Genomic DNA, 56,022 nt, shown 5'->3' on the forward strand with positions numbered 1-56,022 from the left:
AATCGAGGTGCTGATCGCGCATCCGGGCGGGCCGTTCTGGACGCGCAAGGACGACGGCGCGTGGTCGATCCCCAAAGGCGAGCATCCCGACGGTGAAGACCCGTGGGACACCGCGCGACGGGAGTTCGCCGAGGAGATCGGCCTGGACCCGCCCGACGGCGAGCGACTCGATCTCGGTGTGGTGCGGCAGGCCGGCGGAAAGCTGGTCACGGTGTTCGCCGTGCACGGTGACCTCGACGTCAGCGGCGCGCGCAGCAACACCTTCGAGATGGAGTGGCCGCCCCGGTCGGGACAGCTGCGGGAGTTTCCCGAGGTCGACCGGGTCGGCTGGTTCACCGTTGCCCTAGCCCGCACCAAACTGCTGGCCGGTCAGCGTCCTGTCCTGGACCGGTTGGTGGCCGGTGTGGGGACCGGGCCTTAACCGCCGGCGCGAGGCGGTATTCCGCGCTGTTGCTGCTGCTTTTGACGCTGCACCAGACTGTTGGAGATCAGCCGGGCCAGCCCCCCGCCGTTCGGGGCCGGAGCAGCCGGCGGCGCCGGGGCGTGCCATTCGGCCAGCGCCTCCAGCTCGCCGTCGAGGAACTGCCGCCGGCATTCTGCGCGCCGGATCTTGCCACTCGAGGTGGTGGGCAACCGCATCGCGGGCACCAGCAGCACGTCGTGCGCATCGAGGCCGTGCTGCGCGCTGACCGCCGCCCGGATCGCGTCGATGACGCCGGGGAACTCTTCCGCGGCGACCTGCTGCTGGTGGTCCACCTCCTGCAGGACCACCAGGTGGTTGTCGGCGCCCTGGTTACCTTGCACCGCCACGACCGCACCGCGGTCGGCGAGCAACGCCGGGTGACAGTCCTGCACGGTCGGCTCGATATTGTTCGGGTAATAGTTGCCGTCCCGGATGGTGATCAGGTCGTTCCAGCGTCCGGTGACGAAAACCTCGCCCTTACACAGGAAGCCGAGGTCACCGGTGCGCAGGAACGGGCCTTCACCGGTGTCCGCCAGGAAGCCGGCGAACGTGTGCGCGTTCTCTTCCGGTCGGCCCCAGTAACCCTGCGCGACGCTGGGCCCCGACACCCAGATTTCGCCGACCTCGTCGGGACCGAGGGAACGGCGAGTCTCGGGGTCGACGATCAGCACCCGCTGGCCGTACACCGGCGGACCGCAGCTGACCACCGGGACGGCCGCGGTGTCGGGAGTGACGTCCACGGCCCGGTTCTCGCTCAGTGCGGCGGCGTCGACGTAACGGACGCCGGCGACGTCGCGGCTGGGGTCTGCGGCGACCAGCAGGGTGGCCTCAGCCAAGCCGTAGCACGGAAGAAACGCCTCTAGTCGGAAGCCGGCCGGGGCGAACGCGTCGGCGAACTCCTGCATGGTCGATGCGTGAATCTGCTCGGAACTGCTCGCGGCGGTGGTCCAGCGCGACAGATCCAGCGCCGCACGCTGGGCCGGCTTGCTGTGTTTGACGCACAACCGGTAGGCGCTGTTGGGTGCTGCGGTCGTGTTGGCGCGAAACCGGGACATGGCTTCCAGCCACGCCATCGGGCGCTGGAAGAAGACGATCGGCGACATCAACACGGTGGTGCAGCCGACGTAGATCATCTCCAGGACCCCACCGATCAGTCCCATGTCGTGCTGCTGCGGCAGGAAGTAGACGCTCGTCTCGTGCTCGTCGCCGTGGTAGGCCCGCCGAATGGCCTCCAGGTTGTGCATGAGGTTGCCGTGCGTCACCACCACGCCCTTGGGCGACCGGGTCGAACCGGAGGTGTATTGGATCAAGGCCGTGGTGTCCGGGCCGACGTCGGGTGTTTCCCAGTCGTCGGGGTCGGCGGTGTACTCGTCGATGGCGCACCACCGCAGCGCCGACAGGCCGGGAACATCGGCGGCCACCGCCTGCAGTTGGTCCCGGGTGCCCGACGTCGCTACCGCGAAGGCGGCTTGCGCGTCGGGGGCGAGCAGTTTCAGGCGCGGGAGCGGGGTGTCCACCGGCACCGGTACCGCGCCGGCGTACAAGCAGCCGAAAATGCTGGCGATGCTGTCCAGGCCGGGCCGGCAGATCACCAGGGCCCGCTCACCGGCGGCGCCTTCATGTTGCAAGCTGGTCGCGATTGCCCGCGCGTGGACGTCGAGCTCCCGATACGTCAGCCGGGCGGTGACTTGCTTCCCGTCGGGGGCGAAACTGAACGCGACCTTGTCCGCGTACCGCTCGGCCTGCAACCGCAACAACTCCACCAGGGTAGGCACGGTCGGCGGTGTCTGCTCTGGCATCCCGACACCATAGTCGCTGGGCTCAGCGCCGCCACCAGGAACGCTGCCCGGTCTGCTGTTCGCGATGGCCCTCGCACCACTGCTCGGGCGGCACCTGCGCGCGGACGTCGGCGATGTGGTCGCCGCAGCCGTCCCAGGTGGTCTTGCCGCAGACCCGGCACGGTACGGGGTAGCACATCAGCGGTTCCTCTCAGGCGGTGCGAAATGCACCAGCCAGAGTATCGATGACGGCGCGGATCCTCTCGGTCACCTCGTCGGCGATCGGCGCGAGGGCCGGATTGTCGACGACTTGGGCCATCAGCTGCGGGTTCATCGCTTCGACGAGGACCGTCTCGGGCTGTTGCGGGTCTTCGCGCACCACGACGTTGCACGGCAGCAGCACCCCGATGCGTTTCTCGGCGGTCACCGCGCGATGCGCCAACGGCGGGTTGCAAGCACCCAGGATGAGGTAACGCTCCATGTCCTCGCCGAGCTTGGCCTTGAGTGTCGCCTGCATGTCGATCTCGGTCAGTACGCCGAAACCCTTGTCCTTCAATATCTCCCGCGTCTTCGCGGCAACAGTGTCAAAATCGGCGCCGGTCACCGCGGTGCTCATCGCGACGGACATGAGACCTCCTTCGTGGGTGTGATCGCAGCCTACCACATACCCAGGGGGGTATATACCCTCGCGGTATCGTCAGCTCATGCAGACCCTGCGCACCCCCGATGACAGGTTCGTCGACCTCCCTGATTTCGGTTATCCGCCGCAGTTCTGCGACCTCGACGACTTGGACGATGCCGAGCCGGGCGGCACGCTGCGGGTGGCGTGGGTGCAAGACGGTCCGGACGACGGCGATCCGGTCCTGATGCTGCACGGCGAGCCGTCGTGGTCGTATCTGTACCGCAAGATGATGCCGATTCTGGCCGAGGCCGGGTATCGGGTCATCTGCCCGGACCTGGTCGGGTTCGGACGCTCGGACAAGCCGACACAGGCGGCAGACCACACCTACGCACGCCACGTCGAGTGGATGCGGGCGCTGGCGTTCGACCACCTCGACCTGCAGAACGTGACTTTGGTCGGCCAGGACTGGGGCGGGCTGATCGGGCTGCGGCTGCTCGCGGAGAACCCGGACCGGTTCAGCGGCGTCGTGGTGGCCAACACCGGCTTGCCCACCGGTGACATTCCGATGCCGGAGATCTGGTGGCGCTTCCGCGAGAGCATCCAGGCCGCGCCGCAGATCGACGTCGGCTGGTTCGTGCAGTCCGGGTGCCGTAAGCCGATGACCGACACCGCCCGGGCCGGCTACGACGCGCCGTTCCCCGACGACAGCTACTGCGTCGGGCCGCGGACGATGCCGTCACTGGTCCCGACCAGCCCCGATGACCCGGCCGCGACCGCCAACCGGTCGGCATGGGCGGCGCTGTGCGCCTCGGAGACCCCGATGCTGGTGGCGTTCAGCGACGGCGACCCGATCACCGGGGCGATGGGCCCGATCTTCCAGCGCGAGATGCGCGGCGCACGCGGTCGCGCGCACCCGGTGATCCACGACGCCGGCCACTTCCTGCAGGAGGACGCCGGCGAGGAGTTGGCCCGCCACATCGTGGAGTTTCTGCGCCGTTGACCGGGCCGTCGGGCGGCATGATGGACACCATGGATCTGCCCGTGGCGCCGCCGGTGGATCCGATGCTGGCCAAGGCCGCGGCCAAGGTTCCGGCCGACGCGGGGCAGTGGTCGTATGAACCCAAGTGGGACGGCTTTCGCGCCATCGTGTTCCGCGACGGCGACGAGGTGCTGCTGCAATCGCGCAACGGCAAACCGCTGAGCCGCTACTTCCCGGAACTGCTGGAGGCGCTGCGCGCCGAGGTGGCCCCGCGCTGCGTGCTCGACGGGGAGGTGGTGGTGCCCCGGCAGATCGACGGCCGGATCCGGCTGGACTGGGAGTCGCTGAGCCAGCGGATCCATCCCGCCCAGAGCCGGGTGCGGCTGCTGGCCGAGCAGACTCCGGCGCAGTTCATCGGCTTCGACGCGCTGGCCACCGGCTCGGCGTCGCTGCTCGACGAGCCGTTCCGGGTGCGACGGCAGGCGTTGGCAGACCTGGTCGGCGACGGCCCCAGCTGCCATGTCACCCGCGCCACCGACGACCCCGAGCAGGCCATGGTCTGGCTCACCACCTTCGAGGGCGCCGGGCTCGACGGGGTGGTCGCCAAGCGGGCCGACGGGCCGTATCTGCCCGGCAAGCGCGAGATGGTCAAGGTCAAACATCGCAGGGACGCCGACTGCGTGGTGATGGGCTACCGAATTCACAAGAGTGGCACCGGTATCGGATCGCTGCTGCTGGGCCTGTATCGCCCCGACGGCGAGCTGGCGATGGTCGGCGGCGCGGCATCGTTCACCGACGCCGACCGGCTGGCCCTGCTGGCCGAGCTGGAGCCGCTGCGCATCGGCGAGGTGCGCGAAGGCGAGCCCAGCCGCTGGAACACTGGCCCCAACAAGGCCGACAAACAGTGGGTCCCGATCCGGCCCGAGCGCGTCGCCGAGGTCGCCTACGACCAGATGGAGGGGGATCGCTTCCGGCACACCGTGAAACTGCTGCGGTGGCGCCCCGACCGCGACCCGGCCAGCTGCACCTTCGACCAGCTCGACGTCCCGCTGAACTACGACCTCACCGACGTGCTGGAGACCTGACATGCCCGCCGGGAACAGCGCCGAGGAATTGGACGTCGACGGCACCGCCGTCCGGTTCACCAGCGGGGACAAGGCGTACTTTCCGCGGCTGGGCGCCGGCGGCACCAAGCGGGCACTGGCCGACTACTACCTGGCGGTGGCCAATGGCCCGCTGCTGCAGGCGCTGGCCGACCGGCCCACCCACCTGCAGCGGTTCCCGGACGGCATCGACGGCGCCGAGGTGTACCAGAAGCGGTTGCCGCGCGGGCATCCCGACTATCTGGAGTCGTGCCGGGTGACGTTCCCGTCCGGCCGCACCGCCGACGCACTCAAGGTCACCCGGCCGGCGGACATCTTGTGGGCGGTGCAGATGAGCACCGTCACCTTCCACCCGTGGCCGGTGCGCTGTCCTGACACCGACCACCCCGACGAACTGCGCATCGACCTGGACCCGCAGCCCGGCACCGGCTTCGCCGAGGCACGCGCGGTCGCGCTGGAGGTGCTGCGCCCGCTGCTCGACGAGCTCGGCCTGGTCGGCCACCTCAAAACCTCCGGTGGTCGCGGGCTGCACGTCTTCCTGCGGATCAAGACCGACTGGGACTTCATCGAGGTCCGTCGGGCCGGAATCGCGCTGGCCCGCGAGCTCGAGCGGCGCGCACCGGAGGCGGTCACCTCGTCGTGGTGGAAAGAGGAGCGCGGCAAGCGGATCTTCGTCGACTTCAACCAGAACGCCCGCGACCGCACCATGGCGTCGGCCTACTCGGTGCGTGCCACCCCGATCGCCACCGTCTCCATGCCGTTGAGCTGGGACGAGTTGGCCGAGGGTGCCGACCCAGACGACTACACCATCGCCACCGTGCCCGAGCTGATCGCGCGGCGCGGTGACGCGTGGGCCACCATCGACGACCTCGAACAGTCCCTGCAGCCGCTGCTGGAGATGGTGGCCGCCGACGAAGCCCGCGGCCTGGGCGACCTGCCGTACCCGCCGAACTATCCGAAGATGCCGGGCGAGCCGCCACGGGTGCAGCCCAGCAAGCAGGTGGCCGAGCACTGGGACGAGAAGGGCAACCGCCGTTAGCGCCACGCTGGCCGAGGTAGCCCCAATTGCGGGGCTGGCGGGTTCACCGGTCTGGCGTTGCCTCCAGAACGATTCGGAACTGCCGCGTCAGAGGGTGCACAACCCCAGGGCCAAACCGGGAACAGCGGCGGTGACCGCCACTATGCCGACCATCGCGAGTGAGCGCGGGTCCCACCACGGTCCCTGCTCCGGCTCCATCAGCCGCCTCATGCGATCGACGACCGCAGTGCCGGCGGCCGCCAACGCCCCATCGGGAACGCGGTGTCCGCTACTCAGCGTGAGCAGGCTGGCCAACAAAGATTCGCGACCATGGTCGCGGGCAGCGGCGTCATCGGCGCACATCTCCAACAATGCGGGTACCGACTTCGCCGCCGAACGCATCAACGGCAGCCGTGGCAGCGCTGCTGCCAAGGCATTGAGAGTGGCGATGATGCGATGGTGCCGGCCGCGCAGGTGCGCGCGTTCATGGGCCAGCACCGCTGCCAAATCGGTCGAGCTCAGCAGCTCGAGCGCGGCGGTGGTCACGACGACAGTCTGGCGTCGACCGCCTGAAACGCAGTACGCCGTAGGCTGATCGGCGGCCATAGCGACCACACCGTGGTGGCTGGTGGGATAGCCGACGATGCGAACTGCTTCGGCGTGCTGCAGGTTTCTGCGCCGATAACCGCGCAATGAGATGACCACGCGACGCGCCGTGCGCAATGCCACCGACGCGGTCACCAGCAGTAGCAGGACCACCAGCGCAGTGGCGATGGCCGGCGGCAGTCTGTCGGCTCGTGCGATACCGAGGGTCTTCACGCAGAACGTCATGGCGGTGTTGGTGACCACGCTGTGGATCGCCCCGACGATCATGATGGCCAGCGCTGACAGCCACGCGATCAGCGTTGTTCCGACCGCTACCAGCCAGCCGGTCACGGCCAAGCGCGGAGGTATTCGGGCCACACCGGGCCAGGTGAGCAGCGCCGGCGCGACGCAGCTCAGTACAACGGCATAGCCGAGCAGGAGCGTGACCGCGTTCAACGGGCTTTTTCTTTCTTGAAGCGTTGCAGCGCTTTTCGAACAGTCTCGGAGTCTTCATCGCCGATTGTCTCGAGGAAGAAGTTCAGAATCAACTCACCATCGCCGCCGGATTCGAACACCGTCCGCATCAATTGTGCCGAGTGCTCCTCGCGTGTCATCGTGGGCCGGTAACGGTAGGCCAGCCCGACCTTGTCCCGGAGCAGCCAGCCTTTGCGGAACAGGTTGTCCATCGTCGACATCACCGTGGTGTAGGCGATCTGACGCTTGCCAACGAGTTCGTCGTGCACGTGGCGGACGGTGGCCGGTTCCGAACGTGACCACAGCAGGTCCATCACGACGGCCTCGAGTTCACCGAAGCCCTTGATTGTCATTCCGCCTACCGCCCGTTCGCCTGCCGTGTGGTCGCCGTACCTCGACTGTCGCCGGATGCACCGGACCTACGTAGCGCCATAGTAGCTTCTCCGCTCACGCCACGACGCCATAGCCGATGGACCCGCCATCCCAGCAGCGCAACGACAACGCCCAGCCATACGGCGACGTCGCTGGCGCCGGCAGCCACGCGGCTGAGCCAGAGTTGCAGCTCGTACTCGGAATCGACGGTCAACAGACCCCCCAAGTTGGCGGTTCCGTCCGTCGCAATGAACAGGACGCCGATCCCTGTCAGGACTACGCCGGTGATCAACGAGGTGGTGTGGGTCTGCAGCGGCCCGAGCTTTACCGGGCGGCCTCGAAGCCACGGACGCTTGCCGAGGTCGAAGCGCTCCCACAGCCACGCCAGCACAAACAATGGGGTGGCCATCCCCAGGGCATAGACGGCCATCAGCAACGCGCCGTAAAGGGGAGAGGCGCCCATCGCAGACATGGTCAGAACTGCTCCCAATAAGGGGCCGGCGCAGAACCCGGCCAGGCCGTAGACGATGCCGAGCGCCAGTACCGACAAGGTCGAGGCGATGTTGATCCGGTCGGCCATCTGCTGGATGCCCGGAATGGTGAAACCCTTTCCCAGCGCGGTGAGCATCCCGAAGCCGATCAGCAGCAGCCCGCCGCCGAGGGCCAGTTCGCTGCGGTGGTTGGTGACCACATTGCCCAACGCTCCCACTCCGGCGCCGATCGGCGTCAAAGCGGCACAAAGACCGATCCAGAAGGTGACGGTGCGGCGGATCAGCAGTTGGACCCGATCGAAGGCGTACGCGAAGAAGGACGGCAAAAGCAGGGCTGAGCAAGGGCTGAACAGTGCGGCCAGGCCCCCGAGGAAGGCACCGAGTACCCCGACGCCGGTCATCGGCTGTCCCGGGAGTGGGTGATGACCCGTACGAACTCGTCGAGAGATTGCGCGCCCAGAACCGGCGTGTCGTTGATCAGGAACGCCGGGGTGCTGGGAACTCCGATGCTGTTTCCCTGAGCCAGGTCAGACTCGATGGCCGCGTCGAAATAGTCGCTGCGCAGTTGCGTGGTGAATCGCTTGATATCGGCGACGCCCGCCGCCCGCGCGAATTCGATCAGCTTGGCTTCGGTGAGGTCCGCCTTTGCGCGTTCGGGTGCCGCGGCGTAGACGGCGCGGTTGAACTCCCAAAACCTGCCCTGTGCGGCGGCCGCCCGGCCGGCGCGGGCGGCCTGCGTCGACTGGTCGCCGAGGAGCGGGTAGTCGCGCCATTCGATCCGCAGGGCGCCGTTGTCGACGAAGCGCTCTACAAGTTCGGGCTCGATATCGCGACTGAACTTGGCGCAGAACGGGCATCGGTAATCGGAGAACATCACCATCGTCACCGGTGCCGTCGTGGCGCCGAGAGCGAACGGGTCGTCGGCTTGCCGGCGCTCGATGGATGCCGAACGGGCATCCCGGTCGGCACTCCCAACGGTTGCTGTCGTAGCTGAGGACGGCGGCGCGTCCCGGGCAGTTGACACGGGGTGCGACTGCGAGTTGGTGACCAGGTACAACACCAGGCCGGCAGCGATCACGACGAGGGCGACGATCAGGTAGATGTCCTTGCGCATGCCGTGGCGTGACGAACTTCCCACTTTCAGCCTCCTGCTATCGTCGTCTACTATCTACGTACATACGTAGTAGCTACGTACTTTCTAGCACAGCCAGCGTCGCGGCCCGATCGCCCAGGGGAGGCGTCATGAAAGTGGTCCCAACGGCCGCCGTGATGCTGTCGGTTCTCGTGGTTTTGGCGGTGGCGGGCCTCGTCGTCACTCGTTCGGGTGCTGACGACATCGCGGACGTTGGCGTGATCGCGCCCCCGTCGCCCATTCCCGCTGTCGTCACGGTGTCGCCGTCGCCAGGTGCCTCCGGCGTCGAGCCATGGCATGAAGTGCGCGTCGACGTCACCGGTGGAACCCTCAGCGATGTCGTATTGGCCGACGAAAGCAACGACGCAGTGTCCGGTGTGCTGAGTACCGACCAGCGCTCCTGGCAATCGGATGCGCCGCTCGACTACGGCCGGGCGTATACCCTGACTGCTTCAAGTCGCGACGCTACCGGAGCCACCAGCACTCAAACCTCGACCTTCACAACGCTTACGCCGCATGGGCAGACCAAGGTGGTGTTCGCCTCGACGTCAGGCGCCGATCTGGTGGACGGTGGCACCTACGGTGTCGGGACCGTGGTCGTGGCCAAGTTCGATCACCCAGTCGCTGACCGCAGCGCCGCCGAACGGCAGCTACGCGTCGAAACCACGCCGGCTGTCGCGGGCTCCTGGTACTGGATGGACAATCAGCGCGCCCATTGGCGACCACAGCACTACCACTCGCCGGGCACCCGCATCGTTGCCAGTGCCGAGCTCCACGGTGTACCCCTCGGTGACGGCCGCTACGGGGGAGGCGACAGCCGGGTCGAAATCGGCATCGGTGATTCCAGAATCGCCATCGCCGACGATGCGACCAAGCAGATCAGCGTCTATCTCAACGACGAGCTGGTCCGGACGATACCTACATCGATGGGTATGGGGGGATCGGAAACGGTTGGCGGCAAGACGATCTCGTTCTGGACCCAACCCGGTGTCTACACCGTCATGGGCAAGAGCAACCCCGTGGTGATGGACTCGTCCAGCTACGGATTGCCGGTCGATTCGGCACTCGGTTACAAGCAGACGGTCAACTACGCGGTACGCCTGACCAGCAGTGGGATCTACGTCCACCAACTCGATGCCACCATCTGGGCGCAGGGAACCACCAACGTGTCGCACGGGTGCCTCAACGTCAACGCTGACCACGCGCGGTGGTTCTACGATTTCGCCCAACCCGGTGATGTGTTCGAGGTCCGCAACACCGGGGGAGAGCCGCTGCCGGTCTGGCAGAACGGTGATTGGACGGTGACCTGGCAGGAGTGGCTTGCCGGCAGCGCTCTCTGACGGCAGGTATGGGCTCCGGTCTAGATCGGTCTAGATCCGTCCAGCAACCCCACACAGGTGGCGGTGAGCAGCCGGGTCAATGCGGTGGTGAAGTCCAGATCCCAGCCCGGCGACAGTTCCGGCTCGTCGGAGTAGGCGTTGGTCAGCGTCTCCGGCGGGTGTGCCCGCTGCCACAACACCGAGCCCAGTGAATAGGCGGCGAGCAGCAGATCCAGGGCTCCGCGCGGACCGAGCCGGGGCAGTGCCCGCTCGATCGCGCCGGCACTGGCCATCACCGCGGCGGCGCTGACCCGTCTCAGCTCGATGACCCGCTCGACGTCCACGTCGTGTTCCAAGTGCAGGTGCAGGTTGGACAGCAAGTCGCAGAACAGCGGGTCGGCGGCCAGGCCGGTGACCAGGATCTCGACCACCCGCTCGGGCGACATCGGCCCGGGCTGGTCCAATCCGGTGCAGACCGACGCCGACCAGCGTTGCCAGCTCTCGGCCGCCAGGTGCAGCAGGACCTCCTTGTAGGAGCTGAAGTAGCGGCGCACGGCCGAGTAGTGCATCCCGGCCCGGGCGGCCATCGCGGTCAGCGTCACCGATGCGACGCCGGCCTCCAGCGCCACCGAGCGCGCGGCTTCCACCAGGGCTTCTGCGCGCTGGCGCTTCTTCTCCGCGCTGCGAGCGCGTTGGAACGAGACCTGCCGCACGGCGCGAGGATAACGCACATGCTGTGCGTTGCGGCAGTTCTAGGCGGTGCTGTAGCGTGCGTTTACGCACGTGGACTTGGGTTAGGGTACCCAAAGGTGCGAGGTGAAGGGGACTCTGATTTTCAAGGTGCTGAGTCGGGTGTGGATACCCCTGGTGATTCTGGCCGTGGTCGGTGTCGCCGGGTTCACGGTGACGCGTATCCACGGCCTGTTCGGGTCCGAGAAGCGCCCGTCCTACGCCGACGGCCAGATCGACGAGACCAAGCCCTTCAATCCCAAACGCTTGACCTACGAGATCTTCGGTCCGCCCGGGACCGTGGCCGACATCAGCTATTTCGACGTCAACTCCGAGCCGCAACGCGTTCAGGACGTCGCACTGCCCTGGCAACTCGAGATCGTCACCACCCTCCCGGCGGTGGTGGGAAGCATTATGGCGCAAGGCAACAGCAACAGCATCGGTTGCCGGATCACCGTGGACGGGGAGGTGAAGGCCGAGCGCATCTCCAATGAGGTCAACGCCTACACCTTCTGCCTGCTGAAGGCGGCATGAGCCCGCCGATAACCGGTAGCGCGGGCGGGCATCCGGAGCGAACGTTCATCGCGCGCACCATTCGCCGGCTGTCAATTCCGATAATCCTTGCCTGGCTGGGCCTGATCGTGCTGCTCAGCGTCACCGTGCCGTCGCTGGAACAGATCGGTAAAGAGAACGCCGTCTCGGCGAGCCCGACCAGCGCACCGTCCATGCAGGCCATGACCGAGATGGGCCGGGTCTTTCAAGAATCGGATTCCGACAGCACCGCGATGATCGTGCTCGAGGCCGACCACGAACTCGGCGACGCCGAGCACGAGTACTACGCCGAGATGGTCGAGCGGCTCAAAGCCGACACCGCTCATGTGCAGCACGTCCAGGACTTCTGGGGCGATCCGCTGACCGCCGTCGGCGCCCAGAGTGCCGACGGCAGAGCGACTTACGTGCAACTGAACCTGGTCGGCAACATCGGCCAGGCCAAGGCCAATGAGTCCGTCGAGTCGGTCCGCACCATCGTGGACTCGATCGAGAAGCCACCCGGGCTGACGGTCTATGTCACCGGCACCGCGGCGCTGGCCAACGATATGAACCACGCCGGCGACAAGTCCATGCTGCGGATGATGGCCGTCACCATCGCGGTGATCCTGACCATGCTGCTGGCGGTCTATCGGTCGGTCACCACCGTGGTGCTGCTGCTGGCCACGGTCGGCATGGAGCTTTCCGCCGCCCGCGGCGTGGTGGCCTTCCTGGGCCACCACCACCTGGTCGGGTTGACGACGTTCTCCGTCAACCTGCTGGTCTCGCTGGCGATCGCCGCCGGCACCGACTACGCGATCTTCCTGATCGGCCGATACCACGAGGCCCGCCATGACGGCGAGGATCCCGAAACGGCCTACTACACGGCGTTCAACGGCGTCTCGCACGTCATCCTGGGCTCCGGCCTGACCATCGCCGGCGCGGTGTTCTGTCTGCACTTCACCCACATGCCCTACTTCGTCTCGCTCGGTATCCCGTGTGCGGTCGGCATGGTCATCTCGGTGCTGGCCGCGTTGACGCTGGGCCCGGCGATCATCACCGTCGGCAGCCGGTTCGGGCTGTTCGAACCCAAGCGCAAGATGAGCACCCGCGGCTGGCGGCAACTGGCGACGGCGATCGTGCGCTGGCCCGGGCCGATCCTGGTCGCCTCACTGGCCATTGCGGCCGTCGGCCTGCTGGCGCTGCCGGGCTACCAGCCGGCCTACGACGACCGCAAGTACATCCCCAGCGACATCCCGGCCAACGAGGGCTTCAACGCCGCCGACCGGCACTTCTCGCAGTCCCGGATGATGCCGGAGGTGCTGATGATCGAAGCCGATCACGACCTGCGCAACCCGGCGGACTTCCTGGTCATCGACAAGCTGGCCAAGGCGGTGTTCAAAGTCGTCGGGATCTCCCGGGTCCAGGCCATCACCCGGCCGCAGGGCACCCCGCTGGAACACACCTCGATCCCGTTCCAGATCAGCATGCAGAACGCCGGCCAGATGCAGACCATGCAGTTCCAGAAGAAGCGCATGGACGACATGCTCACCCAGGCCGACGCGATGGGCGAGACCATCGCCACCATGCGCCAGATGCTGGGCTACATGGCCCAATTGGCGGGCACCACCCACGAGATGGTGGTCGACATGGACGAGCTACAGGCCCAGATCTACGACATCCGGGACCACATCGCCGATTTCGAGGATTTCTGGCGGCCGATCCGGAACTACTTCTACTGGGAGCCGCACTGCTACGACATCCCGATCTGCTTCTCGCTGCGCTCGGCGTTCGACATGGTTGACAGTGTCGATCCGATGAGCGAGAGCATGGACAAGATGATCGCGCACATGGCCGACATGGATGCGCTCATGCCGCAGATGCTGACCACCTTCCCGCCCATGATCGACACCATGCAGACCATGCAGACCATGATGCTGACGATGCACAGCACCATGTCGGGGATCTTCGCCCAGATGGACGAGATGGGCGACAACGCCACCGCGATGGGCAAGGCGTTCGACGAGGCCAAGAACGACGACTCGTTCTATCTGCCGCCGGAGGTCTTCGAGAACCCGGACTTCAAGCGCGCGATGAACATGTTCGTGTCCCCCGACGGCAAGGCCGTGCGGATGATCATCTCGCACCGGGGCAATCCGGCCACGGCAGAAGGCATTGCGCGCATCGACCAGATCCGCACCGCCGCCGAGGAGGCGCTCAAGGGAACACCGCTGGAGGACGCCAAGATCTATCTGGGCGGGACAGCGGCGCTGTTCAAGGACATGCACGACGGTTCCTACTACGACCTGCTGATCGCCGGAATCGCGTCGCTGTGCCTGATTTTCGTGATCATGCTGCTGATCACCCGTGCGCTGATCGCCGCGTTGGTGATCGTCGGGACCGTCGCACTGTCGCTGGGGGCGTCGTTCGGGCTGTCGGTGCTGGTCTGGCAGTACCTGATAGGCATGCAACTGCACTGGCTGGTGATGGTGATGTCGGTGATCGTGCTGCTGGCGGTGGGATCGGACTACAACCTGATGCTGGTCTCCCGGTTCAAAGAGGAGATCCACGCCGGGTTGCATACCGGCATCATCCGAGCGATGGGCGGCACCGGGAAGGTGGTGACGGCGGCCGGGCTGGTGTTCGCCTTCACCATGGCGTCCATGGCCGTCAGCGACCTGCGCATCATCGGGCAGATCGGCACCACCATCGGCCTGGGCCTGCTGTTCGACACCTTGATCGTGCGGGCGTTCATGACGCCGTCGATCGCGGCGTTGCTGGGCCGCTGGTTCTGGTGGCCCATCAACGTGCTGCCGCACGTCGGCGGCAAGGCCGCCCGGCATCGGGAGGCGGCCGCCGCCGCGCGCGAAGCCGACGCCGACGCGACCGATGCGTTCGCCGACAAGCCCTGACTTGAGTGAGCCCATGCGATCAGCAACGACAACTAATTAGGTAGCAAGACTAAAGTTATGTAGCATCATTCTCCGGGTTCGCCATCGCCCGCCGCCGGCTTGTTGCGCAGCCGGCTCACCGGATCATCGGTCTGAACAGCGGGGATCGGCCTGAAGAACTGACATAGGGAAAGGACCGGGGAATGGCTACAGTGGATTCCATGCCCACGCACCGCCCGATTCGCCGCCGCGGCGCCGCGGTGGCCGCTGCCGCCGCCCTGGCCGCGCTGACCGCTGCACTGTTGCCGGTGACCGCCTCCGCCGACGCCACCGACGACTTTCCCATCCCGCGCCGGGTGATCCGCACCGACTGCAGCGCCGAGCAGATGTTGGCCGCCAGTCGCGACCTGTCGCCGATCTACTACGAGCGCTACATGATCGACATGCACAACAAGCCGGTCCAGGTGCAGCAGGCCGCCATCGATAAGATGCACTGGTTCTTCTCGCTCAACCCCGAGCAGCGCCGGGCCTACTCCGAGGAACTGGCGACCAACTTCGCCGACCCACTGACCGTGTCCTGGCCCAACCACGCCAAGATCTTCTTCAACAACAAGGGCGTCGTCGCCAAGTCGACCGAAGCCTGCAGCCAGTACCCGCGTGACGACATGTCGGTGTGGGACTGGTCGCCCAAGCCCTGACCGACCGGAGACACCGATGCCCGGTTTCGTCCGTCGAATCACGCAGGCTCTGGCCGTCGCCGGCATGACGGCCGGTGTCGTCGCGGTCGCGGGTTCACCCGCGCACGCACAGCCGGCCGGGTTCCCCGATCTGGACACCTTCAGCCCGGCCCCGGTCGACGACTACCTCACGACCGGCCCCAAGGGGCCCGGACGCTGGGTGAATTTCTCCACGCCGTACAACATCGCCTGCCAATTCGACGCGACCGAGCCGCCGGCCGGGTCCTCGCAGGCCATCATGTGCGACGGCGACATGCCCGGCATGGCGAACGCGCCGCTCAGTTCGGGTGCTCCGGTGGCCGAGGGCTGTGTGATCGGGACGGTGCGTTCCCAGGGTGCGGCGGGCCTGCGGTTGAACCGTGAATCGGCGAGCTGCGGCCGGCAGTTCTCCAACGGAGCGTTCCTGGGGGTCGGGCAGAAGCTGTCCTACGGCAACGTGACGTGCGCGGTGGGCACCGACCAATTGGTCGCCTGCCTCGACACCTCGCTGGGCCAGCACGGTTTCGTGCTGCGACCCTCCGGCAGCACGGCGTTCTGAGCCCCGAACCGGCCCCTGCGGGCTACGGGTTGATGTTGAACGTCGTCGTATAGGTCCGCGGGTGATACGGCGGCGGCGGGGCATCCGGCCCGACGGGCCAGCCCTCGGGGGTCGGCCAGGTACTGACCCGCATGGTGACCTGTTCCTGCCCGTTCGGCAGCGTCTCGACGTTGACGACGCTGGGGCCGTAGGGGACGGCCGGCTGATTGCCCGCGCTGGGAATGAAGCCCGGCCCGGTGAGCTCCTGCGCCGGCGCGGTGAGGAGTCCCTGCGGACTGCCCGCGGTCACGCCGACGATCTGGCTGCCGTTGCTGGCGCTGGTCAGCAGGTAGCCGCCCTGGGGCAGCGACACGATCTGGTTCTCCCGGTCACCGGCGCCCAGATTGTCGAAGGTGCCGACCTGATGCAGGCTGTCCATCCAGGTGTGGGGCGGGGCGCCGGCGGCGACCGGATCGGACTGCCACATCGCGCGCGGACCGTCCTGGCCGATGTTGCCGACGATGATCATCCTTCCCGACTCCGCGTCAAAGACCCCGCTGGCCTGCGAGATGCCGACCTTGGTGTCCGAGCCGATCGTGGTGCCCAGCAGCGGTCCCAGATCCGTTGCGGGATCAGCCAGGTTCTGGACCCGGGATTCCGGTGCGATGAAGTTGTCCGGAGACGTGCCGGGCCCGTAGGGGCGCACGCTGTAAAAGGCGTACTGCTGACCGTCGGGTCCGACCGCCGTCCCGGTCGGCAGCGCCCGGAATCCCTCGTCGACGGGAAACGGGTTGTCGATGTCGGGCTGTCCGGGGATGTGCAGTCGCGGATGACCGGCCTCGGGGTCTCCGGTGATGACGATGCCGGTGCCCGGGATGGTGGCGCCCAGGTCGTAGGGCGAACCCTCCTGGTTCTCCGGCACCGGTGGGCTGCCCGGACCGGCGATGGTGGGAGCGTGCGGCTCCGCGTCGTCGCCCTCCACAGCCGGTATCTCGTTGTCCACCAGCTGGATCCGGGGCTCGCCGTCCCCGGACTCGTAGCGACCGGCCAGGGTCCGCGCCAAGCCCGCCCGGTGCTCACTGTCGGCGCGAGCGTCGCGGACGATCTGGTGGATCTCGCGGGTCTTGCCGTTCAGGAACTGCTGGAACTGGCGGGCGCCGGTGGGGGTGTCCAGCCCCGGCCAGGTGGCTGCGGCCTGCCTGATCTCGGCCTCCATCGCAGCGAGGCGCTGACGCGATACCGAGTTGTTGCGGGCCGCGTCCCGCAGGATCGCCTGGAACTCCTGGTCGGCTGTCACCGACGCCGCCAGCCGGTTGGCCAGCTTGTTCTCCCGCGCCCGTGCCGCGTCGGCGAAAGCGCCGCGGTTCTCGGTCATGGGGCAAAGGTTAACCGGGCGGGGTGGGACCTACCTGCCCTTTTTCGCCCCGCGCTTGCCGGACGGGCGCAACTTGTCCTGGACTCCGGTCGATGCGGGCTCGGGGGCTTCTTCGCTCGCGGACTCGGTGGTCTCCGCGACCGTGTCGGCCTCGACGGTCTCGACAATCTCGTCGTGCTCGGCGTCGGTGTCGTCGGTGTCGTCGGTGTCGTCGTCGGGGACCTCGCCGTCGGGGTCCTCGCCGTCGTCGTCGGCGTCGTCGTCCTCAGCCTCAGCGGCGGCCGCGTCGGACTTCTTGGCGCGCCAGCGCCGCAGCGTCGACTGCTTCTCCGTCTTGGGCTTGATCGGTTTGGGCGGGGGCGGTGGCATTGCGGCGACAAACGACAGGTAGAACGCGCCGATGCCCAACAGTGCGATCGCCGCGGCCGCCCCGTAGATGCCGAACAGCCATATCCCGGCAGCGTCCAGCGACAGCCAGATCTCGCTGATCGCGGTGCCCGCGATCAGGGTTCCGGCCACCCCGTGGGCCACGATCGAACCGGTCAGCAGCGTCAGCGCCAGCTGCGGCGTCCCGTACTCCGGTTTGCGGGTGTGCTTGAGGATGGCCACCACCGGCAGCGCGGTCCCGGCGACCAGCAGCCCGAGGAAGATCCGCAGCACGATGCCCAGCGCATGCGGGGTGAAACCGGTCAGCTCCCACCAGCGGGGCAGAACGAACAGGAAGTACAAGATGGCGGCGAGGGTCGAGAGTGACGCGTGCCAGACCGTGGCTACGGTGCGACTCACGCCACCTCCCGTGTTTCGTCAGTAGTGATTCAGGTGCGACCGGACCACGGGATTGCGGTCCGGTCGCACCTGCAGTGCGGAGGATAGGGGATTTGAACCCCTGAGGGCTATTAACCCAACCCGCGTTCCAGGCGAGCGCCATAGGCCACTAGGCGAATCCTCCGTCGGCAATGGTAGCGGAGACTCCCGCGGGGGCCACGCGCTCCTCGTCCGGCCCGCCGCTAGACTTGGCACTCGGACCCCGCGCGGCGTCTATCCTGTGAACTCCCCCAGGGCCGGAAGGCAGCAAGGGTCAATGGGCTCTGGCGGGTGCGCGGGGTCCCCTTATGTGTCGGGCCTTCGATTGTGAAAGGCACACCGTGTCGTTGCAGAACCTCAGCCGTGCCGACCTGGGCGCTCAACACGAGAGCTACCAGCGCGCTTACGCCGAGCTACAGGACAAGAAGCTGGCGTTGGACCTCACCCGCGGCAAGCCCGCGCCCGAGCAGCTCGACCTGGCCAACGGCCTGCTCACCTTGCCGGGTGCCGACGACTACCGCGCCGACGACGGCACCGACACCCGCAACTACGGCGGGTTGCACGGTCTGCCCGAACTGCGGGCCGTCTTCGGCGAACTGCTGGGCATCGCGGTGCCCAACCTGATCGCCGGCAACAACGCCAGCCTGGAGTTCATGCACGACGTCGTCGCCTATTCGATGCTGCACGGTGGCGTCGACTCGCCGCGCCCCTGGGGACAGGAGCCGGACGGCGTCAAATTCCTGTGCCCGGTGCCCGGCTACGACCGGCACTTCGCGATCACCGAGACGCTGGGCATCGAGATGATCGGTGTCCCGATGCGCGAGGACGGCCCCGACGTCGACCTCATCGAGGAACTCGTCGCCGCCGACCCCGCCATCAAGGGCATGTGGACGGTGCCGGTGTTCGGCAACCCGACCGGCATCACCTACTCCTGGGAGACGGTGCGCCGGCTGGTGCAGATGGCCACCGCCGCACCCGACTTCCGGCTGTTCTGGGACAACGCCTACGCGGTGCACACCCTGACCACCGAGTTCCCCCACCAGGTCGACGTGCTCGGGCTGGCCGCCGCCGCCGGCAACCCGAACCGGCCCTACGTGTTCGCCTCCACCTCGAAGATCACCTTCGCCGGCGCCGGCGTCAGCTTCTTCGGCGGCTCGCTGGGCAACATCGCCTGGTACCTGCAGTACGCCGGCAAGCGCTCGATCGGCCCGGACAAGGTCAACCAGCTGCGCCACCTGCGGTTCTTCGGTGACGCCGACGGGGTGCGGCTGCACATGCGCCGCCACCAGGAGATCCTGGCGCCGAAGTTCGCGCTGACCGCCGAGATCCTGCAGAACCGGCTCGGCGAGTCCAAGATCGCGTCGTGGACCGACCCCAAGGGCGGCTACTTCGTCAGCCTCGACGTGCTGCCCGGCACCGCGCGGCGCACCGTGGCGCTGGCCAAGGACGCCGGGATCGCCGTCACCGAGGCCGGCGCGTCCTTCCCGTACCGCAAGGACCCCGAGGACAAGAACATCCGGATCGCCCCGTCGTTCCCGTCCACCGACGACCTGCGCAACGCCGTCGACGGCCTGGCCACCTGCGCGCTACTGGCCGCCGCCGAGCACCTGCTGGGCTGACATCGCGTGGAATTCGACGTACCTGCCGGCGTCGCCGCCTAACATTTCCCGAAGTTGCGTCGGGAGCCCGTCGAAATGCCGGTGGAGGCCGAGAAATGGCGAACAGGATCGGTGTCTTGGGCGGTGCGCTGGCGGTGCTGGGCGCTGTCGTGCTGGGCCAGGTTCCCGCGGCATATGCCCCGAGCCGGGCGGACCCGGTGATCGACCACTGGCCGGCTCAGGTGGGCGACGCCGGCCCCGGTGCGGCCGACGCGTTGCCGGCCAAGGTCACCCCCGCCCTCGACGTCTTCCGGGGCGCCGCCGCCGACGCCGCGCTCGGGCACCCGGTGATGTACGGCGACGGCCAGTGTTATCCGCTGATCCTGCAATACATCCGCGCGCTCGGGTACCCCTGGCGAAACCGCGACCCCAGCGGCAACGCCTTCGATCTCTACGAACATTTCCCCACCAACGGGCTGGGGGAATACTTCGACCAGGTTCCGTCGTCGCGACTCGGGGGCGGCGCGAACCTGCCGCAGGTCGGCGACGTCGTCGTCTACGGTCCGGGCGGGTACGTCAGCGAGCACGGGCACGCCGCGGTGGTCACCGCGGTGCGTGGAAGCGGCCCGCTGTTCGGCTACGAGACGGCCGACCAGAACTCCGGCGGCCGGCTGTTCGTGACGTTGAACTGGCGTGACCTCAGCCCGATGTGGAACACCTTGGGGTATCTGCGGCCCAGGGTGTAGCGCGGTGGTCTGCCGGGCGGCGCACCGTCGTCGGCCCGAGCAAGTAACCTGCTGGCGTGGCGCTCTACCGCAAGTACCGGCCGGCAACATTCGCCGAAGTGGTCGGGCAGGAGCACGTCACCGAACCGCTGTGCACCGCCTTGGCGGCGGGCCGGATCAACCACGCCTACCTGTTCTCCGGGCCTCGCGGCTGCGGCAAAACCTCGTCGGCGCGCATCCTGGCCCGGTCGCTGAACTGTGCGCAGGGGCCCACGCCCACGCCGTGCGGAACCTGCGATTCGTGCGTGGCACTGGCGCCCAACGGCCCGGGCAGCATCGACGTCGTCGAACTCGACGCGGCCAGCCACGGCGGGGTCGACGACACCCGGGATCTGCGTGACCGCGCGTTCTACGCCCCCGCCCAGTCGCGGTACCGGATCTTCATCATCGACGAAGCGCACATGGTGACCACCGCGGGCTTCAACGCGCTGCTCAAGATCGTCGAGGAACCACCCGACCACCTGATCTTCGTGTTCGCCACCACCGAACCGGAGAAGGTGCTGCCGACCATCCGCTCGCGCACCCACCACTATCCGTTCCGGCTGCTGGCGCCGCGGACCATGCGCGAGCTGATCGGGCGGATCTGCGAACAGGAACAGGTCGCCGTCGACGACGCGGTCTACCCGCTGGTGATCCGCGCCGGCGGCGGCTCGCCACGCGACACCCTCTCGGTGCTCGACCAGTTGCTGGCCGGCTCGGTGCCGATGGCCGGCAGCCCCGGAACCAGCCACGTCCACTACCAGCGGGCGCTGGGCCTGCTCGGCGCCACCGACGTCGCCCTGATCGACGAGACGGTCGACGCGCTCGCCGCCGGGGATGCGGCGTCGGTATTTGCGGCGGTCGAAGCCGTTGTCGATGCCGGTCATGACCCCCGCCGATTCGCCATCGACCTGCTGGAACGATTCCGCGACCTGATCGTGCTGCAGGCGGTGCCCGACGCGGTGGCCAAAGGTGTGGTCGACGCGCCCGAGGACATCCTGGAACGCATGCATGAGCAGGCCGCCCGGATCGGCCCGGCGACCCTGGCCCGCTACGCCGAGGTGGTGCACGCCGGTCTCGGCGAGATGCGCGGTGCGACCGCCCCGCGGCTGTTGCTGGAGGTGGTGTGCGCCCGGCTGCTGCTGCCGTCGGCGGCCGACACCGAGGCCGCGCTGCTGCAGCGGGTCGAGCGCATCGAGAGCCGGCTGGACATGTCGATCCCGGGTGCGGCCACCCCGTCGGCAGCCGGCGACGGCGCATCCGCGGCCAGGCAATTCACCCGGCGTTCCCAGGCTGCCGAGCCCGCCCCGCGACAGCCCGCCCCGGAACCCGCGCCTGCGCCGGAACCCGCGCCCGTGCCGGCGCCCGCCGCCGCACCGGCGTCCGCGCCCGCACCGAAGCCCGCTCCGCCACCCGAACCGGCACCCCCGGCAGCACCACCACCACCGCCGCCGGCCGCAGCACCACCACCACCGGCCGCGTCACCGCCGTCGCCCAGCTCGCCCGCGCCGGGAGAGCCCGATGCCGCCGCGGTGCGCGCGATGTGGACCACGGTGCGGGAGAAGGTGCGCCAGCGCAGCCGCACCACCGAGGTGATGCTGGCCGGTGCCACCGTGCGCACCGTCGACGGCAACACCCTGGTGCTGAGCCACGAGTCGGCTCCGCTGGCCAAGCGACTCTGCGAACAACGCAACGCCGACGTCATCGTCGAGGCACTCAAGGACGCCCTCGGAGTGAACTGGCGGGTCCGCTGCGACGCTGGGGCGCCGCCGGCCGAGCCCGCGTCGACGGCCCCGCCCGCGCCAGCCGCTGCGGACCTGGCCCAGCGAGCCGACGAAGAGGCCATGCTGGCCGAGGCAGCAGCCGAGCAATCCGACCCGGCGCCGCGCCGCGATCCCGAGGAGGCGGCCCTGGAACTGCTGCAGAGTGAGCTGGGCGCTCGCCCTATCGGTGGTGACTGATCGTCTAGGGGATCCACCAGGGCCGCAGCGGCAGGTCGTCTCGGCCTTGCTCGTCGACATTGCTGGCCAGTACGTGGTGTAACTGACATTGGTTGCGCTCGAAGCCGAGCACCGATGCCGCCATGTACAGGCCCCACACCTTGGCGCGGCCCAAACCGACCTCGTCGACGGCCTCGTCCCAGTGGTCGACCAGGTTCTGGCACCAGCCGCGCAGCGTCTTGGCGTAGTGGAGCCGGAAGTCCTCCTCGTGCAGCATCTCGAAACCGGTCTGCTGGATCTCGGCGATGATGCTTCCCACGCCGGTGAGCTCGCCGTCGGGGAAGACGTACCGATCGGTGAAGGCGTCGCCTTTGTAGACCGAGTTGTCCGCGGTCGTGATGCAGTGGTTGAGCAGCAGGCCACCGGTGCGCAGCTTCGACTTCAGGAAGCCGAAGTACGACGGATAGTTCTTCACCCCGATGTGCTCGGTGAGTCCGATCGAGGAGACGGCGTCGAAGCCGGTCTCGGGCACGTCGCGGTAGTCGCAGTGCCGGACTTCGGCGAGATCGGACAGGCCCTCCTCGGCGATCGCCCGCTGCGCCCAGTCGACCTGCTCGGCCGAGAGCGTGGCCCCGACTGCACGGACCCCGCGACGGGCCGCGTAGCGCACCATGCCGCCCCAGCCACAGCCGACGTCGAGCAGGCGATCGCCCGGCTTCAGTCGCAGCTTGTCGAAGATCAGCCGGTACTTGTTCTCCTGGGCGTCCTCCAGCGTCGCGTCGGGGCTCGGGTAGATCGCGCAGGTGTAGGTCATCGACGGGCCCAGCACCCATTCGTAGAACCGGTTGGACACGTCGTAGTGGTGGTGGATGGCGGCGGCGTCGCGGGCCTTGGAATGTCGCAGGCCCGCCGCGGTGCGGCGCCACTTGGCCGGTGCTTCCTCCGGCGGCGGCGCGATCGGCTTCAGATGCTTCAAACCGATCGACCGGATGATGTTGACCAGCGTCTGCGGCGACGGCTGTTTGAACTCCAGGTCCGCCAGCGCCTTGAGCATCTCGTAGGGGTTTCCCGGGTGCACGCCGCGCAGTTCCAGGTCGCCTGCAATGTAGGACCGGGCGATCCCCAGTTGCCCCAGCGACGTGGCCAGGTAGGTGGTCGCGCGCGGATTGAGCAACTCCACGGCCAGCGAGGCGTCATCCGGCCCGACGCTGCTGCCGTCATAGGCGGTGACCTTGACCGGCGGTTGCCCGCCGCCGGAGAGCAGTACCAGAATCTCGGCCAATCCCAGCTTGCCGTTCGTGGTGTTCTGAGTGTCTTCGGCTTGCGTTTTCAACATGGTGGTCTGCCCCCTGGCATCGTCCGCTCCCTGGCCAGTTGCGGATTACCACGCGGCCGGCACCTCAAACACGCGTAATCTGGCACCGCAATGGGCGACACCACCGACACCACTTCCTGTGCGATCGTCGGCGGCGGACCCGCGGGCATGGTGCTGGCGCTGCTGCTGGCTCGCGCCGGTGTCGAGGTCACGCTGCTGGAGAAGCACGCCGACTTCCTGCGCGACTTCCGCGGCGACACAGTGCATCCCACCACACTGCGGTTACTCGACGAGCTCGGCTTGTGGGACCGCTTCACGGCGCTGTCGCGCAGCGAGATCCACCAGGTCGTCCTCGACGTGGCCGGCCACGGCGTCACGGTGGTGGACTTCGGCCGGCTGCGGGGCCAACCGCACCCCTACATCGCGATGGTGCCGCAGTGGGATCTGCTCAACCTGCTCGCCGAATCCGCGCAGACCGAGCCGACATTCACGCTGCGGATGCAGACCGAGGTCACCGGACTGCTGCACGAGAACGGCCGGGTCGCCGGCGTGCGCTACCAGGGCCCCGACGGGCCGGGCGAACTGCGTGCCGGGCTGACGGTGGCCTGCGACGGACGGTGGTCGATCGCACGGCACGAGGCCGGCCTGCGATCCCGGGAGTTTCCGGTGAACTTCGACGTGTGGTGGTTCCGGCTGCCCAACGACCGCGCCGCGGAACCGACCCTGCTGCCGCGACTCGGCCCGGGCCGTGCCGCGATCATGATTCCGCGCGAAGGCTACTTTCAGGTCGCCTACCTTGGGCTCAAGGGCGGTGATGCGGCGCTGCGAGAGCGTGGCATCGAGGCGTTCCGGCGCGAGGTGGTCGAACTGATCCCGGAGGCCGCCGACGCGGTGGGCGCATTGCGCAGCCTGGATGACGTCAAACACCTGGACGTGCGGGTGAACCGGCTGCGGCGGTGGAGCGTCGACGGATTGTTGTGCATCGGCGACGCCGCGCACGCCATGTCACCGGTCGGTGGTGTCGGCATCAACCTCGCGGTGCAGGACGCGGTGGCCGCGGCCAGGATTCTGGCCGAGCCGCTGCGACAGGGCCACGTCACCAACCGCGACCTGGCCGCGGTGCACCGGCGCCGGATCCTGCCCACCGTCGTCACCCAAACGGTTCAGCGGGTGCTGCACCGCGGCCTCACGCCGATCCTGCGCGGTAAGAACCTCACCCCGCCGGCGGCTTTCGGTGCCGTGATCGACAAACTGCCCTGGCTCGCCGCAATCCCGGCCTACCTGGTAGGCGTCGGGGTGCGTCCGGAGCGGGCGCCGGCGTTCGCCCGGCGCTAACCGATGGCGATGAGCCGCTAGGGCTGCCACCACTGCCGCAACGGCAGCCCGTCGTCGCCGCCGCGGTCATCGAGCCTGGCCGCCAGCACATGATGCAACTGAATGACGTTGTGTTCGAAGCCCAGCCGCGAACCGGCCATGTACAGCCCCCATACCTTCGCGGTGGCCAGGCCGACCTCGGCCACGGCCTCGTCCCAGTGCGCCACCAGATTGGCGCACCAGTCCCGCAGCGTCAGCTCGTAGTGGTGCCGAATGTTCTCGGCGTGGACCACCTCCAGACCGGCGTCCTGGATCTCGCTGATGATCCGCCCCGACCCGGCCAGCTCACCGTCCGGGAACACATAGCGGTCGATGAAGTCGCCCGCGGTGGCACCGGATCTGTTGTCCGCCCGGGTGATGCAGTGGTTGAGCAGTAGGCCGCCGCGGCGCAGCTTGGACTTGAGGAACCCGAAGTAGGCGGGGTAGTTCGCGACGCCGATGTGCTCGGTCATCCCGATCGAGGAGACCGCATCGAATTCGGTCTCGCGCACATCGCGGTAGTCGCAATGGCGGACCTCGGCGAGGCCGGCTAACCCCTCGGAGGCGATCGCGCGCTGCGCCCACCGGGCCTGCTCGGTCGAGAGCGTCGCACCGATAGCGCGCACGCCGTGCCGCGCGGCGTAGCGCACCATGCCGCCCCAGCCGCAGCCCACATCCAGCAGCAGGTCGCCGCGACGCAGCCGCAACTTGTCGAACACCAACCGGTACTTGTTCTCCTGGGCCTCGTCGAGTGTCGCGTCCCGGCTCGGGTAGACCGCGCAGGTGTAGGTCATCGACGGCCCCAGCACGGCTTCGTAGAAGGCGTTGGAGACGTCGTAATGATGCTGAATCGCGCTGGCGTCTCGATGCTTGCTGTGCCGCAGGCCGTCGGCGACGCGCAGCCAGCGGGGGCGGGCCTCCTGCGGTGGCGGCGCGATCGGCACCAGGTGCTCTATCCCGACGGAGCGCACGATGTTGGCCAGCACCCGCGGCGACGGCCGTTTGAAGTGCAGTTCGTCGGCGAGCGCCTTGAGCAGGCGGTACGGGTCACCGGGGTGCACGCCGTGCAGTTCCAGATCCCCGGCGACGTAGGCGCGGGCCATGCCCAGATCGCCCGGGGCGGTGGCCAGATAGGTGGTGCCGCGCGGAGTGAGCAGTTCCAGGCCCAGCGGGGCGTCGTCGGGCCCGGTGCTGCTGCCGTCGTAGGCGGTGAACCGCAACGGCAGGTGACCGTCGGTGGCCAGGGTCTCCAGCACCTCCGCCAGGGTCAGTCTGCCGGTGTGCGTCTGCTCCTTGTAGGTGGTCACTGTCGTCGCACCGCCTTGTCGTAGAGGTCCAGCAGCCGGGCGTCGGGGTCGTATGCCCGCTTGACCTTCCGATAGGTTTCCCCGCCGTAGAGCTCGTCGAACTCCGCGGCGGTGTAGTAGGCGTCGGAGTACAGCGACTTGTGGCCGTCGAGTTCGCTCACCTTCGCCTCGATCAGCCGATTGGTGGCGCCCTCGGTGGCGCCGGCCGGGACCGAGGACCAGAACCCGACGTTGACGTAGGTGCGGTTGGGCCGGATCGGGTACAGCGGCCAGTTCTCGTCGGTGCGCAGGCGCAGCGGGCACAGCCACACCGGCTCGATCGGCACGTGGTCGAAGAACCAGTCCAAGAACTCCCGGCAGCGCCCCAACGGCACCTCGACGTCCTGCACCACCCGCTCGCGCGAGGGGGCGGTCTTCGGGCGGTGGACACTGCGTTTCTCGATCCGGTCGGCGATGGCGAACCGCCGGTCGTAGCCGATCAGCTTCGCGTAGAAACTGCTGCGCCGATAGCGCCGCGGCCACCAGCGCCGCACCAGCGGGTGCTGCGCCCCGAACGCCCGCGAGCACCAGAACCAGTCGGTGTCCCAGCGCCACAGGTAGTCATGGATGGTCAGCCGGTCGTCTTTGATCCCGTGCGCGTGCTGAATCGAGCGGTAATAGACCCGCTGGCCGGTGTAGTCGCTGACGGCGCCGGGGGTGTCGGTCTCGATGCCCACACACAGGTAGCTCTCGGCGGGGGAGAACACCACCCCGTCGAGATAGTCCACCGCAACACCGTCGAACCCGCCGGTGTCGATGATCCGGTCCATCGTCGCGATCAGGTCGTCCAGCGCATCGAACCGGATGTGCCGTAGTGCCACGAACGGTTTGACCGCTTCCAGCTCGATCCGCAGCCGAGTCGAATAGCCCAGCGTGCCATAGGAATTCGGAAACGTCCGGAACAGGTCCGGGTGCCGGTCACGGGAAACGGTCAGCAGCTCACCGGCACCGGTGAGCACGTCCATCTCCAGTACCGACTCGTGCGGCAGGCCGTTGCGGAACGACGCCGACTCGATCCCCAGGCCCGACACCGCGCCGCCGACCGTGATCGTCTTCAACTGCGGGACCACCAGCGGCGCAAACCCGTACGGCAGGGTCGCGGCCACCAGGTCCTCGTAGGTGCACATGCCGCCGACGTCGGCGGTGCGGTTCGCCACGTCGATGCCGATGACGTTCACCAGCCCCGAGCTGTCCAGACCCGGCGCTGCGCGTTTGGCGCGTGCCCGGAACAGGTTCGAGGTGGGTTTCGCCAGCCGGACCGACGCGCTCGCCGGAATCGCCCGGTAGCTGTCCAGCAAGCGTTGCACCCCCCGCGTGTGGGATGTCGGTGCGTCGGCCGGCCGAACGGACATCACCTCCCACGCTAGCGGCGGATCGTCGGCTCTGCATCCGACGCGGCCGGGCTTACTGGGCTTGTTGTGGCATGCTCTGCGCGCTCAGGTAGCCGGCAATCCCGCGCGCGACGGCGTCGGCGTAGCGCTGCCGCCCCGACGGACTCTCCATCAGGGCCGCGTCCGCGGGGTTTTTCATATTGCCCAACTCGACCAGGATCGACGGATACTCGGCCAGGTTCAGCCCGGCCAGGTCGGCGCGTCCTTTCAGGCCGTCGTTGCCGATGTAGTTGGCCGGCGGGATACCGGCGGCCTGCAGCTGGCTGCGCATCACCTGCGCCAACCGGACCGCCGGGCCCTCCTGGGCCGGGTTGAGTGGCGGCGCGGAGTAGTTGACGTGGAACCCGCGGCCGGTGGCCGGTCCGCCGTCGGCGTGAATCGACACGATCGCGTTGGGGTGCAGCGAGTTGGCCATCGCGGCGCGTTCATCGACGCACGGTCCGGGCCCGTTGTCGTCGCCGCGGGACATCGCGGTGCGCACCCCCGCGGAGTTGAGCGCCTGCCGAATCCGCAGCGTGGTGTCCCAGGCGAAGCTGTGCTCGGGATAGCCGGAGTTGGAGGTGGTGCCGCTGGTCTGGCAGTTCTTGGTGCCGCCCCGGCCGTTGGTCACCTGGCGGCCGATGGCCGCGGGGTCGGCGGTGCCGCTGTGACCGGGGTCGAGGAACACGATCATGCCGGCGATGTTGCCGGGGGCGGCCCAGGACGACGGGGCGCTCGGGACCGCGGCGGCCGCCACCAGGCCGGTGATGATCGCGATGCCGACACGCGAGAGAACAGGTACGCGCACGCCGCCAACGTAGGCTCGCGCCGACTACGCTGGTGCTTCAACACGCGCCGGGTCTTGGAGCCGAAACCAAGCCGCAACCAAGTCGAGACCACGCACAACAACGCAAGGGGAGTGTCATGCAACCAGGAGGCCCGCCCGACATGTCGGCGCTGCTGGCCCAGGCCCAGCAGATGCAGCAGCGACTGTTGGCCGCGCAGCAGGAGCTGGCCGCCACCGAGGTGCAAGGCGAGGCCGGCGGCGGCCTGGTCAAGGTCACCTCCAACGGCAGCGGCGAAGTGCTGGCCGTGCAGATCGACCCGAAGGTCGTCGACCCCGACGACGTCGACACGCTGCAGGACCTGATCGTCGGCGCGCTCGCGGATGCCTCGAAGAAGGCGCACACCCTGGCCCAGGAGCGGCTCTCCCCGCTGGCCGGTGGCATGGGCAACGCGCTCGGCATGCCGGGCACCTAGGTGTGCCACCTTGTTTGAAGGCCCGGTTCAGGACCTGATCGACGAGCTGGGCAAGCTGCCGGGTATCGGCCCCAAGAGCGCCCAGCGGATCGCGTTCCACCTGTTGTCGGTGGAACCGTCGGAGATCGACCGGCTCACCGCGGTGCTCACCAAGGTGCGCGAAGGGGTGCAGTTCTGCGAGGTGTGCGGCAACGTCTCCGACGCGCAGCGCTGCCGGATCTGCGGGGATCCGCGCCGCGACTTCGCCCAGATCTGTGTGGTCGAGGAACCCAAGGACGTGGCCGCCATCGAGCGCACCCGGGAGTTCCGCGGCCGCTACCACGTGCTCGGCGGGGCCTTGGATCCGCTCTCCGGGATCGGCCCGGAGCAACTGCGGGTGCGTGAGCTGCTCAACCGGGTCGGGGAGCGCGTCGACGGGGTCGACGTCAGCGAGGTGATCATCGCCACCGACCCCAACACGGAAGGCGAGGCGACCGCCACCTACCTGGTTCGGATGCTGCGCGACATCCCCGGGTTGAGCGTGACGCGTCTGGCGTCCGGGCTGCCGATGGGCGGTGACCTGGAGTTCGCCGACGAGCTGACCCTGGGCCGGGCGTTCACCGGCCGCCGCGCCATGGCTTAGTCGCCGCGACCCTTTCCCCTTCCCCGGCGCCCGCGCCCCTTCCCTTCCCCCCTTTCCCGCGAGCCTGTACTTAGCGTGCTCGCTACTCGCACTTCTTCGCGCCAACAACAGGCTCGTGGAATGTGTCAGTCCCCGTCGGCAGCATCTGGGCATGGGTGAGGTCTTCATCGGCAGCGAGGCGCTGGCGCAGGGGCGCCTCACCGAGTACGAGCTGCGCCGTTGGCATCGTGCGATTTGCCGCGACGTCTACGTGCCGGCAGGCCATCAGCTCACCCTGCGCGACCGCATCGAAGGGGCGTGGCTCCGGTCGGGACGCAAGGGTGTGATCGCGGGGGTGGCCGCATCGGCCCTACACGGCGCCAGATGGGTCGACGTCGATATCCCGATCGAACTCATCTGGTCCAACACCCGCCCGCCTGCCGGCCTCATCGCCCGTGACGAAACCCTCGCCGACGACGAAATCACCAAGGTCGCCGGTATACCGGTCACCACACCCGCCCGCACCGCCTACGACCTGGGGCGGCACCTGCCCAGGGTCCAGGCGGTGGCGCGGATGGACGCCCTGGCGCGGGCCACCCCGTTCAGCACCGAGGACGTGTTGCTGCTGGCCAAGCATCACCGCCGCGCCCGCGGCTTACGACGGCTGCGGACAGCGCTTCCGCTGGTGGACGCCGGCGCCGCCTCACTCGAAGAGTCCTGGCTGCGGCTGCGGCTCATCGATGCCGGGCTGCCCACTCCCACCACCCAGATCCCGGTGATCGAGCGGGGGTATTGGCCGTTCGCCTGGCTGGATATGGGCTGGGAGCGATATCGAGTCTCCGCCGAGTACGACGGCGATCAGCACCGCAAGGACCGCGCGCAGTACGTCCGGGACCACCGGCGTCAACGCAGGCTGGAAGCCTTGGGCTGGATCAACATCCGGGTGATCAACGAGGACGCGCCCAGCGACGTCATCCGCCGCGTCACCGCCGCCATGCGGTCCCGCGGCTGGCACCCCTAGGCCGGCACCAGCACATCGGCGATCGCTGCGCCGGCGGCGATCTTGCCGCGAGCCGACCGGACCTTCTCCGGAACCCCGGCGCCCACCACGGCGACCAGCACACCGTCGCGCTCGTAATAGGCGACGAACCGGCGGCCGTCATCCTCGGCCAGGTGCACGGTGTCACCGGCCTGCGGGTGGCCCAGGCACTGGATCTTGACGTCGTACTGGTCGCTCCAGAAGTACGGCACCCCCGCGCGCGGCAGCGCCGAACCCAGCATCGCCGACACCATGGTCTTCGCCTGCTCGGCGACGTTGCTCCAATGCTCGACGCGGGCCTGCCCGCCGGCCGGGTCGCGCCACGACGCCACGTCGCCGATCGCCCAGACGTCCGGGGCGCTGGTACGGCCGGCCTCGTCGCAGACCACACCGTCTGCGACGGCGATACCGCTGCCGGCCAGCCAGTCGCAGGCGGGCCGCGACCCGATGCCCACCACCACCAGGTCAGCCGCCACCACTGAGCCGTCCGACAGCGTCACCGACTCGACACCATCCGCGCCGGAGACAGAGCGCACCCCCATGCCGGTGCGCACGTCGACGCCCTCGTCGCGGTGCAGCCGGGTGATCAGCGCGCCCACCTGCTCACCCAGCACCGCCGCCAGCGGGGTGGGCTGCGGCTCCACCAGCACCACCGGCACACCGGCGCCGCGCAGACTGGCCGAGACCTCACAGCCGATGAAGCCCGCCCCGATCACCACGGCGCGCCGGGCGCCCGCGGCCCGCTCCCGGAGTGCCACACAGTCGTCGTACGACCGCAGTACGAAGACGCCGTCCAGGTCGCCGGCCTCGATGCGGTTGGGCACCAGGCCGGTGGCGATCACCAGCTGGTCGTAGCCCAGCACCTCGCCGTCGGCCAGCGTCACGGTGTGGGCCGTCACGTCGACGGCCCAGGCGGCGCGGCCGAGCCGCAACCCGATGCCGTTGTCGTCGTAGAACCCGGCCGGCTTGAGCGCCACATCATCGACCTCGCCGCGCAGCAGCTGCTTGGACAACGGCGGGCGGTCATACGGTGGGTGGATCTCGGCGCCGACGATGGTGATCGGGTCGGTGTAGTCGTTGCGGCGGAGCTGCTCGGCGGTGCGGACCGCGGCCAGCCCGCCACCGATGATGAGCACCCCGCTCACCGCCGCACCACCTCCACCATCTCGAAGTCGGCCTTCGCCGCGCCGCAGTCCGGGCAGCTCCAGTCCTCGGGGATGTCGGCCCAGCGGGTGCCGGGGCCGATGCCGTCCTCCGGCCAGCCCAGCGCCTCGTCGTACTCGAAGCCGCACTGCAGGCACCGGAACAGTTTGTAGTCGTTCATGAGTTCTCTCCCATCGGTTCGAAATCGAGCTTTTCGCGGACCGCACAGTCGGGGCAGGTCCAGTCGTCGGGGATCTGCGCCCACGTCGTCCCGGCTGGGAAGCCTTCGCGCGGTGCGCCGACACCCTCGTCGTAGACGTAGCCGCAGCCCGGGCATCCGTAGCCGGCCATCAGGCGTTCACCGCCGCTGCCCCGTAGCGGGCCAGAATCTTCTCCCGGCGGCGCGGCGAGATGTTGGCCCGGGTGATGTCGCCGGCGTAGTGCGCCAGCACCCGGTGGTCCATCAGCTTGCGCCACACCGGCGGGAAGTAGGTCACCCCGATCAGCGCCCCGTAGCCGGCCGGCAGGTTCGGCGAGTCGTCGAAACTACGCAGCGTCTGGTAGCGCCGGGTCGGGTTGGCGTGGTGGTCGCTGTGGCGCTGCAGGTGGTACAGGAACAGGTTGGTGACCATGTGGTCGGAGTTCCAGCTGTGCTGCGGGGTGCAGCGCTCGTAGCGGCCGCCGGCCTTCTTCTGGCGCACCAGGCCGTAGTGCTCCAGGTAGTTCACCGACTCCAGCAGCGACGAGCCGTAAAAGGCGTTGATCAGCAGGTAGGGGATAAGCGCGACACCGAACACCGCGATCATCACGCCCCAGAACAGCAGCGACATCGCCAGCGCGTTGATCACGTCGTTGCCCGGCCAGGTCCGCGGGTTCCAGGGGTTCTTGCCGGTCCTGCGGACACGCGCCGCCTCCAGCTCCCACGCCGAACGGATGCCGCCCCACATGCTGCGCGGCAGGAACTCCCAGAACGTCTCGCCGAAGCGGGCCGACGCCGGGTCCTCGGGGGTGGCGACCCGCACGTGGTGGCCGCGGTTGTGCTCGACGTAGAAGTGTCCGTAGCAGACCTGCGCCAGGGTGATCTTGGCCAGCCAGCGCTCCAGCGACTCCCGCTTGTGACCGAGCTCGTGGGCGGTGTTGATGCCCACCCCGGCCACCGTCGCCGCCGACATCGCCACACCGATCTTGCCCAGCCAGCCCAGCGACCCGTCGAAGCCCAGCCAGCCCAGGTCCGACGCGGTGAACAGGTAGGCGCCCAGGATGGCGCTGGCGTACTGGAACGGGATGTAGGCATACGTCGCGTAGCGGTAGTACTTGTCGTTCTCCAGCGCGGCCATCACCTCATCGGGCGGGTTCTGCCCGTCGGCCCCGACGGCCAGGTCCAGCACCGGCAGGATCACATACAGCAGGATCGGCCCGATAAAGAGCGGCAGTTGCGACGCGGTCTGCAGGCCGGCGGCGTTCATCGCCCACACCAGCGGCAGCACCAGGAACATCATGGTGGGCACGAACAGGCCCAACAGCCACAGCTGTCGTTTCTTGTCGTGCCAGATCTTCGGCTTGTCACTCAGTTCGGTAGTCATGTCGCCGACGTTAGGTATCGACGCCCGCTAGCCGCTCGTCCCGCGAAACCGGAATTCGGCGGGTTATTCGTCTCCGGGAGACAAGGGGGACAACACCGTGGCGCCGTACCACTGACAGAGCAGCAGCGCGATCTCCACGTCGAGGCGGTCCTCGGCGATCGGGCGGCCGCGACGTTCGATCGCGCGCTGGACGCGGTACTTCATCGTGTTGACGTGGAAGTGCAGTTGCTCGCCGGCCGCCTTGAAGCTGGAACCGGTCCGCAGGAACACCCGCAGCGTGTCGCGGAGTCGCTCGTCGCCGTCGGTGGCGTGGGCCAGTGGCCCGAGCACCTCACCGACCCAGGCCCGTGCGGCGGCCACGTTGTCGCCGCCGAGCAGTGCCGCCGCCGACAGCCCCGGATCGGCTGCCGCGCTGACCCGGGAGACACCGGAGGCCACCGCCAGGGTGTGTACCGCCAGCGCCTGCTGGTGCGACCGGCGGAAACCCTCGACGCCGGGCAGCGGATCACCGATCGCCACCCAGGGCCCGCCGGGTGCGGTCTGCGCGCTGCAACGGATCTGTTCCACCGCATCGACTCCGGCGGCCGAGGCCAACGGGATCCAGGCCCACCCGGTGGTGCTGTCGGCCGGGATGAACAGCGGCGCCCCTTGACCCGCAAGCGATTCGGTGAGCTGTTTGACGAAACCTTCGGCGGCGGTGAGCTTGTCGCCGGCTGACTCCGGGTACCAGACGATCAGCGCGACGTGGGTTCGCCGCAGCGGATAGCGGATCGCGGTGGTCATGGCGTCGACGTCCAGACTCTCGTCGGCGAGGATCTCCCGGACCCGCAACGCGCGCACCGCGTTTCGGCTCTCCAGCCAGCGTTCGCGTTCGGCCTGGTAGACCGCGGACACCTGTTGCGACATCTCGTCGATGTAGCCGAACATCAGCGTCGACATCTCCGAGAGCACATCCAGGCGCAGGTCGGGATCCAGGTCGGCGGAACGGATCTCCTCCAGCACCACCCGCAGCGCCATCGAGTGGCCCAGCCGGTAGCCGCGCACCAGTGCGTTCACCGGCACCCCGCGCTGCGCCAGCCGGCGGGCATGCTCGAGCGCCACGGGCGGCGCGGCGATATCGGCCACCGGGATGTTGTGCCGGATCGCCGAGAAGTAGGTTTCGACGTTGGCGGCCACGGTTTCGTGCAGCAGCTGCAGCAGCGACGAATCCCCGGTCAGGTCCGGCGACTCCCTGGCGATCAGATCCTCGATCACCTGCGTGGTTTCGGCCAGGTGATCGTAGAGCCGCTGCGAGATTCCGATCGCGGCCTCGGCGACGGCGGTGTCGGCGGACGTGCTCGGCTCGGCCATAGCCAGACCGTAGTCCGCTACTGGGCCCGGCGGGGCGCGGCCAGCCGCTCGCGGCGCAGCATCTCCACCTCGGGCAACTCCAGCGGCGCCAGTTCGCCGACCACCTTCGACAGCAGCAGGTCGGCCAGTTCGGGGTTGCGGGCCAGACACGGCCCGTGCAGATAGGTGGCCACGACGCTGCCCTGCACCGCGCCGTCGAATCCGTCGCCGGCCCGGTTGCCGGCGCCCTTGGTCACCTTGCTCAAAGGCGATGCGGCCGGACCCAGCACGGTGCCGCCGCGGTGGTTCTCGAAGCCGGTCAGCGGCTGCGTCAGCTCGGCCGGCAGCGGGTCTGCGACCACTTCGCCGATGGTGCGCGTCTGCTGCGGTGAGGTGGTCACATCCAGCAGGCCGACGCCCTCGACGCGTTCTCCGGCCGAGGTCTCATACCAGGCCCCGAGCACTTGGACGGCCGCGCAGATCGCCAGGACCGGCGCCCCGCGTTCTGCGGCGCGCTGCAGGCCCGGGTAGCGGATCAGATGCCGGGTAGCCAGCCGCTGCGCGTAGTCCTCGGCGCCGCCGAGGGTGTAGAGGTCCAGCGACTCCGGCACCGGGTCGGCCAGGGTGATCTCGACGATCTCGGCGGCGATACCGCGCAGTGCCAGCCGCTGCCGCAGCACCACCGCGTTGCCGCCGTCGCCGTAGGTGCCCATCACGTCGGGCAGCACCAGCCCGATCCGCACCGGATCAGCCATCACCCCAACCTCCGCTGCAGCTGTAAGAACGCGGTGTAGTTGGCGACGACCTCGACCGGCCCGGGTGGGCAGGAGGCGATCGCGGCGAGGGTGTCGTGCACCAGGGTGTGCTGCACACCGGCGTAGCCGAGTCGCACCGCCAGATCGGTGCCGCGCTCGCCGGCGGCCACCACCGCCACCCCTTCGAAGTGCTCGAACCGCACATCCCACAGCCAGGACAGGTCTTCGCCGTCGGGCACCTGCCCGTTGACGGCGATCACCACCCCGGCGGCGTGGTGGTCGACCATCGACAGCGCCTCCTGCCAGCCTGCCGGGTTCTTGGCCAGCAGCATGCGCACGGTGTGCTCGCCGACCTGCACCGACTTGTAGCGCCCGGCCACCTCATCGACGGCGGAGACCGCGGCGACGGCCTTGACCGGGTCGGCGCCCAGGGCGACCGCAGCGGCGACGGCCTGGGCGGCGTTGCCGCGGTTGACGGTGCCAGGCAGGGCCAGCCGCATCGGCAGCACCAGCCCGTCGGGTCCGTACAGCGAGTCGTCGTCGAACCACCACTGCGGGGTGGGCCGGACGAAGTCGCATCCGGTGGAGGACCAGTGGCCGTCGCGCCGGTCGATCACCTCGCCGCTGCGCGGGCAGCTGACCGAGTCGCCCGCCCACCCGACGCCGGCGGCCACCCACACCACGTCGGGACAGTCGTAGGCGGCCGAGGTCATCAGGATGTCGTCACAGTTGGCGACCACGATCGTCTGCGGATGCCGGGCCAGGCCGGTGCGCAGTGCGCGTTCCACCGCGTTGATCTCCCCGACCCGGTCCAGCTGGTCCCGCGACAGGTTCAGCAGCACCACCACCGCCGGCGACACCGCGTCGGCCACGTGCGGCACATGCATCTCGTCGACCTCGAGCGCGGCCAGCCCAGCGGTGCGGTCGGCGGCCAGCGCCGCCACCAGCCCGGCGTCCATATTGGCGCCCTCGGCGTTGGTGGCGACCGGGCCCAGGTCGCGCAGCGCGGCCGCGATCATCCGGGTCGTGGTGGACTTGCCGTTGGTGCCGGTGACCACGACGCTGCGCCGCCCGGTGCCGAGCTGACGCAGGATCGAGCGGTCCAGCGTCATCGCGACCAGGCCGCCGATCATCGCGCCGGCGCCGCGGCCGGTGATGCGAGAGGCCCAGCGGGCGCTTGCTCCGGCGGCCAGCGCGAGGCGTCCACGGGCGGTGATCACCCGACGAGTTTAGGGGCGACCACAAGCGCGGTGTTCGCGCCGGGCGCACCGGGTCGCCCCGCGACCGATTGAGTCGCCGACACGAGCCCTCGCCGACCGCTATCGGTCACCCCGGCATGCCATTCTCATGGCATGAGTGCGCTGTGGGGGCGCCCGGCCCGCGAACCCGGCGACGGCTGGGTGGTCGTCGACGTCGAGACATCGGGGTTCCGGCCCGGGCAGGCCCGCGTGCTCAGCCTCGCCGCCCTGGCGCTCGACGCCGACGGGCGAATCGAGAAATCGGTGTCGCACCTGGTCAACCCGGGCACCGATCCGGGTCCCACCCACGTGCACGGGCTGACCGCGGAGATGCTGGCGGGCCAACCGCAGTTCGCCGACGTCGTCGACGAGGTCGCGGCGCTGTTGGAGGGGCGCACCCTGGTGGCGCACAACGTGGCGTTCGACTACACGTTCCTGGCGGCCGAGGCCGAGATGGCCGGCGCTGAACTGCCCGTCGACTCGGTGATGTGCACGCTGGAGCTGACCCGCCGGCTGGATCTGGGCCTGGCCAACCTGCGGTTGCAGACGCTGGCCGCGCACTGGGGTGTGGTGCAGACCAGGGCGCACGACGCGCTCGACGACGCCCGAGTGCTAGCCGGAGTGTTGCAGCCGGCCCTGCAGCGGGCCCGGGAGCGCGATGTGTGGCTGCCGGTTCGGCCGGTGACCCGGCGCCGGTGGCCCAACGGCCGGGTCACCCATGAAGAGCTGCGGCCGCTGAAGGCGCTGGCGTCGCGGATGGCGTGCGCCTACCTCAACCCGGGCCGCTACGTGCGAGGACGCCCGCTGGTGCAGGGCATGCGGGTGGCGCTGTCGGCGGAATGCACCCGCACCCACGAGGAGCTCGTCGAACGGATCTTGCACGCGGGGCTGGCCTACAGCGACGTCGTGGACACCAACACCTCGCTGGTGATCTGCAACAACGACCGCCCGGAGCAGGGTAAGGGCTACCAGGCGCGGGAACTCGGGGTGCCCACGGTCTCCGACGAGCAGTTCATGGCCTGCGTCGACGGCGTGGGCGGGGTCGTCGGAGGCACCGACATCGAGCAGTTCGTCGACACCGGCCCGGCCGGTGAACAGATCTCGCTGTTCTGAGGACCCCGGGACTCAGCCCAGGCGAGCCGCCCGGTTCACCGCCGAGACCACCGCGCGCAGTGACGCCGTGGTGATCGACGACGCGATCCCGACGCCCCAGACTGTCTGGCCGCTCACCGAAGCCTCCACGTACGCCGCGGCCTGGGCCTCCTCGCCGGCGCTCATCGCGTGTTCGGAGTAGTCGAGCACGTTGACGTCGATCCCGACGTTGCCCAGCGCATCGACGAACGCGGCCAGTGGCCCGTTGCCGGAGCCGGTGATCTCGGTCTGCACTCCGTCGACCAGGACGGTGGCCTCGATGCGGTCGGTGCCGTCGTCGGTCTCGGCGGCGATCAACCGCTGATGCATCCGCTCCAGCGGCCGGATCGGGTTCAGGTACTCCTCGGCGAACGAGTCCCACATCTCCTTGGGGGTGACCTCGCCGCCCTCGCCGTCGGTCAGCTGCTGGATCACCTTGGAGAACTCGATCTGCAGTCGGCGCGGCAGCACCAGCCCGTGGTCGGTCTTCATCACATACGCCACGCCGCCCTTGCCCGACTGCGAGTTGACCCGGATCACCGCTTCGTAGGTGCGGCCCACATCGCGGGGGTCGATCGGCAGGTAGGGCACCTGCCAGAGCATGTCGTCCATATCGACGTCCGCGTCGTCGGCATCCAGCTTCATCTGGTCCAGGCCCTTGTTGATGGCGTCCTGGTGACTGCCGGAGAACGCGGTGTAGACCAGGTCCCCGCCGTAGGGGTGGCGTTCGGGCACGTTCAGCTGGTTGCAGTACTCCACGGTGCGGCGGATCTCGTCGATGTTGGAGAAGTCGATCTGCGGGTCCACACCCCGGGAGAACAGGTTCATCCCGAGCGTCACCAGGCAGACGTTCCCGGTGCGTTCGCCGTTGCCGAACAGGCAGCCCTCGATCCGGTCCGCCCCGGCCTGATACCCCAGCTCCGCTGCGGCGACCGCGGTGCCGCGGTCGTTATGCGGGTGCAGGCTCAAGATGACCGAGTCGCGCCGATTGAGGTTGCGGTGCATCCACTCGATCGAATCGGCGTAGACGTTCGGGGTGGCCATCTCCACGGTGGCCGGCAGGTTGAAGATGATCGGGTTGTCCGGCGTCGGCTCGAGAACGTCGCCGACGGCATCGCAGACCGCTTTGGCGTACTCCAGTTCGGTGCCGGTGTAGGACTCCGGGGAGTACTCGTAGCGCCACCGGGTGCCCGGGTACTTGGCCGCCTCTTCCAGGCACTTGCGTGCCCCGGCAACCGCGATCTGCTGCACCGCGGCGCGGTCGGCGCGGAAGACCACCCGGCGCTGCAGGATCGACGTCGAGTTGTAGAAGTGCACTATCACGTTGGGGGCGCCGTTGCAGGCCTCGAAGGTGCGCTCGATCAGCTCGTCGCGGCACTGCGTGAGCACCTGCAGGGTGACGTCGTCGGGGACGGCGCCGGCTTCGATGATCTCGCGGACGAAGTCGTAGTCGGTCTGGCTCGCCGAGGGGAACCCGACCTCGATCTCCTTGTAGCCCATGTTCACCAACAGGTCGAACATCCGTCGCTTGCGCGCCGGGCTCATCGGGTCGATCAGCGCCTGGTTGCCGTCGCGCAGGTCGACGGCGCACCACATCGGGGCACGCTCGATGACCCGGTCGGGCCAGGTGCGCATCCGCAGGGTGATGGGCTCCACCTCGTCGGCGAAGCTGCGGTACCGGCTGACCGGCATCGTCGAGCCGCGCTGGGTGTTCCAGCCGGGTTGGCCGGGGTTGGGCGGACCGGCGGGTTTGGTGATACGGCGACCCGACGTGAAGGCATCGGGGGAGGCCTGGGAAAAACTGGTCACGGTGATTGCTCCGGGGTTCTCAGATGGAATTGGAGACCGGCGCATCGCGAACACCCGCGACGGGAAGCCGGTCTGGATCAGACCCCGCCGCGGCGTCCGAGAAGGAGCACCCGCTGCACATCGTGCAGTTTACGCGCTCAGACGGCTGTTGCGGAAAACGGCCCCGGGCGCAGCGTCAGCGCACAAAGCCGCTTCCCCTATTCTGGGACGAGCCCATCCGAGGGAGGGATGAATAGTGGCGCTCGTCGTGCAGAAATACGGCGGCTCGTCGGTGGCCGACGCCGATCGGGTCCGCAGCGTCGCCGAGCGCATCGTCGAGACCAAGAATGTCGGCGACGACGTCGTCGTGGTCTGCTCGGCGATGGGCGACACCACCGATGACCTGTTGGACCTGGCCCAACAGGTGTCGTCGGCGCCACCGGCCCGGGAACTGGACATGCTGCTCACCGCGGGTGAACGGATCTCCAACGCGCTGGTGGCGATGGCCGTCGAGGAGTTGGGCTGTCAGGCCCGCTCCTTCACCGGATCGCAGGCCGGGGTGATCACCACCGGCGTGCACGGCAAGGCCAAGATCATCGACGTCACCCCGGGCCGGCTGCAGGCCGCGCTCGGCGAAGACCAGGTGGTGCTGGTCGCCGGTTTCCAGGGAGTCAGCCAGGACACCAAGGACGTCACCACGCTGGGACGCGGCGGTTCGGACACCACCGCGGTGGCGCTGGCCGCAGCCCTGAACGCCGACGTCTGCGAGATCTACACCGACGTCGACGGCATCTACAGCTCCGACCCGCGCATCGTGCCCAACGCCAAGAAGTTGGACACCGTCACCTTTGAGGAGATGCTCGAACTCGCCGCCTGCGGCGCCAAGGTGCTGATGCTGCGCTGCGTGGAGTACGCCCGCCGCTACCACCTGCCGATTCACGTGCGCTCGTCGTACACGGACAAGCCCGGCACCATCGTTACCGGATCAATCAAGGACATTCCCATGGAAGACGCGCTGCTGACCGGAGTCGCCCACGACAAGAGCGAAGCCAAGGTGACCGTCGTCGGCATCCCCGACCTGCCCGGCTACGCGGCCAAGATCTTCCGCGCGGTCGCCGACGCCGACATCAACATCGACATGGTGTTGCAGAACGTCTCCAAGCTCGAGGACGGCAAGACCGACATCACCTTCACCTGTCCGCGGGACAACGGCGAGGCCGCGGTTGCCAAGCTGGACTCGCTCAAGGCCGAGATCGGCTTCACCGAGGTGCTCTACGACACCAACGTGGGCAAGGTGTCGCTGGTCGGGGCGGGCATGCGCAGCCACCCCGGGGTCACCGCCACGTTCTGCGAGACGCTGGCCGACAACGGCATCAACATCGACCTGATCTCCACCTCCGAGATCCGCATCTCGGTGCTGGTGGCCGAGGACGACTTGGACAAGGCTGTGGTCGCGCTGCATCAGGCATTCGACCTCGGCGGCGACGAGGAAGCCACCGTCCACGCCGGAACGGGGCGCTGACGAATGGGTCGCCAGGGGTTATCAATCGGGGTAGTGGGCGCCACCGGCCAGGTCGGCCAGGTGATGCGCACCCTGCTCGACCAGCGCAATTTCCCCGCAGATGACCTGCGGTTCTTTGCTTCGGCGCGATCGGCCGGGCGCAAGCTGGAGTACCGCGGCGCCGAGATCGAGGTCGAGGACGCCGAGACCGCCGACCCCACCGGTCTGGACATCGCGCTGTTCTCGGCGGGTGGGGCGATGTCGAAGGTGCAGGCGCCGCGGTTCGCCGCCGCCGGCGCCACGGTGATCGACAACTCGTCGGCGTGGCGCAAGGACCCGGACGTCCCGCTGGTCGTCGCAGAGGTGAACTTCGATCGGGACGTGCGCGGGAAGCAGTTGGCCAAGGGCATCATCGCCAACCCGAACTGCACCACCATGGCGGCGATGCCGGTGCTCAAGCCGTTGCACGAGGAGGCCGGCCTGACCCGGCTGATCGTCTCGACCTATCAGGCGGTCTCGGGCAGCGGGCTGGCCGGGGTGCGGGAACTGGCCGAGCAGGTCCGCGCGGTCGCCGACGGTGCCGAGCAGTTGGTGCACGACGGCGGTGCGGTGACCTTCCCGCCGCCGAAAACCTACGTCGCGCCGATCGCCTTCAACGTGGTGGCGCTGGCCGGTTCGCTGGTCGACGACGGCTCGGGCGAGACCGACGAGGACCAGAAGCTGCGCTACGAGAGCCGCAAGATCCTCGGCATTCCGGAGCTGCTGGTCAGCGGCACCTGCGTGCGGGTGCCGGTGTTCACCGGGCACTCGCTGTCGATCAACGCCGAGTTCGCCCGGCCGTTGTCCCCGCAGCGGGCCGCTGAGCTGCTCGCCGCCGCCCCCGGGGTGACCGTGACCGATGTGCCCACCCCGCTGGCCGCCGCCGGTGCCGACGACTCGCTGGTGGGCCGGATCCGGGTGGACCCCGGCGCGCCCGACGGGCACGGCCTGGCGCTGTTCGTGTCGGGCGACAATCTGCGTAAGGGCGCTGCGCTCAACACCATTCAGATCGCCGAGCGGCTCGCCGCTCCCTAGCCCGGCGGCTTTGGGCGCCGAACGTGCACCGGCTGCGAAGGATCGCGACGAATGTCGCGGTGATTGCACGCTCGGCGGGGTGTATGGCCCTGGCCGCACTGGTGACGGCACCGTTGGTCGCGCACGCCGAACCGCCCGCGCCGATCCCGCGTCCGGTGTGGTGGCCATTGGCCGAAGGTCAGGTGGTCCGCATCGGCCCGAGCGCGGGAACCGGCACGCTCACCGGTGATTACGGCATCGGCGCGACCGATCTGTGCGAGTTCATGGAGTTCCCCAGCGCGATGCTGCAGATCTGCGGGGACAGCTTCGCCGGCCAGGGTGTGGGGTTCGGCGGCTGGTACTCGCCGATCGCACTGCGGCTCGATCCGGATTCGGTCGACGACTCCGCCGGGGTGCGCCACACCGGTGTGCTCGGCGTGGACAGGCCGCTGCTGGCCGACCCGTCGCCGGCCGGCAGCACGCAACTGCCGGCCGGGGTGGTCTCGATCAACCGCACCAACTACCTGATGGTGACCACCGCCAAGATGCTGGTGCCGCAGACGTCGCGGCTGGTGAAAGCCGATCCGGCACAACCGGGTTGGCCGACGGTGCCGGGCTCGGTGCGGGCTGCCTCCCACCAGGATTTCGGCCAGTCCCAGATCAGTGGCTACTACGATCCGGTCCCGGCCCCCGACTCGGTCACCGGCTGGGTGTACGTCGTGGCCAACAACTTCGACCGCAGCGCGTCGGTGACGCTGTACCGGGTCACCCCGGACAAGTTCACCGACCGGTCGGCATGGCAGGGCTGGTCGGCCGACAAGGGCTGGGGGCATAAGCCCACGCCGTTGTGGAACGACCAGATCGGCGAGCTCAGCCTGCGCCAGGTCGACGGCAAGCCGGTGTTGTCCTACTTCAACGGCACCACCGGGAACATGGAGGTGCGGGTGGCCTACGAGCCGACGGGGTTGGGAACCGCCCCGGTGACCACGGTGGTGCAGCACGCCGAGTGGCCGGACCCGCCGGTGCCGGTGGAGACGCTGCCGTCGCCGTTCGACAACCGACTGGCCCAGCCCTACGGCGGCTACATCTCACCGGGATCGACGCTGGACGAGTTGCGGGTCTTCGTCAGCCAGTGGAACAACAGCGAGCCGTGGGCCCGGGCGCCGTATCGGGTGATCCAGTTCGCGGTCAATCCGTTCAAGCCGTGGTCGGCCGGCATCGTTCATAGCTGACGCATAGCCGGCACCTAGCGGTCGGGGGTGGTTGCCCACGCACCATGTCAACCATGAGCGAAACACCCGAAACCACGACACCCCCGGCCACACCGCCCGGGCCCGTCGAGCCGAAGCCGTACTGGGTCTATCGGCTCGCCGCCTGGGTGGCCATCGTCGCCGGGGTGGTCTTCATCGTCTCGTCGATCTTCTTCGCCGGGGTGTGGGCCAGTAAGGGCGGCCCGCGCGGGCATCACTGCCACCACGGGCCGCATCACGGCGCGATGTTCCACAAGGGCTTCCACGACGGTCCCCGGCAGGGCCCCCACCACGGCCCGGGCCGGATGGGGCCGCCGACGGGTCCGGAAACCGCGGGTCCCGGCGAGGTTCCGCCGTCGGTCTCGCGGCCCGCGCCACCGCCGCCGCCGGGCCGGTAAGCCCCGGCCACGATCAACCAGCCGCCGCCCCTCCCGAAGGGCGGCGGCTGGCGTCGTTGTCAGGCATGATTGGGCGATATGACCGAAACACCTGCACCGAAGCCGCCGCCACCGCCGCCACCGGCAGCACCGGCGGCCAAACCGAACCGGCTGTACCAGGCCGCAGCGTGGGTGGTGATCGTCGCCGGGACCGTGTTCATCGCCGCGGTGATCTTCTGCGCCGGCAGCTACCTCAGCAACGGCGGTTGGGGCGGACACCATCACGGGCATTGCATGATGCACCACGGTCCGCCCATGGGCCCCGGTTCCGGGCCCGCCGACCACGGCAAGGAACCGGGCTGGCCGGGGTTCCGCCCCGCCGGCCCGGGTAACCCGCCGGGTGGACCGCTCGGTCCGCCGCCGGGACCGCCGCCGGCGGCACCGCCGCACCGGTAGTTCCCAGCAGACCCGCTGAGTGTGCGGTTTCCTACGCCTCGCATGGCGAGCTGCGCGGGAAACCGCAACCTCGCGGGCCCCTTTGAGCCGAAATCCTTTGAGCGAAAGAGGAGACCTGACCGATGGCCGAGCACCACACCACCACCGAGGCCGGCGCCCCGGCGCCCAGCGACACCGACGCGCTGACGATCGGCCCGGACGGCCCGATCCTGCTGCAGGACCACTATCTGCTCGAGCAGATGGCGATGTTCAACCGGGAGCGCACCCCGGAACGTCAGCCGCACGCCAAGGGGGGCGGGGCGTTCGGGCACCTCGAGGTGACTGCTGACGTCAGCGCCTACACCAGGGCGGCCGTGTTCCAGGCGGGGGTCAAAACCGAGATGCTGGCCCGGTTCTCCACGGTCGCCGGCGAACGCGGCAGCCCCGACACCTGGCGTGACGTGCGTGGTTTCGCGCTCAAGTTCTATACCACCGAGGGCAACTTCGACATCGTCGGCAACAACACCCCGGTCTTCTTCTTCCGGGACCCGATGAAGTTCCAGCACTTCATTCGTTCCCAAAAACGTTTGGTGGCAAGCAATCTGCGTGACCACCACATGCAGTGGGACTTCTGGACGCTCAGCCCGGAATCGGCGCATCAGGTCACCTACCTGATGGGTGACCGCGGTCTGCCGAAATCCTGGCGGCACATGAACGGCTACGGCAGCCACACCTACAGTTGGAGCAACGCCGCCGGTGAGATCTTCTGGGTGAAGTACCACTTCATCAGCGACCAGGGTGTCGAGAACCTCAGCCAGCAAGACGGCGAGCGGCTCGCCGGCGCCGACGCGGACTACCACCAGCGGGATCTCTACGATGCGATCGAACGCGGCGACCATCCCAGCTGGGCGGTGAAGGTGCAGATCATGCCGTTCGAGGACGCCAAGACCTACCGGCTCAACCCGTTCGATCTCACCAAGGTGTGGCCGCATGCCGACTACCCGCTGATCGACGTCGGGCGTTTCACCCTGGATCGCAACGTCAGCGACTATCACAACGAGATCGAGCAGGCGGCCTTCGAGCCGAGCAACACGGTGCCCGGCACCGGGCTGAGCCCGGACAAGATGCTGTTGGCCCGCGGCTTCTCCTACGCCGACGCCCACCGGGCCCGGATCGGGACCAACTACAACCAGTTGCCGGTCAACGCGCCGAAGACCGACGTGCACGCCTACTCCAAGGACGGCGCCATGCGGTTCCGCAACGCGACCGACCCGGTGTACGCGCCGAACTCGGTCGGCGGCCCGGTCGCCGACCCGGCCCGCGCCGCCGAAGTGCGGTGGCATGCCGACGGCGACATGGTGCGCGCGGCGTACACGCTGCGTGACGATGACGACGACTTCGGGCAGGCCGGCACCCTGGTCCGTCACGTGTTCGACGAAGAGCAGCGGAAACGGTTGGCCGCCAACATCATCGGCCATGCCTCCGCCGGCGTTCGCGAGCCGGTGCTGTCCCGGGTGTTCGAGTACTGGCGCAACGTCGATGAGGATCTGGGGCGCGAGGTGGAGGCCGGGGTGCGGGCCAACCTTGGCTGACGGCGGACCGCCGGCCTGGCATGATCGAGCCATGAGCATCAAAGTCGTTTTCGCCACCGAGTCGACCGCGACCGGCGGTGGCCGAGACGGCCACGTCCGCTCGGCGACCGGCCGAATCGACCTGGACACCCGCCCGCCCCGCGAGTTGGGCGGCGACGGTGCGGGCACCAACCCCGAGGAGCTGTTCTCCGCGGCCTACGCGGCGTGTTTCCTGGGCGCGCTACGGCTGGTGGCGCGCCGGTCCGCCGTCGCCCTGGACGACGCCACCGACGTCACCGTCCAGGTCGCGCTGGGCAAGGATGTCGCCACCGAGGAGTTCGCCCTGACCGGCACCATCATCGGGAATCTGCCCGGGCTGGCGCAGGCCATCGCCGACGACCTGATGGCCCAGGCCCACGAGGTGTGCCCGTACTCGAGAGCCACCCGCGGAAACGCCGAGTTCATCGTCTCGGCGAAGGTGTAGCGTGCGGGCCGCCGCGACGTTCGTGGTGGCGGGCCTGTGCCTGGCGATCGGGACCGCCCCGGCCGGGGTGGCCCGGCCCTCGGAACCCGGTGTGGTGTCCTACGCGGTGCTGCCCAAGGGCTCGGTCGGCAACATCGTCGGTGCCCCGATGACGTGGGACGCGCCGTCCGGCCAGCCGTTCCAGGCGTTCTGGGTCGACGATCCGGCCTGCAACAACTGGGCCGACATCGGCCTGCCCGAGGTCTACAACGATCCCGATCTGGCGTCCTTCAACAGCGCGGTCACCCAGACCGCGGCCGACGACCAGACCCATTTCGTCAAGCAGGCGGTGGGGGTATTCGCCACCGAAGCCGCCGCCGACCGGGCCTTCCACCGCGTCACCGACCGCACCGCGGGGTGCTCGGGGCGCACCACCGGGATGCACCTGGACAACGGCGTCACCCAGGTGTGGGCGTTCGACGGCGGGCCGGCCGCGGCGACCGACGCCGCCTGGGTGAAGCAGGAGGCCGGCACCGATCGGCGCTGTTTCAACCAGACCCGGTTGCGGTCCAACGTGCTGTTGCAGGCCAAGGTCTGCCAATCCGGCAACGCCGGACCGGCGGTGAACGTGCTGGCAGGAGCGATGCAGAACTCGCTGGGGCAATAGGCTGGGGCAATAACGGGCCGTCACGTTGTCGGATGACTCCGGTAACGTCGAAAAAGTTCGACGGGCGGAGGGGTTGATATATGGCGCTCGCCGCGGCGACACGACTGTCCCGCGACGATGAGGCATACCCCGGTGAGGCCCTGTCCGGTGCCGCCGACGCCGCCGACTACATCGTCGAGCGCTGCCTCACCGATGCGCCGCTGGGCCGGGTGGGCCTGGAGATCGAGGCCCACTGCTTCGACCCTGCCGATCCGCTGCGCCGCCCCGGCTGGGCCGAGATCGGCGATGTGCTGCAGTCCCTGCCGGTGCTGCCCGGCGGCAGCAGGGTCACCGTGGAACCCGGCGGCGCGGTGGAGCTCTCCAGCCCGCCGCTGATGGGTGCGGCGGCCGCGATCGAGGCGATGGCGGCCGATCAGGCGGTGCTGACCACGGCTTTCACCGACGCCGGGCTGGGGTTGGTGGCCCTGGGCGCCGACCCGGTGCGACCAGCCAGCCGGGTCAATCCCGGCGCGCGGTACGCCGCGATGGAGCAGTTCTTCGCCGCCAGCCACACCGATTCGGCCGGTGCGGCGATGATGACGTCGACGGCGTCGGTCCAGCTCAACCTGGATGCCGGCCCGCGGTCCGGGTGGGCCGACCGGGTGCGGTTGGCGCACGCCTTGGGTCCGACCATGGTCGCGGTCGCCGCCAATTCCCCGCTGTTGAGCGGGGAATTCTCCGGCTGGCGTTCCACCCGGCAGCGGGTCTGGAGTCGGCTGGACTCGATGCGCTGCGGTCCGGTCCTGGGGCTCGACGGCACCGACCCGGCCGCCGACTGGGCGCGCTACGCCCTGAAGGCGCCTGTGATGCTGGTGCAGACGCCCGAAGCCATCCCGGTCAGCCGCTACGTGCCGTTCGCCGACTGGGCCGACGGACGGGTGCGCCTGGGCGGCCGCCGCGCCGGCGTTGCCGATCTCGACTACCACCTGACCACGTTGTTCCCGCCGGTGCGCCCCCGCGGCTGGCTGGAGATCCGCTACCTCGACAGCGTCGGGGACGCGCTCTGGCCGGCGATCGTCTTCACCTTGACGACCCTGCTCGACGACCCGGCCGCCGCCGGCGCAGCCGCCGACGCCGTCGCGCCCGTCGCAACCGCCTGGGACGTCGCCGCCCGGATCGGACTGGCCGACCCGCGGCTGCACGCGGCCGCCCGGCAGTGCCTGGGATTGGTGGCCGACCGGGCACCGGCGGCGTTGCGTCCCGGGATGGACCGGTTGGTCGAGATGGTCGAACGGGCCCGCTGCCCGGCCGACGACGTCGCCGACGAGGTGGCTCGCACCGGCGTCACCGCCATGGTGGCCAGGCTGGCGGGAGGACGGACGTGACCGAGGCCGTCACCAAACGCGAGACTCAGGCCGTCGTCAGGGCCGAGACGCTGGCCCGCGACCTGTCCCGGGCGCGGGAACGCACACTGGCACTCGTCGATTTCGACGAGGCCGAACTGCGTCGCCAGTACGACCCGCTGATGAGCCCGTTGCTGTGGGATCTGGCCCATATCGGCCAGCAGGAGGAGCTGTGGCTGCTGCGCCGCGGTAACCCGGACCGGCCCGGCATGCTTCCGGCGGATGTCGAGGGACTCTACGACGCCTTCGCCCATCCGCGGGCCGGCCGCGTCGACTTGCCGCTGCTCTCCCCGGAGCAGGCCCGGAAGTATTGCGCCACAGTACGATCCAAAGTGCTCGACGAGCTGGCCGCGCGGCCGGACGTTTCCGGGGATGCCGGTGCCGATGGTTTCGTGTTCGGGATGGTGGTCAGTCACGAACACCAGCACGACGAGACCATGATGCAGGCGCTGAACCTGCGCACCGGGGAACCGCTGCTGAATGCGGGCCGCGAGCTACCGGCCGGCCGGGCCGGGCTGGCCGGAACCTCGGTGCTGGTGCCCGCCGGCGAATTCGTGCTCGGCGTCGATGCCACCGCCGAACCGTTCGCGCTCGACAACGAGCGGCCGGCGCATCGCGTGCAGGTGGCAGCCTTCCGGATCGGCCGAGTGCCGGTGACCAACGCCGAATGGCGGGCGTTCATCGACGACGGCGGCTACCGGCAACCGCGGTGGTGGACCGAACGCGGCTGGAACCACCGGATGCAGGCCGGTCTGACCGCACCGCAGTTCTGGAGTTCCGATCACACCTGCCGGACCCGGTTCGGCCGCGTCGAGGACCTCCCCGACGACGAACCGGTGCAGCACGTCAGCTACTTCGAGGCGCAGGCCTACGCGTCCTGGGCCGGCGCCCGGCTGCCCACTGAGATCGAATGGGAGAAGGCCTGCGCGTGGGACCCGCGCGCAGGCGCCCGCCGCCGCCGCCCGTGGGGCGACGGCGACGCGACCGCCGAACTGGCCAACCTCGGCGGCGCGGCACTGCGCCCGGCCCCGGTCGGGGCCTACCCGAACGGCGCGTCGGCCTACGGGGCCGAACAGCTGCTCGGCGATGTCTGGGAGTGGACCAGCTCGCCGTTGCAACCGTGGCCGGGCTTTACGCCGATGATCTACCGGCGCTATTCCGAACCGTTCTTCGGCGGCGACTACCGGGTGCTGCGCGGTGGGTCGTGGGCGGTCGCGCCCGAGATCCTGCGGCCCAGCTTCCGCAACTGGGATCACCCGTACCGGCGGCAGATCTTCGCCGGTGTCCGATTGGCCTGGGACGTCTGATGTGCCGCCATCTGGGCTGGCTGGGGAGGCCGCGTTCGCTGGCCGAGCTGATGCTGGAACCGCCGTACGGTCTGCTGGTGCAGTCCTATGCGCCGCGCCGCCAACAGCACGGACTGCTCAACGCCGACGGTTGGGGCGCCGGGTTCTTCGATGTGAGCGGCAGTGACGAGCCGCGGCGCTGGCGCAGTGCGTCGCCGCTGTGGAGCGACACCTCGTTCGCGTCGGTGGCGCCGGTGTTGTCGAGTCATTGTGTGGTAGCCGCGGTGCGCTCGGCCACGGTCGGCATGCCGATCGAGGTCAGCGCCACCGCTCCGTTCACCGATGGCAACTGGCTGCTGTCGCACAACGGCGTGGTGAACCGCGCGGTGCTGTCGACCCGCGCGGGGACCGAATCCGTCTGCGACAGCGCGATACTCGCGGCGACAATCTTCGAGCACGGAGTGGAGTCGCTGGGCGCTGTGATCGTCGAGACCGGCACGGCCGATCCGCAGGCACGGCTGAACATCGTGGCCGCCAACGGTTCCCGCCTGCTGGCCACCACCTGGGGCGACACCTTGTCGATGCTGCACAGCGCCGACGGTGTGGTGCTGGCCAGTGAACCCTACGACGACGACCCGCGTTGGGTGGACATACCTGATCGGCACCTGGTCGACGCCCATGACGGCGAGGTCAGTGTCATCGCGTTGGAAGGAAGTCGATGACGGGGTTCGATGCGGCGGTCTCACTGTCCAACCATCTGGCGGCCGACGCGGCGCGCACCGCGCTGCGCGACGATGTCCGGTTCGGCCTGCAGCAGCATCCGAAATCGTTGCCGCCCAAATGGTTCTACGATGACACCGGCAGCGAACTGTTCGATCAGATCACCCGGTTGCCCGAGTACTACCCGACCCGCGCCGAGACGGAGATCCTGCGCGAACACTCCGCGGAGGTGGCGTCGCTGTCGGCGGCGGACACCCTGGTCGAGCTGGGCAGCGGCACCTCGGCGAAGACCAGGATGCTGCTGGATGCGCTGCGGGCCACCGGGTCGCTGCGCCGATTCGTCCCGTTCGACGTCGACGCCGGAGTCTTGGAGACGGCGGGGGAGGCCATCGCCCGCGACTATCCCGGGATCCAGGTGCACGCCGTCTGCGGCGACTTCGAGCACCATCTGGCGCAGCTCCCCGAGGGCGGCAGGCGGTTGTTCGTGTTCCTCGGTTCCACCATCGGCAACCTGACGGCGGGTCCGCGCGCCGGCTTCCTGGCCGGCCTGGCCGCGGTGATGCGCGAGGGCGACGGGTTGCTGCTGGGAACCGACCTGGTCAAGGACACTGAGCGGCTGGTGCGTGCCTACGACGACGCCGCCGGGGTCACGGCGGCCTTCAACCGCAACGTGCTCGCCGTGGTCAACCGGGAACTCGGCGCGGACTTCGACCTGGACGCGTTCGCTCATGTGGCGCGGTGGAACTCCGATGAGCAGCGCATCGAGATGTGGTTGCGGTCCGGCCACCGGCAGCGCGTGCTGATCGCGGCGCTGGACCTGGCCGTCGAGTTCGCGGCCGGCGAGGAGATGCTGACCGAGGTGTCCTGCAAATTCCGGCCCGAGCAGGTGGCCGCCGAGCTGGCCGCCGCCGGCCTGCACCGCCGGCGGTGGTGGACCGACGCGGCGGGCGATTTCGGCCTGTCGCTCGCCGTCAGATGAGCTTTGCCGAGGTCTGGCGGGCGGCCCGCCCGCCGGCCGCCGGTCTGCACCTGGACAGCGCCGCCTGCTCACGGCAGAGCCATGCCGCAATGGACGCCGCCGCCCGCCACGCCCGCCACGAGGCCGAGCTCGGCGGCTACGTCGCCGCCGAGGCCGCTGCACCGGCGCTCGACGCCGGCCGGGCCGCTGTGGCGGCACTGACCGGGATGTCCGCCGCCGGCGTCGAGTTCAGCACCGGTTCCCGGCACGCATTGGATCTGCTGCTGTCGCGGTGGCCGGCCGCCGGCCGCACGCTGGCCTGCCTGCCCGGGGAATACGGCCCCAATCTGGCGATCATGGCGGCCCACGGCTTCACCCGACGGATGCTGCCGGTCGATGGCACCGGCCGGCTGGTGCTGGACGAGGCGGCGGCCACGCTTGCCGCCGACCCGCCGGACCTGGTGCACCTGACCCCGGTCAGCAGTCACCGGGGACTGGTGCAGCCGCTGGCCGGCATGGCGCGGATCTGCACTGACGCGGGGGTGCCGCTGGTGGTCGACGCCGCCCAGGCGCTGGGCCAGATCGACTGCGCGGTCGGCGGCCCGGCTGACTATGCCGTCTATTCGTCGTCGCGCAAGTGGCTGGCCGGCCCCCGCGGCGTCGGGGTGCTGGCGATACGGCCCGAGCTGGCCGCGCGGCTGGGACCCGGACCTCCCGGCGGTGACGTGAATGTCGCTGCGCAGCTGGGTTTTTCTGTCGCGGTTGCCGAGCACCTGGCGGCCGGCCCGGCGACGGTCCGGGCCCGATTGGCCGAGGTGGGTGCGCTGAGCCGGCGGGTGCTGGCCGAAGTGCCGGGCTGGCAGGTGGTCGAGCCGGTCGAGGAGCCCAGCGCGATCACCACCTTGGCGCCGGTGACCGGTGCCGACCCGGCGGCGGTGCGCTCGGAGTTGCTCGCCCAGCACCGCATCGTCACCACCGCGGCCGGCGTCGAACGCGCCCCGCTGGAACTGACCTCGCCGGTGCTGCGGATCTCACCGCACGTCGACACCACCGAGGCGGATCTGGCTGCGTTCGCCCAGGCATTGGTGGCTGTGACCGCGGCACGCTGAACCGCTGCCGATCCAGCACCGTTTACCCGATTGAGCCACCCGTGATGTGGGTATGGACGGAAACGCCGCCCGTAAACGGGGGGACTACGACGGCTGGACGGTGCAACTATGACCACATCGAAAACGATGACCACATCGACAACAGAGCATGCTCGCGGTACCAAAGGCCGGCTGGGCCTGGCCGAGATTCTGGTACTGCTGGCCGGCGGGGGCCAGCCGCCGATCAAGATCACCGCTTACGACGGCAGCAGCGTCGGGCCCGACGTTGCCCCGTTGGGCGTGGATCTGCTCAATCCGCGCGCGACCACCTACCTGGCCACCTCGCTCGGTCAACTCGGCATAGCCCGGTCCTACATCGCAGGTGACCTGGAACTGCGCGGTGTGCACCCGGGAAACCCCTACGAGGTTCTCAATGCGTTGGCAGATCTGGAATTCAAGCAGCCCTCACCGCAGGCGCTGCTGAACATCATCCGGTCGATCGGTTTCCGGCACTTCAAGCCGATCGCGCCGCCGCCGGAGGAAGCACCGGCCAAGTGGCGCCGCACCGCGGCGGGCCTGCGGCATTCCAAGGCCCGTGACGCCGATGCCATCCACCACCACTACGACGTGTCCAATCGGTTCTACGAATGGGTGCTGGGCCCGTCGATGACCTACACCTGCGCGATCTACCCGAGCCCCGACGCGACCCTGGAGGAAGCCCAGGAGAACAAGTACCGGCTGATCTTCGACAAGCTGCGACTGAAGCCGGGCGATCGCCTGCTCGACGTCGGCTGCGGCTGGGGCGGCATGGTGCGCTACGCGGCCCGTCGCGGGGTGCGCGCAGTCGGGGCCACGCTCTCGGCCGAGCAGGTCGACTGGGCGCAGCGGGCGATCGCCGAGGAGGGCCTGTCCGATCTCGCTGAAGTGCGGCACTGCGACTACCGCGACGTGCCCGGGACCGGCTTCGACGCCGTCTCCTCGATCGGACTCACCGAGCACATCGGGGTGAAGAACTATCCGTCGTACTTCGGCTTCCTGAAGTCGAAGCTGCGCACCGGTGGCCTGCTGCTCAACCACTGCATCACCTTGCCGGACAACTCGACGTTCAAAGGTGACGCCTTCACCGACCGCTACGTCTTTCCCGACGGGGAGATCACCGGCGCGGGGCGAGTGATCACCGAGATCCAGCAGGCCGGTTTCGAGGTGGTGCACGAAGAGGACTTCCGGCATCACTACGCCAAGACGCTGCGCGGCTGGAGCCAGAACCTGGTCGACCACTGGGACGAGGCCGTCGACGAGGTGGGTTTGGGCCGCGCCAAGGTGTGGGGCCTGTACATGGCGGCATCGGTGCTGGGCTTCGAGCGCAACCTGTTTCAGCTGCATCACGTGCTGGCCACCAAGGTCGGCGAGCGGGGTGAAGACGGGGGCCTGCCGCTGCGGCCCTGGTGGCAGCCCTAACCGTCACTCGGCGCGCCGGCCCCTGACCGAGGGGGCCGGCGCGATCCACTAGCGGCCGAACACGCTGCCGCCGCCACCGCCGAACAATCCGCCGCCCCCGCCGCCGCCGAAGATGCCGCCACCGGGTTTGCCGCCGAAGATTCCGCCACCCGGGTTGCCCCCGAAGATCCCGCCGCCGGGCTTCCCGCCGAAGATCCCACCGCCGGAGCCGCCCCCGAGCTTGGGCAGCGACGGCATTGCCGGTGCCTTGGGTGCCGGAAGTGAGGGCAGTGAGGGCGCCTTGGGTGCCGGAAGTGATGGCAGTGAGGGTGCCTTGGGTGCCGGAAGTGAGGGCAGTGAGGGTGCCTTGGGTGCCGGAAGTGATGGCAGTGAGGGCGCCTTGGGGGCCGGAAGTGACGGCAGTGAGGGTGCCTTGGGGGCCGGAAGTGACGGCAGCGCAGGCGAATTGGGCGCCGGCAGACCCGGCAGGGCGGGCGGGTTGAATGCCGGAAGACCGGGCGATGCCGGCATGGCCGGCGCCTTGGGGGCCGGCAGCGACGGCATCACCGGCGATTGCGGCAGGCCGGCCGGCGGCGCCGACTTCGGTGGCGAGATCGGCAGACCCGGCCACTGGAACGGCGGGTCGGGGTTGACGGCCGGCGGGTCGGGCAGCTTGATCGGCGCCTCGGGGAGCTGGACCGGGGGGTTCGGTTTGATGACCGGCGGGTCGGGTAGCTGCACCGGTGGGTTGGGCTTGACCACCGGCGGGATCGGTTTGATCACCGGCGGATTGGGCTTGACCACCGGGGGGTTGGGCTTGACCACCGGCGGGGTCGGGAGCTGCACCGGCGGATTGGGCTTGATCACCGGCGGGATCGGTTTGATCACCGGCGGATTGGGCTTGACCACCGGAGGGGTCGGAATCTCCACCGGGGGATTGGGCTTGACCACCGGCGGCAACGGTGTGACAACGACCGGCGGCAACGGCTTGACGTCCGGTGGATCCGGCTTGACCACCGGCGGGGACGGAATCTCCAGCGGCGGCTCAGGCACCGCACTGGGCGGTCTGGGCGCGGTGGGAAGCTTCGCCGGCAGCCCGAGCAGGAACGACAGATCGGGCAGCGCCGCGGCGACCGGCCGGATCGACGGCGTCGAGTGGTGCACCGGCACCGGCACCGGCATCGGCATCAGCACCGGCAGTGGGGCCGGGTTGAAGGTGAACGGGCTTGCGAGGGGTACCGCGGCGGGCGGCGGCTGCAAAGCGGGACCGAACACCGGGGGTGCCGCGGGCGACGGCGGAATAGGAACCGAAACCGGTGCCGCCGGCGGCATGTCCAGCGGAGGCAGCGGCAGCGCGTCCGGTTGACTCATCGCCACGGGCGGGTCGACATAGGGCTGCAAGGCCGGTTCCTGCATCTTCGGCGGGGTGAGTGGCGAACTCAGCACCCGTCCGATCTCCGGCCGCAATGCGACCAGGTTCGGGGTGATGTCCAGCGCCATCGACACCATCAGCGCCGAGGCCGCGGCGAACGTGGCGGAGGCCAATGCCGTCCCGGCGACCAGCAGTGGACGCCGGGTCGGCTGGCTAACGGGCGGAAGGAATTCGGTGGCGGTCTCGTCCTCGTCGTCGGGAACCGCACTGTAGGCCAGGTCGTCGGCTTCCCGGCCCGGGATGTCGTAGTAGCCGGCGCGGATCACACCGGAGTCGGACTCCTGGGTGTAGGCCAGCGCCGAGGTGGAGTGCTCGACAGCTGTGGTCACCTGGGTCGAGGCCAGCGCGGCGCCGCGGGCGAGTGCCGTCTGCGGTTCGGCGGGCTCGCACACTTCCTGTCCGACCGTGGCCTCCAGTCGCGGCCTGATCGCGGTCGCATCGGTCTCGGTGCAGACCAGAAACAGGCCGTCGGGGCGGGTCTCCGGGGTGTTGAGCTGCTCGGCGACGGACTCGACGGCGGCGGTGGGGTCACCGTCGGCCAGGAACTGACGGAAGACCCGGGTGATGGAGCCGTCGGTGCAGTCGACCACGGCGAGCGTCGCGTCGGACGGCCCCACCGACAGCAGGCCCATCCGGTCGCAACCGACGGTCTGACCCAGGTTGCGGGCCAGGCTGGCGGCGGCCAGGTCGGGCGAGATCAGGGCGATGTCGTTGAGCCCATCGAGGCCACCGGCTGCCAGCCGCGAACTCAGTTCAGCGGCATCGAGTGGATCCGTCACGGTCACCCCGGTCGAAACCAGGCGATACCCCGCGGTGTCGGCGGCATGGCGCGCCTGCAGAATCGCGGCGATCAGCGCGTCGACCGCGGCGAATCCGGTGGTGTGATCGGTCGGCAGATCGAAGCTGTGCGTCTCCAGGATGACGCCATCCCC

Annotated in this window: 54 protein-coding genes, 1 tRNA gene and 1 other RNA gene (2 of these 56 only partly in view); 32 read left to right on the forward strand and 24 right to left on the reverse strand. The window is 69.0% G+C overall.

Annotated features, from left to right (window positions below; all coding sequences use genetic code 11):
* Positions 1–421, forward strand: partial view of an NUDIX hydrolase gene (locus AWC24_RS13010; RefSeq protein WP_085085479.1) — the 3' portion only. 50 nt of this gene lie to the left of the window's left edge; only the last 421 of its 471 coding nucleotides appear in the window; the start codon falls outside the window, past its left edge; it ends in the stop codon at positions 419–421.
* Here AWC24_RS13010 and AWC24_RS13015 read toward each other — a convergent pair.
* From AWC24_RS13015 to AWC24_RS13020, 3 genes are read right to left on the reverse strand one after another with little or no spacing between them, the layout of a single operon-like run.
* Positions 418–2,262 carry a fatty acyl-AMP ligase gene (locus tag AWC24_RS13015; RefSeq protein WP_165757741.1) on the reverse strand — a complete coding sequence of 615 codons (1,845 nt, stop codon included), beginning with the start codon at positions 2,260–2,262 and terminating at the stop codon, positions 418–420. The genes AWC24_RS13010 and AWC24_RS13015 overlap by 4 nt on opposite strands.
* Before the next feature lie 22 nt (positions 2,263–2,284).
* A complete protein-coding gene (locus tag AWC24_RS22515; RefSeq protein WP_165757742.1) occupies positions 2,285–2,440 on the reverse strand; it encodes a DUF8730 family Cys-rich protein in 156 nt (51 codons plus the stop codon).
* Between the two features lie 12 nt (positions 2,441–2,452).
* Positions 2,453–2,869 (reverse strand): DUF302 domain-containing protein, encoded by a 417-nt coding sequence (locus AWC24_RS13020; protein WP_085085484.1) that lies wholly within the window; start codon positions 2,867–2,869, stop codon positions 2,453–2,455.
* Between the two features lie 76 nt (positions 2,870–2,945).
* On the opposite strand from AWC24_RS13020, the gene AWC24_RS13025 reads away from it, so the two are divergent.
* From AWC24_RS13025 to AWC24_RS13035, 3 genes are read left to right on the forward strand one after another with little or no spacing between them, the layout of a single operon-like run.
* Positions 2,946–3,863 carry a haloalkane dehalogenase gene (locus tag AWC24_RS13025; RefSeq protein ID WP_085085486.1) on the forward strand — a complete coding sequence of 306 codons (918 nt, stop codon included), beginning with the start codon at positions 2,946–2,948 and terminating at the stop codon, positions 3,861–3,863.
* A 20-nt stretch (positions 3,864–3,883) separates the two neighbouring features.
* The gene (locus AWC24_RS13030) at positions 3,884–4,927 is read left to right on the forward strand and encodes an ATP-dependent DNA ligase (RefSeq protein WP_085085745.1); all 1,044 of its coding nucleotides are present in this window, start codon (positions 3,884–3,886) and stop codon (positions 4,925–4,927) included.
* A gap of 1 nt (position 4,928) precedes the next feature.
* Positions 4,929–5,984, forward strand: a complete 1,056-nt coding sequence (locus AWC24_RS13035; protein ID WP_085085488.1) for a DNA polymerase domain-containing protein — start codon at positions 4,929–4,931, stop codon at positions 5,982–5,984.
* 87 nt (positions 5,985–6,071) lie between these two features.
* On the opposite strand, the gene AWC24_RS13040 is transcribed toward AWC24_RS13035, so the two are convergent.
* Genes AWC24_RS13040 through AWC24_RS13055 form a run of 4 tightly spaced genes read right to left on the reverse strand, consistent with a single transcriptional unit; the run spans position 6,072 to position 8,999 of the window.
* Positions 6,072–7,004 carry a M56 family metallopeptidase gene (locus AWC24_RS13040; protein ID WP_085085490.1) on the reverse strand — a complete coding sequence of 311 codons (933 nt, stop codon included), beginning with the start codon at positions 7,002–7,004 and terminating at the stop codon, positions 6,072–6,074.
* The gene (locus tag AWC24_RS13045; protein ID WP_085085492.1) at positions 7,001–7,375 is read right to left on the reverse strand and encodes a BlaI/MecI/CopY family transcriptional regulator; all 375 of its coding nucleotides are present in this window, start codon (positions 7,373–7,375) and stop codon (positions 7,001–7,003) included. The genes AWC24_RS13040 and AWC24_RS13045 overlap by 4 nt, the downstream gene beginning before the upstream one ends.
* Before the next feature lie 5 nt (positions 7,376–7,380).
* Positions 7,381–8,286: a cytochrome c biogenesis CcdA family protein gene (locus AWC24_RS13050; protein WP_085085493.1), complete on the reverse strand. Its 906-nt coding sequence runs from the start codon at positions 8,284–8,286 to the stop codon at positions 7,381–7,383.
* A complete protein-coding gene (locus tag AWC24_RS13055; RefSeq protein ID WP_085085495.1) occupies positions 8,283–8,999 on the reverse strand; it encodes a DsbA family protein in 717 nt (238 codons plus the stop codon). The genes AWC24_RS13050 and AWC24_RS13055 overlap by 4 nt, the downstream gene beginning before the upstream one ends.
* A gap of 128 nt (positions 9,000–9,127) precedes the next feature.
* Here AWC24_RS13055 and AWC24_RS13060 point away from each other — a divergent pair, with 128 nt between their 5' ends.
* On the forward strand, positions 9,128–10,357 hold the full coding sequence (locus tag AWC24_RS13060) for a L,D-transpeptidase (RefSeq protein ID WP_234807363.1): 1,230 nt from the start codon (positions 9,128–9,130) through the stop codon (positions 10,355–10,357).
* A 20-nt stretch (positions 10,358–10,377) separates the two neighbouring features.
* Here the strand turns inward: AWC24_RS13060 and AWC24_RS13065 are convergent, their stop codons facing one another.
* Complete coding sequence (locus tag AWC24_RS13065) at positions 10,378–11,067, reverse strand: TetR/AcrR family transcriptional regulator (RefSeq protein WP_085085497.1); 690 nt, start codon at positions 11,065–11,067, stop codon at positions 10,378–10,380.
* Between the two features lie 109 nt (positions 11,068–11,176).
* Here AWC24_RS13065 and AWC24_RS13070 point away from each other — a divergent pair, with 109 nt between their 5' ends.
* From AWC24_RS13070 to AWC24_RS13085, 4 genes are all read left to right on the forward strand, one after another.
* Entirely contained in the window at positions 11,177–11,599 is a 423-nt protein-coding gene (locus tag AWC24_RS13070) for an MmpS family transport accessory protein (RefSeq protein WP_085085749.1), read from the forward strand.
* Positions 11,596–14,505, forward strand: coding sequence for an MMPL/RND family transporter (locus AWC24_RS13075; RefSeq protein ID WP_174813659.1), 2,910 nt, complete (start codon positions 11,596–11,598; stop codon positions 14,503–14,505). Before AWC24_RS13070 ends, AWC24_RS13075 begins: the two co-directional genes overlap by 4 nt.
* Before the next feature lie 200 nt (positions 14,506–14,705).
* Positions 14,706–15,182: a DUF5078 domain-containing protein gene (locus AWC24_RS13080; protein WP_085085753.1), complete on the forward strand. Its 477-nt coding sequence runs from the start codon at positions 14,706–14,708 to the stop codon at positions 15,180–15,182.
* A 16-nt stretch (positions 15,183–15,198) separates the two neighbouring features.
* Complete coding sequence (locus AWC24_RS13085) at positions 15,199–15,759, forward strand: hypothetical protein (protein ID WP_085085499.1); 561 nt, start codon at positions 15,199–15,201, stop codon at positions 15,757–15,759.
* Between the two features lie 22 nt (positions 15,760–15,781).
* Here AWC24_RS13085 and AWC24_RS13090 read toward each other — a convergent pair whose 3' ends face one another.
* From AWC24_RS13090 to AWC24_RS13100, 3 genes are all read right to left on the reverse strand, one after another.
* Positions 15,782–17,113, reverse strand: coding sequence for a DUF4226 domain-containing protein (locus AWC24_RS13090; RefSeq protein WP_085085501.1), 1,332 nt, complete (start codon positions 17,111–17,113; stop codon positions 15,782–15,784).
* 30 nt (positions 17,114–17,143) lie between these two features.
* Positions 17,144–17,899, reverse strand: a complete 756-nt coding sequence (gene lucA / locus AWC24_RS13095) for a lipid uptake coordinator LucA (protein WP_085085503.1) — start codon at positions 17,897–17,899, stop codon at positions 17,144–17,146.
* Between the two features lie 77 nt (positions 17,900–17,976).
* A tRNA-Ser gene (locus tag AWC24_RS13100) sits at positions 17,977–18,062 on the reverse strand.
* 70 nt (positions 18,063–18,132) lie between these two features.
* Between AWC24_RS13100 and ffs the strand changes: the two genes are divergently transcribed.
* From ffs to AWC24_RS13120, 4 genes are all read left to right on the forward strand, one after another.
* Positions 18,133–18,227: signal recognition particle sRNA small type (gene ffs / locus AWC24_RS13105), an RNA gene on the forward strand.
* The gene (locus AWC24_RS13110; RefSeq protein WP_085085505.1) at positions 18,226–19,536 is read left to right on the forward strand and encodes an aspartate aminotransferase type Ic; all 1,311 of its coding nucleotides are present in this window, start codon (positions 18,226–18,228) and stop codon (positions 19,534–19,536) included. Before ffs ends, AWC24_RS13110 begins: the two co-directional genes overlap by 2 nt.
* A gap of 95 nt (positions 19,537–19,631) precedes the next feature.
* Entirely contained in the window at positions 19,632–20,261 is a 630-nt protein-coding gene (locus AWC24_RS13115; RefSeq protein WP_085085507.1) for a CHAP domain-containing protein, read from the forward strand.
* Positions 20,262–20,317: 56 nt separating this feature from the next.
* On the forward strand, positions 20,318–22,240 hold the full coding sequence (locus tag AWC24_RS13120) for a DNA polymerase III subunits gamma/tau (protein ID WP_085085509.1): 1,923 nt from the start codon (positions 20,318–20,320) through the stop codon (positions 22,238–22,240).
* A gap of 4 nt (positions 22,241–22,244) precedes the next feature.
* Here the strand turns inward: AWC24_RS13120 and AWC24_RS13125 are convergent, their stop codons facing one another.
* Entirely contained in the window at positions 22,245–23,555 is a 1,311-nt protein-coding gene (locus tag AWC24_RS13125) for a class I SAM-dependent methyltransferase (RefSeq protein ID WP_085085511.1), read from the reverse strand.
* A gap of 90 nt (positions 23,556–23,645) precedes the next feature.
* Between AWC24_RS13125 and AWC24_RS13130 the strand changes: the two genes are divergently transcribed.
* On the forward strand, positions 23,646–24,869 hold the full coding sequence (locus AWC24_RS13130; RefSeq protein ID WP_085085513.1) for an FAD-dependent oxidoreductase: 1,224 nt from the start codon (positions 23,646–23,648) through the stop codon (positions 24,867–24,869).
* Positions 24,870–24,886: 17 nt separating this feature from the next.
* Here the strand turns inward: AWC24_RS13130 and AWC24_RS13135 are convergent, their stop codons facing one another.
* The 3 genes from AWC24_RS13135 to AWC24_RS13145 are packed head-to-tail and all read right to left on the reverse strand — an operon-like array spanning position 24,887 to position 28,411.
* Complete coding sequence (locus AWC24_RS13135; protein ID WP_085085515.1) at positions 24,887–26,194, reverse strand: class I SAM-dependent methyltransferase; 1,308 nt, start codon at positions 26,192–26,194, stop codon at positions 24,887–24,889.
* The gene (locus AWC24_RS13140) at positions 26,191–27,585 is read right to left on the reverse strand and encodes an FAD-binding oxidoreductase (protein WP_085085517.1); all 1,395 of its coding nucleotides are present in this window, start codon (positions 27,583–27,585) and stop codon (positions 26,191–26,193) included. Before AWC24_RS13140 ends, AWC24_RS13135 begins: the two co-directional genes overlap by 4 nt.
* A 52-nt stretch (positions 27,586–27,637) precedes the next feature.
* The gene (locus AWC24_RS13145; protein WP_163705446.1) at positions 27,638–28,411 is read right to left on the reverse strand and encodes an Rv3717 family N-acetylmuramoyl-L-alanine amidase; all 774 of its coding nucleotides are present in this window, start codon (positions 28,409–28,411) and stop codon (positions 27,638–27,640) included.
* A gap of 116 nt (positions 28,412–28,527) precedes the next feature.
* Here AWC24_RS13145 and AWC24_RS13150 point away from each other — a divergent pair, with 116 nt between their 5' ends.
* From AWC24_RS13150 to AWC24_RS13160, 3 genes are all read left to right on the forward strand, one after another.
* The gene (locus tag AWC24_RS13150; RefSeq protein WP_085085519.1) at positions 28,528–28,863 is read left to right on the forward strand and encodes a YbaB/EbfC family nucleoid-associated protein; all 336 of its coding nucleotides are present in this window, start codon (positions 28,528–28,530) and stop codon (positions 28,861–28,863) included.
* Positions 28,864–28,873: 10 nt separating this feature from the next.
* Positions 28,874–29,485 carry a recombination mediator RecR gene (recR, locus tag AWC24_RS13155; protein ID WP_085085521.1) on the forward strand — a complete coding sequence of 204 codons (612 nt, stop codon included), beginning with the start codon at positions 28,874–28,876 and terminating at the stop codon, positions 29,483–29,485.
* Between the two features lie 151 nt (positions 29,486–29,636).
* Positions 29,637–30,485, forward strand: a complete 849-nt coding sequence (locus tag AWC24_RS13160) for a type IV toxin-antitoxin system AbiEi family antitoxin (protein ID WP_085085523.1) — start codon at positions 29,637–29,639, stop codon at positions 30,483–30,485.
* Here AWC24_RS13160 and AWC24_RS13165 read toward each other — a convergent pair.
* The 7 genes from AWC24_RS13165 to AWC24_RS13195 all read right to left on the reverse strand — a co-directional run bounded on the left by AWC24_RS13165 (position 30,482) and on the right by AWC24_RS13195 (position 36,533).
* Positions 30,482–31,648 (reverse strand): NAD(P)/FAD-dependent oxidoreductase, encoded by a 1,167-nt coding sequence (locus AWC24_RS13165; protein WP_085085525.1) that lies wholly within the window; start codon positions 31,646–31,648, stop codon positions 30,482–30,484. The genes AWC24_RS13160 and AWC24_RS13165 overlap by 4 nt on opposite strands.
* The gene (locus tag AWC24_RS13170; protein ID WP_085085527.1) at positions 31,645–31,827 is read right to left on the reverse strand and encodes a rubredoxin; all 183 of its coding nucleotides are present in this window, start codon (positions 31,825–31,827) and stop codon (positions 31,645–31,647) included. The genes AWC24_RS13165 and AWC24_RS13170 overlap by 4 nt, the downstream gene beginning before the upstream one ends.
* Entirely contained in the window at positions 31,824–31,997 is a 174-nt protein-coding gene (locus tag AWC24_RS13175; RefSeq protein WP_085085529.1) for a rubredoxin, read from the reverse strand. Before AWC24_RS13175 ends, AWC24_RS13170 begins: the two co-directional genes overlap by 4 nt.
* Positions 31,997–33,229: an alkane 1-monooxygenase gene (locus AWC24_RS13180; protein WP_085085531.1), complete on the reverse strand. Its 1,233-nt coding sequence runs from the start codon at positions 33,227–33,229 to the stop codon at positions 31,997–31,999. The genes AWC24_RS13175 and AWC24_RS13180 overlap by 1 nt, the downstream gene beginning before the upstream one ends.
* Positions 33,230–33,292: 63 nt before the next feature.
* Positions 33,293–34,579: a PucR family transcriptional regulator gene (locus AWC24_RS13185; RefSeq protein ID WP_085085533.1), complete on the reverse strand. Its 1,287-nt coding sequence runs from the start codon at positions 34,577–34,579 to the stop codon at positions 33,293–33,295.
* Positions 34,580–34,596: 17 nt separating this feature from the next.
* On the reverse strand, positions 34,597–35,313 hold the full coding sequence (locus tag AWC24_RS13190) for a type 1 glutamine amidotransferase (protein ID WP_085085535.1): 717 nt from the start codon (positions 35,311–35,313) through the stop codon (positions 34,597–34,599).
* On the reverse strand, positions 35,313–36,533 hold the full coding sequence (locus AWC24_RS13195; RefSeq protein ID WP_085085537.1) for a Mur ligase family protein: 1,221 nt from the start codon (positions 36,531–36,533) through the stop codon (positions 35,313–35,315). Before AWC24_RS13195 ends, AWC24_RS13190 begins: the two co-directional genes overlap by 1 nt.
* A 132-nt stretch (positions 36,534–36,665) precedes the next feature.
* Between AWC24_RS13195 and AWC24_RS13200 the strand changes: the two genes are divergently transcribed.
* The gene (locus AWC24_RS13200) at positions 36,666–37,664 is read left to right on the forward strand and encodes a DEDDh family exonuclease (protein WP_085085539.1); all 999 of its coding nucleotides are present in this window, start codon (positions 36,666–36,668) and stop codon (positions 37,662–37,664) included.
* Positions 37,665–37,676: 12 nt separating this feature from the next.
* On the opposite strand, the gene leuA is transcribed toward AWC24_RS13200, so the two are convergent.
* Positions 37,677–39,491 (reverse strand): 2-isopropylmalate synthase, encoded by a 1,815-nt coding sequence (gene leuA, locus AWC24_RS13205; protein ID WP_085085541.1) that lies wholly within the window; start codon positions 39,489–39,491, stop codon positions 37,677–37,679.
* Between the two features lie 235 nt (positions 39,492–39,726).
* Between leuA and AWC24_RS13210 the strand changes: the two genes are divergently transcribed.
* The 14 genes from AWC24_RS13210 to AWC24_RS13275 all read left to right on the forward strand — a co-directional run bounded on the left by AWC24_RS13210 (position 39,727) and on the right by AWC24_RS13275 (position 53,679).
* The gene (locus tag AWC24_RS13210) at positions 39,727–40,992 is read left to right on the forward strand and encodes an aspartate kinase (protein ID WP_085085543.1); all 1,266 of its coding nucleotides are present in this window, start codon (positions 39,727–39,729) and stop codon (positions 40,990–40,992) included.
* A 3-nt stretch (positions 40,993–40,995) separates the two neighbouring features.
* On the forward strand, positions 40,996–42,045 hold the full coding sequence (locus AWC24_RS13215; protein WP_085085545.1) for an aspartate-semialdehyde dehydrogenase: 1,050 nt from the start codon (positions 40,996–40,998) through the stop codon (positions 42,043–42,045).
* 83 nt (positions 42,046–42,128) lie between these two features.
* Complete coding sequence (locus tag AWC24_RS13220; RefSeq protein WP_085085547.1) at positions 42,129–43,256, forward strand: DUF4185 domain-containing protein; 1,128 nt, start codon at positions 42,129–42,131, stop codon at positions 43,254–43,256.
* A 53-nt stretch (positions 43,257–43,309) separates the two neighbouring features.
* Positions 43,310–43,672, forward strand: a complete 363-nt coding sequence (locus AWC24_RS13225) for a hypothetical protein (protein WP_085085549.1) — start codon at positions 43,310–43,312, stop codon at positions 43,670–43,672.
* A gap of 78 nt (positions 43,673–43,750) precedes the next feature.
* A complete protein-coding gene (locus tag AWC24_RS21860) occupies positions 43,751–44,107 on the forward strand; it encodes a hypothetical protein (RefSeq protein ID WP_109560441.1) in 357 nt (118 codons plus the stop codon).
* 122 nt (positions 44,108–44,229) lie between these two features.
* Positions 44,230–45,678, forward strand: coding sequence for a catalase (locus AWC24_RS13235; RefSeq protein ID WP_085085553.1), 1,449 nt, complete (start codon positions 44,230–44,232; stop codon positions 45,676–45,678).
* 31 nt (positions 45,679–45,709) lie between these two features.
* Positions 45,710–46,141 carry an Ohr family peroxiredoxin gene (locus AWC24_RS13240; protein ID WP_085085555.1) on the forward strand — a complete coding sequence of 144 codons (432 nt, stop codon included), beginning with the start codon at positions 45,710–45,712 and terminating at the stop codon, positions 46,139–46,141.
* A gap of 1 nt (position 46,142) precedes the next feature.
* On the forward strand, positions 46,143–46,787 hold the full coding sequence (locus tag AWC24_RS13245) for a sensor domain-containing protein (protein WP_085085557.1): 645 nt from the start codon (positions 46,143–46,145) through the stop codon (positions 46,785–46,787).
* Between the two features lie 80 nt (positions 46,788–46,867).
* Positions 46,868–48,151, forward strand: coding sequence for an ergothioneine biosynthesis glutamate--cysteine ligase EgtA (gene egtA, locus AWC24_RS13250; RefSeq protein ID WP_085085559.1), 1,284 nt, complete (start codon positions 46,868–46,870; stop codon positions 48,149–48,151).
* Positions 48,148–49,476 (forward strand): ergothioneine biosynthesis protein EgtB, encoded by a 1,329-nt coding sequence (egtB, locus tag AWC24_RS13255; protein ID WP_085085561.1) that lies wholly within the window; start codon positions 48,148–48,150, stop codon positions 49,474–49,476. The genes egtA and egtB overlap by 4 nt, the downstream gene beginning before the upstream one ends.
* Positions 49,476–50,177, forward strand: coding sequence for an ergothioneine biosynthesis protein EgtC (gene egtC, locus AWC24_RS13260; protein WP_085085563.1), 702 nt, complete (start codon positions 49,476–49,478; stop codon positions 50,175–50,177). The genes egtB and egtC overlap by 1 nt, the downstream gene beginning before the upstream one ends.
* Positions 50,174–51,154, forward strand: a complete 981-nt coding sequence (egtD, locus tag AWC24_RS13265; protein ID WP_085085565.1) for an L-histidine N(alpha)-methyltransferase — start codon at positions 50,174–50,176, stop codon at positions 51,152–51,154. The genes egtC and egtD overlap by 4 nt, the downstream gene beginning before the upstream one ends.
* Positions 51,151–52,242 (forward strand): ergothioneine biosynthesis PLP-dependent enzyme EgtE, encoded by a 1,092-nt coding sequence (gene egtE / locus AWC24_RS13270; RefSeq protein WP_085085567.1) that lies wholly within the window; start codon positions 51,151–51,153, stop codon positions 52,240–52,242. The genes egtD and egtE overlap by 4 nt, the downstream gene beginning before the upstream one ends.
* Before the next feature lie 108 nt (positions 52,243–52,350).
* Positions 52,351–53,679 carry a class I SAM-dependent methyltransferase gene (locus AWC24_RS13275; protein WP_085085569.1) on the forward strand — a complete coding sequence of 443 codons (1,329 nt, stop codon included), beginning with the start codon at positions 52,351–52,353 and terminating at the stop codon, positions 53,677–53,679.
* A 48-nt stretch (positions 53,680–53,727) separates the two neighbouring features.
* On the opposite strand, the gene AWC24_RS13280 is transcribed toward AWC24_RS13275, so the two are convergent.
* Positions 53,728–56,022, reverse strand: partial view of a DUF7159 family protein gene (locus AWC24_RS13280; RefSeq protein ID WP_085085571.1) — the 3' portion only. It continues 78 nt past the right edge of the window; 2,295 of the gene's 2,373 nt are visible here — the last part of the coding sequence; its start codon lies off the right edge, out of view — the gene reads right to left on this strand; the stop codon is at positions 53,728–53,730.

This window comes from Mycolicibacter senuensis (assembly GCF_002101885.1).
GTDB classification, from domain to species: domain Bacteria; phylum Actinomycetota; class Actinomycetes; order Mycobacteriales; family Mycobacteriaceae; genus Mycobacterium; species Mycobacterium senuense.

Coding starts and splice junctions, on each gene's coding strand:
- AWC24_RS13015 (WP_165757741.1), bottom strand. CDS start 2,262: ATGCCAGAGCAGACACCGCCGACCGTGCCTACCCTGGTGGAGTTGTTG.
- AWC24_RS22515 (WP_165757742.1), bottom strand. CDS start 2,440: ATGTGCTACCCCGTACCGTGCCGGGTCTGCGGCAAGACCACCTGGGAC.
- AWC24_RS13020 (WP_085085484.1), bottom strand. CDS start 2,869: ATGTCCGTCGCGATGAGCACCGCGGTGACCGGCGCCGATTTTGACACT.
- AWC24_RS13025 (WP_085085486.1), top strand. CDS start 2,946: ATGCAGACCCTGCGCACCCCCGATGACAGGTTCGTCGACCTCCCTGAT.
- AWC24_RS13030 (WP_085085745.1), top strand. CDS start 3,884: ATGGACACCATGGATCTGCCCGTGGCGCCGCCGGTGGATCCGATGCTG.
- AWC24_RS13035 (WP_085085488.1), top strand. CDS start 4,929: ATGCCCGCCGGGAACAGCGCCGAGGAATTGGACGTCGACGGCACCGCC.
- AWC24_RS13045 (WP_085085492.1), bottom strand. CDS start 7,375: ATGACAATCAAGGGCTTCGGTGAACTCGAGGCCGTCGTGATGGACCTG.
- AWC24_RS13050 (WP_085085493.1), bottom strand. CDS start 8,286: ATGACCGGCGTCGGGGTACTCGGTGCCTTCCTCGGGGGCCTGGCCGCA.
- AWC24_RS13055 (WP_085085495.1), bottom strand. CDS start 8,999: ATGCGCAAGGACATCTACCTGATCGTCGCCCTCGTCGTGATCGCTGCC.
- AWC24_RS13060 (WP_234807363.1), top strand. CDS start 9,128: ATGAAAGTGGTCCCAACGGCCGCCGTGATGCTGTCGGTTCTCGTGGTT.
- AWC24_RS13075 (WP_174813659.1), top strand. CDS start 11,596: ATGAGCCCGCCGATAACCGGTAGCGCGGGCGGGCATCCGGAGCGAACG.
- AWC24_RS13080 (WP_085085753.1), top strand. CDS start 14,706: ATGCCCACGCACCGCCCGATTCGCCGCCGCGGCGCCGCGGTGGCCGCT.
- AWC24_RS13085 (WP_085085499.1), top strand. CDS start 15,199: ATGCCCGGTTTCGTCCGTCGAATCACGCAGGCTCTGGCCGTCGCCGGC.
- AWC24_RS13090 (WP_085085501.1), bottom strand. CDS start 17,113: ATGACCGAGAACCGCGGCGCTTTCGCCGACGCGGCACGGGCGCGGGAG.
- AWC24_RS13110 (WP_085085505.1), top strand. CDS start 18,226: ATGTGTCGGGCCTTCGATTGTGAAAGGCACACCGTGTCGTTGCAGAAC.
- AWC24_RS13115 (WP_085085507.1), top strand. CDS start 19,632: ATGGCGAACAGGATCGGTGTCTTGGGCGGTGCGCTGGCGGTGCTGGGC.
- AWC24_RS13125 (WP_085085511.1), bottom strand. CDS start 23,555: ATGTTGAAAACGCAAGCCGAAGACACTCAGAACACCACGAACGGCAAG.
- AWC24_RS13130 (WP_085085513.1), top strand. CDS start 23,646: ATGGGCGACACCACCGACACCACTTCCTGTGCGATCGTCGGCGGCGGA.
- AWC24_RS13140 (WP_085085517.1), bottom strand. CDS start 27,585: ATGTCCGTTCGGCCGGCCGACGCACCGACATCCCACACGCGGGGGGTG.
- AWC24_RS13150 (WP_085085519.1), top strand. CDS start 28,528: ATGCAACCAGGAGGCCCGCCCGACATGTCGGCGCTGCTGGCCCAGGCC.
- AWC24_RS13160 (WP_085085523.1), top strand. CDS start 29,637: ATGGGTGAGGTCTTCATCGGCAGCGAGGCGCTGGCGCAGGGGCGCCTC.
- AWC24_RS13170 (WP_085085527.1), bottom strand. CDS start 31,827: ATGAACGACTACAAACTGTTCCGGTGCCTGCAGTGCGGCTTCGAGTAC.
- AWC24_RS13175 (WP_085085529.1), bottom strand. CDS start 31,997: ATGGCCGGCTACGGATGCCCGGGCTGCGGCTACGTCTACGACGAGGGT.
- AWC24_RS13180 (WP_085085531.1), bottom strand. CDS start 33,229: ATGACTACCGAACTGAGTGACAAGCCGAAGATCTGGCACGACAAGAAA.
- AWC24_RS13185 (WP_085085533.1), bottom strand. CDS start 34,579: ATGGCCGAGCCGAGCACGTCCGCCGACACCGCCGTCGCCGAGGCCGCG.
- AWC24_RS13190 (WP_085085535.1), bottom strand. CDS start 35,313: ATGGCTGATCCGGTGCGGATCGGGCTGGTGCTGCCCGACGTGATGGGC.
- AWC24_RS13200 (WP_085085539.1), top strand. CDS start 36,666: ATGAGTGCGCTGTGGGGGCGCCCGGCCCGCGAACCCGGCGACGGCTGG.
- AWC24_RS13215 (WP_085085545.1), top strand. CDS start 40,996: ATGGGTCGCCAGGGGTTATCAATCGGGGTAGTGGGCGCCACCGGCCAG.
- AWC24_RS13220 (WP_085085547.1), top strand. CDS start 42,129: ATGGCCCTGGCCGCACTGGTGACGGCACCGTTGGTCGCGCACGCCGAA.
- AWC24_RS13225 (WP_085085549.1), top strand. CDS start 43,310: ATGAGCGAAACACCCGAAACCACGACACCCCCGGCCACACCGCCCGGG.
- AWC24_RS21860 (WP_109560441.1), top strand. CDS start 43,751: ATGACCGAAACACCTGCACCGAAGCCGCCGCCACCGCCGCCACCGGCA.
- AWC24_RS13235 (WP_085085553.1), top strand. CDS start 44,230: ATGGCCGAGCACCACACCACCACCGAGGCCGGCGCCCCGGCGCCCAGC.
- AWC24_RS13240 (WP_085085555.1), top strand. CDS start 45,710: ATGAGCATCAAAGTCGTTTTCGCCACCGAGTCGACCGCGACCGGCGGT.
- egtA (WP_085085559.1), top strand. CDS start 46,868: ATGGCGCTCGCCGCGGCGACACGACTGTCCCGCGACGATGAGGCATAC.
- egtC (WP_085085563.1), top strand. CDS start 49,476: ATGTGCCGCCATCTGGGCTGGCTGGGGAGGCCGCGTTCGCTGGCCGAG.
- egtD (WP_085085565.1), top strand. CDS start 50,174: ATGACGGGGTTCGATGCGGCGGTCTCACTGTCCAACCATCTGGCGGCC.
- egtE (WP_085085567.1), top strand. CDS start 51,151: ATGAGCTTTGCCGAGGTCTGGCGGGCGGCCCGCCCGCCGGCCGCCGGT.
- AWC24_RS13275 (WP_085085569.1), top strand. CDS start 52,351: ATGACCACATCGAAAACGATGACCACATCGACAACAGAGCATGCTCGC.